This window comes from Shewanella chilikensis (assembly GCF_037953065.1).
In the GTDB taxonomy this organism is placed as follows: domain Bacteria; phylum Pseudomonadota; class Gammaproteobacteria; order Enterobacterales; family Shewanellaceae; genus Shewanella; species Shewanella chilikensis.
On the sequence record NZ_CP149966.1, the window covers coordinates 284,215 to 341,019 of the forward strand.

The following is a 56,805-nucleotide window of genomic DNA, read 5'->3' on the forward strand; positions in this document are numbered from 1 at the left end:
CGCTTCTCGTTTGAAGGCTTTTTGCCGGCCAAAGACAAAGGGCGCCAGGATAAACTGCTGGCGCTTAGGGAAGACCCGCGCACCCTGATTTTCTATGAGTCACCGCACAGAATTCTGCCCAGCCTCAAGTCGCTGGTGGCGGTCCTGGGGCCGGATAGGCAGATGGTGATGGCGCGGGAACTGACCAAGACCTTTGAAACCTTCCTCTGCGGCACCACGGCCGAAGTGCTGGCGCAGGTAGAAGCCGATGCCAACCAGCAGCGCGGTGAAATCGTGCTTATGCTGCACGGTTTTGTCAGTGAAGAAGCCGACGAAACGCCCGCCGCGGCGCTGGATACCCTCAAACTACTCTGTGATGAATTACCGCTGAAGAAGGCGGCCGCCATTGCGGCACAGATCCATGGGTTGAAGAAAAACGCTCTCTATAAAAAAGGGCTGGAGCTGGGCTGGTAAGGAAATGCCTTGGTGTGAGGCTCGCTATGGGCTATAATCCGCGCCGAGTTGGCCGGGCAGTCGCTGCGTTCGCAAGAACGGGGAGGAAAGTCCGGGCTCCATAGAGCAGGGTGCCAGATAACGTCTGGGCGGCGTGAGCCGACGACCAGTGCAACAGAGAGTAGACCGCCTGCCTTCGGGCCGGTAAGGGTGAAAGGGTGCGGTAAGAGCGCACCGCGCGGCTGGTAACAGTTCGCGGCACGGTAAACTCCACCCGGAGCAAGATCAAATAGGGTTCCACTATTCTTCGGAATTAATGCGTGGCTCGCGTTGGAACCGGGTAGATTGCTTGAGCCTGTGAGCGATTGCAGGCCTAGAGGAATGACTGCCGCTCCTTCGGGAGAACAGGACCCGGCTTATAGGCCAACTCACCAAATAAAACGAGGCCGCCCGTGTTATCACGGGCGGCCTTTTGCTTTTCTACTCGAGTGGAGTGTTCATGGCTTGGGCTTGCTCAGGTTGCCATTGGGCCACAGCTTGAGTTGGCAGCCTTCCTCCCAGCGCTGGCAGGCCAGGCGAGTCATCTCTACCATGACGCCCTTGAGCTCTCCTTCTTCCTGAAAGCTGTATGGCGCAAAATCAAAAAAGGCGATTTTCAACGTGCTTGCCTGTGCCGATATCAGGCACGACAGGCCGAGCAGCACAGAGGAAAGGAGTTTTTTCATGTCAGCTCCAGGTTGCTGTGACCCTCCAAGTTTAGTGCAGAGTTTGCCGCTGGGGTGGCAAAGTCAGCCTAGAAACTCTGCTTCACTTGAAAGCGCCATTCCCAGCCGTCCACTTCATCGCCCCGGGTAAAGGGCACGCTGAAATCTATGTGGGCGACATGACCATAACTGGAGCGGGAAGAGTAGATTCTGGCACCTATACCGACAGAGCCTATGGGGCCTGAGACTTCGTTGTCATTGGCCATGGCACCACCAAAGGCCTGACCGACATCGATAAAGGCGGCCCAGCCCAACTCTGCCAGTTGGTAGAGGTTGATATTGGGGTAATAGCGGATTTCGCCGGTCAGCAGCCATTGATTGTCACCGTGCTGGTAGTCGTTGGGATAACCGCGAATGCCGGTTTCATCCCCCAGGGCAAAGGGACGGTCGATATAGTTGTTGTTGGAGTTGGACAGCCGCGCCTTGGAATAGGCGGTCCACTTGGGGGTGAACTTATAGAAATACTCGGCGGCAACATTCACTTGATAAAAGTCCCGTTGCCGGGTGGCCAGGGTGGCTTCACCGCCAAATGCCAGCAACAGCAGCTCCTTACCCTCAAAATAGCCGCGACTGCTGCGCCAGTTGAGGTGATAACCCAGGCTATCACTGTCTTTGGTTTCCAGCCCCAATTTAACTCTGTGATGCCAGCCGAGGTTGAAGTCTTCGTTATAGTTGACCAGGTGAATATTGGTCAGTACCCGAAAGTCATCCTGCAAGTACTCCCATTCTACCCAGGGGTAGAGAAAGTCTCTGTCCTGAGGCAAGGGCTGCTGCGGGTATTGAGGCAGGGCGTAAAAGCTGTGCTTATCCTGGGTAACTCCAAGGCGTAATCTTTGCCGGCTCTGGTTTTCTTTGGCGAACATAAAGCCCCAGTAGAGGTTACGATAGCGGAGCTCTTCATTGAATTCGTTGATGTCGAGGCCGTTTTGGCGAATGGTGTCGATTCTGTCTTCATCCAGATACTCGGCGCCGTAGGCTCGGGTGTCGTCCAGGGTATAGAAAGGCTTGTCGAAATACAGCTGTTTGGCCTGACCATCGCTGTTGTCATAGAAGTTGGCTGCTACAGTGGCGTTTTTGATTATGTTCAGCGGCATTTCGAATGCCACCTTGTAGCCGGTTCTGTCCTCGTCGGATTGGTACTTCAAACGGGTGCGGATCCCCAGACCCAGAATATTGTCGTCTTTCAGCCCTACGGAGAAGCTGTTGTTGCCGCCGCTGCGTCCCAGGCTGATGGTGGGCAGCAGCGACCATTGATCCCAGGTTTCTACCAGCAGGGTTTCGCCATCAGGCTGTTGATCGGCGCTGGGGTCGGCCTTGACCACAGAGACCTTGGCGTCTCTGAGATAGGGCTCACGCCTGAGAATTCGCTGCGCTTCTTCCAACTGCCTTGGGGTCACTTCCTGCCCTTCCTGAATACTGAGGCGATTGAGGATCACCGACTCCCGGGTATTGATATGCAAGGTGTTGGCCCAATTGTGCAGGAAGATGGCATTCTTGGCTGACTCGTCGAAAATCGGGTTGCTGACCACCACAATTTTGCCAACCCTGAACCGCTCAGGGAGTGGATTTTGGCCTTGGGAAGACGAGGTGGTGCCATCGCCTGCGGTGCCGGTTTCGGCCAAAACGGAGAGGCTGGCAAACAGGGTTGCCAGAAGCAAGACACTGTGGCTTGTTGCCATAGACTGCCTCCTCTCGGTAGTGAATATCGGGCTGATATTCACACTTCAATAACACAACCGAATAGGCGGTTAGTCAAGAAGGCTGTCGAAATAAAGTAATGATTTAGCTTGTAATAAACTATCTTTCCCCGGCGCGAATGCCCACGGCAGCAGCGTTTAGAGGGTGTTTCTCGGCGGCACCACCACGTTGGAGAAGATAAGCCCGGCGATCAGTGACATGAATATCAGAAAGATCTGCGACCCCAGATGCGACTGGTTCAACATGGTTTCACCCGAGATCAGCACATTGAGACCGATATAGGTCTTGGAGCCAGGCACCAGGATGACTATCCCCTGCAGCAGGGCAATGGAGGCCGGTGCCTTCATCCAGCGGGCAAACAGGTTGGCGTAAATACCCACGGCCAGGGCGCCGAAGAAGATCCCCAGAGAATCCCCCAGATAGAGGCCGCCGAACATGGCGGAGAAGAAGGCCACAATACCCGCCAGTACGCCCCAGGGGGCATCTTTGAGCCTGGCCTTGAAGATAAATACCAGCGCCATGGAGAGGATGGGCACCGCCGACCAGATGGCCCAGCGAGGCAGTGGCATGGGTTCGATATAGAGGGATTCTCCGAACAGGGCATTGCCTATTGCCACGCCGAGTACGGCACCGAAGTAGAGCTTGAACAGCAGCATTACCGCATCCATGATCCTCATGGTGCCTGACATAAGATCCCTTGCCGCCAGTTCGGCTAGGCCCAGGGTCAGTGCCAGGCCGGGAATAAAGACGATGATCCCCGACAGCACCACCACAGGGATATTCAGCCCGGCATCCAGTTGCGCCAGGCCACAGGCGGCGAAACCGGCCAGCATGGCGGCTAAAGGCTCCAGCAGTTCGGCCATTCGCCGCGAGCGTTCGGCGCTGAATACCAAACCATAGACCAGCATGCCTATCAAGGCCGACCAGAATACATCATTCCAGCTGCTGCCCATCAGCATGGCAAAGGCGGCGGCCGAGGTGCCAAAGGCACCCAGGGTTAACACAGGGCCATAGGGATTGGGCTTGTTGGCTATCTCATCCAGCCGTTCCAGCGCTTCACTCAGGCTGCGTTGCCCCAGGCTCAGCTCCTGCACTAAAGCGTCGGTGCGGGCCAGCGACCCCAGATCCAGCTCGCCGGGTTTGACCCTGGCAACATGGTTGTATTCCTGATCTGTGTCGTGTTGCAGCACAAAGGTCATCGAAGTGGGGGAGATCAGAAAATAGCCTTCGATGCCGAGCGTCTTGGCCACTGTCTGCAAGTGGGTTTCGAGCCGATAAGCCGGAGTGCCGAACTTATGCAGAGCCTTACCCAACTTGATGATAAAACGGCGCTTTTCAATGAATTCTTGATTATCCACTCGGTTTCCCACTGTGCCCTTGGTTGGACGGACGGTTTTTTGCCCGCGCGGATTCTACAGCAAGGGGGCTGAATCCGGTTAATGACATTTTAAAAATTATTTCCTTTATGTGAGCCTAAGTGCAAGCTTGTTGCGTTAAGGTTGATGCGCACACCTGGATTTTATGGGGCCAATAGGGGCTGAATAGAGAAGGTTAAAAAGGAGAGTTTGAAATTATGTCATTGTTTATATCGGGTTTTTATGCCGCGCTGACGGGACTTTTGGTCTTGGTTTTGGCTTACCGGGTGGTAGGGCTGCGCCGTGCTTACAAGATAGGCCTGGGTGATGGCGGCAACGATGCACTGTATCTGGCCAACCGGGTACACGGTAACCTGCTGGAAAATGCCCCGATAGCCTTGCTGCTTTTGGTGTTGGCCGAAGCCAACGGCATGGCCGGCGTTTGGTTACATCTACTGGGGACGATTTGGCTGGTGGCCAGATTGCTGCATGCCATAGGTCTGACCCAAGGTAAGGGCGGTTACCACCCGGGCCGATTCCTCGGCACCTTGTTCACCTGGATAAGCATACTCGTGCTGGCGCTGTTTAACCTCTGGCAGTATGTGGGGCGCTTGCTGCTCTGAACCCGAGAGAAGCCACAATCCAAGTAGGGCCTTGGCTTGCAGGCACAAGCAAGGGGGATAAATAGTCGGCAGTTGGTGAAAAATCAGTCACACTTAACCCGGTTAGCCTGTTATACTCCGCGGCCCTGAGGCAGCGTGGCTGCCGTGTGTCGAATCCTCTGATGGTCAGTCTCAAATGCAAGTCGAATCCAGCTTATTTCAGTATCCCAAGTATTGGGCCGAGTGTTACGGCACGGCTCCCTTTTTGCCCATGTCCCGCAAGGAGATGGAACAACTGGGATGGGACAGCTGTGATGTGATCCTGGTGACAGGTGATGCCTATGTGGATCACCCCAGTTTTGGCATGGCGGTGATAGGCCGTTTGCTGGAAGCGCAGGGATTCAGAGTGGGGATCATCTCGCAGCCGGATTGGTCCAGCAAAGAGGCTTTTATGAGCCTGGGTAAGCCGAATCTGTTTTTCGGGGTAACTGCAGGCAATATGGATTCGATGATCAACCGTTATACTGCCGATCGTAAACTGCGCCACGACGATGCCTATACCGCAGGCAATGAAGGCGGCAAGCGCCCGGATCGCGCCGTGACTGTTTATACCCAGCGCTGTAAGGAAGCCTTTAAAGAGGTGCCCGTGGTCATAGGCGGTATTGAGGCCAGCCTACGGCGGATTGCTCACTATGACTATTGGTCCGACAAAGTGCGCCGCAGTGTTATTTTTGATGCCAAGGCTGACATCCTGATCTACGGCAATGCCGAGCGGCCGCTGGTGGAAGTGGCGCACCGTCTCGCCAAGGGTGAAACCATGGCGCAGATGCAGAATATCCGCGGCACAGCGGTTATCCGTAAAGAGCCTCTGCCAGAATGGCGCGGCATGGACTCGCGCAAGATAGATCAGTTGCATAAAATTGACCCTATCCCCAATCCCTATGGCGCCGATGATGTCGGCTGCCAGAATTTGTCCGGGCCATCCGACAAGAAGATCTTCGACAACGACGCTCCCAAGCCCATCAGCGTGCAGCCACCCAAGCCAAGGCCCTGGGAGCAGACCTATGTGTTGCTGCCGGCCTTCGAGCGGGTGAGTGAAGACAGATACCTGTACGCCCATGCATCGAGGATTTTGCATCAGGAGCAAAACCCAGGTTGTGCCAGAGCCCTGTTCCAGCCCCACGGCGACCGTGGTGTTTGGGTCAACCCACCGGCTTGGCCGCTCAACACAGATGAGATGGATGCGGTATTCGACTTGCCTTACGCCAGGGTGCCACACCCGGTTTACGGCAAGGCCAAGATCCCGGCCTACGACATGATCAAGACCTCAATCAATATCATGCGAGGCTGTTTCGGTGGCTGCTCATTTTGTTCGATAACCGAGCATGAAGGGCGAATTATCCAGAGCCGCTCGAAAGAATCCATTATCAAAGAAATTAAAGATATACAGCAGAAAGTGCCTGGCTTTACCGGGGTAATTTCCGATCTCGGCGGCCCAACGGCCAACATGTATCGTCTCGGCTGCAAGAGCGAAAAGGCCGAAAAGACCTGTCGGCGCTTATCCTGTGTCTTTCCCAGTATTTGCGGCCATTTGGACACAGATCATCAGCACACCATAGATCTTTACCGTGCCGCCCGGGATGTTCCCGGGATCAAGAAGGTACTGATTGCCTCCGGCGTGCGGTATGACCTGGCGATTGAAGATCCTCGTTACGTTAAAGAGCTGGCCAAGCACCATGTGGGTGGCTATCTCAAAATAGCACCGGAACATACCGAAGAGGGGCCTTTGTCCAAGATGATGAAGCCAGGTATGGGCACCTACGACAAGTTCAAGGAGCTGTTCGACCAATACTCGGCCGAAGCGGGTAAGCAGCAGTATCTGATCCCCTATTTCATTTCGGCTCACCCGGGCACCACGGACGAGGACATGCTCAACCTGGCGCTGTGGCTCAAAGAGCGTAAGTTTAAGCTGGATCAGGTGCAGAACTTCTACCCATCGCCTATGGCCAATGCCACGACCATCTACCACACAGAGCTGAACTCGTTGAAAAACGTCAAACACAGCAGCGAACAAGTGCCGGTGGCCAAGAAAGGGCGCCAGCGGCGACTGCACAAGGCCTTGCTGCGTTACCACGACAGCGCCGGTTGGCCGCTGATCCGCGAGGCGCTTATCGCCATGGGGAAACAGTATCTTATCGGCACCGGGCCACAGCATCTGGTGCCCCCGGAAGGCCGCGCCGAAGCCTGGGCCGGTAAGCATAACCGCAAGGGGGCCGACAAGGGCCGCCAGGGACTCACCCGTTTCAGCGACAATCAGTTTGCAGAGCGCAGCGGCAAAGCCGCCAAGGGTAAGCCAACCGAAGGGGCCAAAGGCGGTAGCAAGGCTGGAAAAGGCAAGGGCGGCGACCAAACAACAACAGGCAAACCGGCAGCAGCTAAAGGCTCCAAGCCCGGCAGTGGCAAAGCCAGACCCGGTGCCAGGCCTGTCTTTGGCCATACCCAGAGCCACAGTCAGGGTAAAAGCCAGGGCCAGAGTAAGAAATCAAAGTAAAAATCCAAGACGATAGAGGGCGCTAGCAAGCCTTTGTTCTAAACAAGGGCTGCGTAGGCTAACAGCCCAGCAGACGCCGGAATTCCAGTGACAGATCTTCGCCGAGTTGTTGCGCCGTCGCTTGGCGGTCCGTGATGCCGTTATGCATGGCGTTGTCTACCGCGCCATGCATGCCGTGATAGAGGATGATGGCGCTCAGCTCTGGCCTTTCCAACTGCCAGGCGCCATGGCGCTTGCCGCTTAGCAAAAGCTCAATAATCTGCGCCAACACCCGATCCCGCTCGCTGTTGCCGTGACCGTGGTAATAGTTGTCATGGAAGAGCAGGTCGTGCAGCTCTATACCGGCCAGATAGGCGTTGACACTGGCCCGACACCAAACATCCAGTCGTGTCGGCCAGTCATCGCTATCGCAGGCATCCATTGCCAGTTGCACCTGCTCGACAAAATGCCGGCTAAAGCGTTGCCGCAGAGCCGAGAGTATCTCCGGCTTGGCATTGAAGTAGTGGTAAAAAGTCCCCTTGGCGACCTTGGCCTCGCGCACTATGTCGTTGACTGTAGTGGCTTCAAACCCCTTCTCAATAAATAACTTCTGTGCCGCATCCATGAGTTCATCGAGACGAACCTCTGCCGGTTTAGTGCGTGGAGCCCCCGGGGTGCTGTTATTTGTCATTAGCCATACCACTCAATATAAGAAGTTTGATCTGCCAGGAAACTGCGTCGGCCAGGATAATGTTTTTCTTGGCCGATTGGCCGCCAAATTCTTTCATACTCGCCGAGTGAATCAAGCCCCTGTGCATAAGGAAGGTGCGAATAAGTCCTCGTGGCCTTCTCTTTTGTAGAGAGCCGGTTGCTGTGAAAGCCCCGAAGGGCGTGGCTTACAGGCCTGCCTGCGGTGTTGTGCTTCTTGCAGAGGACTAGGGCCATTTGCTGCGAACCACGCCTTGCATCCAAGCCAGTAAGCCGACGCAGAGCACACATGGGATTTGTTCGCACCTTCCTCAGGTCAGAATCGGCACTCATCCTACCTAAAGTGCTGAACCAAGGCCAGATGCCGGCTATCCAGTGATTGTAAATGTAATTGACCGACGGTCGGTCGAAATCTATATTGAGAATTATTCTCAATAATAACTGAGCTTCAAGGAGGAACAGCATGTCTTCTCTGCGTCAGGTCGCTCTGCTTGCGGCCATCTGTCTGGGCACTTTTATGGCGACTCTGGATATCAGCATAGTCAATGTCGCCTTGCCGACAATGAAACAGGAGTTGGCAATCAGCATGGCGGATTCCCAATGGGTGGTGAACGCCTATGCCCTGTGTTTATCGGCTTTAATTCTTTCTTCCGGGCCGCTGGGGGACCGTTTTGGCCGCAAGTTGTTGTGGCTCTGCGGGGTCGTGCTGTTCACTCTGGGTTCAATCGCCTGCGCCATGGCAGACTCTCTGTGGCTGTTACTTCTGGGAAGGGTGATTCAAGGGATTGCCGGTGCCGCCGTTATCCCGGGAGCCCTGTCCCTGTTGACCCACGCCTTTTCTGACGTTGGCGCCCGCACCCGCGCGATAGGCATCTGGTCATCGGTCAGTGCCCTGTCACTGATACTGGGGCCGATAGTCGGCGGTTTGCTGGTGCAGCATGTGGGTTGGCAGAGCATTTTCTGGATCAATGTCCCCATAGGCATAATCGCATTACTGCTGGGGGCTTGGGGGCTGGACGAGTGTGCCGACCCGGAACAGGCGGCACTGGATTTTGCCGGGCAGTTGCTCAGCATACTTTTCCTTGGGGGACTGACCTATGGCCTTATCGGCTTGGGTGAGCATGATTGGTTGAGTTATCACACCTTGGTGCCGCTGCTGTTGGCCGCCATTTTGTTTGCGGTCTTTATCCGGGTTGAACTTAAGGCGCCGCAGCCACTGCTGCCGCTGAAGTTGTTTCGGCAGCGGGACTTTGGTTGCTATAACTCGGCTTCCTTTGTGTTGGGCTTTTCTGCCTACAGCAGCGTGTTTTTTATGTCGCTGTTTTTTCAGGAAGCGCAGCGTTGGGATGCCGCCGAGGCCGGTTGGCGGATGGCGCCCGAGTTTATCGCCATGGCTGTGGCGGCCATGGGGTTTGGCCGCCTGGCGGCGAACTTTGGAGTCAGGCGACTGATGAGTCTGGGGTATGGATTGATGGCTTTGGCGCTCATGTTGCTGTCAAACCTGCAAGCGGAAACGGCTTATTTTCTGACGGCGGGCTATCTTGCCCTGCTTGGTTTGGGAATGGGGCTGGCGGTACCGGCAACCAGTGAGCTGGTGATGGCCAGTGTCGGGGCTCAGCGCTCGGGCATGGCTTCGGCCACCATGAATGCCGTGAGGCAGACGGGTATGACCTTGGGGATCGCCCTCTTGGGCACTCTGATGAGCCGGGCCATCTACACGGCCAAAGAGACTGAAAGTGGGGGACAGTTTGATTCGAGTGGGATAGCAGCGATAAATCATCAGGCGGTTGCCGCCGGCTTTGGGGTCGCTATGTTTTGGGCCGGCGTGCTTTGTTTGGGGATGACCTTATGGTTACTGCTGCTGCGTCATCCCCGTTTGGGTTCGCTTGCGGCCGCCAAAACCGCTTCTGATGATTGTTAACTCTGGGGTTCCCGAGTCAGCTTACTGCGAATGCGCTCGATACAGGCACTGGGATTCTTCAACCAGAGTCCATAGCTGATGGGCAACGTGGGCACCTTGGCCCGCTGCAGTATCTTGTATGTGTCCAGTTCAAAAAAGTCCATCCAGGGGCCGGGAAAGCCGATGAGATCCAGCGCCAGATACTCGCCCTGCCAGCGGCAGAGGATATCCACCTCTGTGCCGGCTAGCTCATAGCCCGGCCAGGTTTCGATATTGTGTCCGGCCAAGGCGTCACAGAGCTGGCGCTGAAACTTATCAAGGTGATCATTTTGCCTGTGCCGAGCATTGAATTGACGGCTGGATTCCAGATAGCGGCGCAGCAGGGAATGACTCGGCAGCTCTTGGGCCGCTACTGAAACAAACAGGTGTTGTTGCTCTCTGGCGCGGGTAATAGCCACATTGAACACATCTTCGCGGTTGAGATATACCGCGGCTCTCTTGCTCTGTGGGTCAACGGCAAATGAGAGATACATAATGTCGCGCTCCTCCCCCTGAAAACCAAAGGGGGTGTCGGCCCGCAGGCGATACTTTTTCAGTTCGGTGGCGGAAAACTGTTTGAACAAAGTATCGGCCAGCGCATCGGCCTGAGCCCTAAAAGGCGATAACACTCCCAGCGACTTGGTCATGCCCGCTTGTTCGCAGCTGTCTATCTGCTGCCTTATCAGGTTGCACAGTGCACTGATTTCAGCCTGGTTGACTCCCTGTTCATTGCGCTCGCCCATCACTGAGTGCAGATGCAGATGGCCGCTGCTGGTACAGGGTCTGTGCTGCATTATCCGCAGTCGCTGCTGATAAAACTGCGAGTTGCTGAAATTGATAAGCTCGGGAGCGCTGCGAAAGTGCTCATCGAGAAAGGCAACCTGCTGCTGGGAGGCTATCTGCTCGGCCACCAGATCCAAAATCGATTTATCGCGATAGCTGCAGATGCCGGGTTGCGCTGTGGAAACGCCATGCAGTTGTTGTAACGCCTGCTCTTTGCTGCGGGACAGGAAGGAGATATGCCTGAGCTGCTTGCCATCGCCGACGACCAGGGCCCGTTTGGCCCGAAACAGTGCCGGTAAGGCGCTGGTGATATTGCTCTGGCTGGCTTCATCGAAGATAACCAGATCGAATAGTTCCCGCTGCAGCGGCAATACCTTATGCAGGGTGTTGAGGCTCACCAGCCAGATGGGAAACGCTTGCTGCAACACCTGGTAATCCAAGGTATCGAACAGGGCAAACTGCCGTTGTGAGGTGCGGGAACGAATCGCTTGATTGAAAGTTTGCAGCTGTTGCCTGTGGTTGTTCAGCAAGTCGGCAACCCGGCTGGTTTTGACATTTTGCAGCAACTTGGCGGCCAGCGCCTCCTTGGTTGTCAGACTATTGTTCAACTCATCCAGGGTGTCCCAATGTTGGCTCAGGTTTTCCATGCTGTGGCCAAACAGAGCAAGATAGAGCTGCAATAACCAGCGCCGCTGTGAGCGTTCCAGTTTGTGCAGCCTTTGACCGCGGCGAATGGCGCGGCGCAAAAACTGCAGCAGCCGGCGTTCTGAGTTGTCCAGTTGCCGGTTCAATAAATTGAGCTGGCTTTCCAACTGCTGCGGTGGTGTGTGCTCAAGTGAATGATAGCCGTTCAGCAGATTGCTGAGATAATCCTTGAGCTGTTTCAGGAAGGCCTTTTGTCCCGCCCGCAGGCTGATGTCCTTGAGCCCGAACTGACTCTCAAGCTTGTCGTTAATGACATCGAGCGCATGTTCGTTGTTGGCAACGATCAGCACAGACTCGCCCCGGGCCATATGTTCGGTCGCGACGGCGGCTATGGTATAACTCTTGCCGGTTCCCGGCGGCCCGACAACGCAGCCAAGACTGTGGCCGGCGCCAATCTCCAGCACTTGCTGCTGTGCCCGGGACAAGAGGCAGGGCAGGTACTGGCTTTTGAGGCGGCGCTTGGCTTCGGCCTTGGGTGGCAGTTGTGTTCCCATCAGATTCTGCAGCGGCGCCGAGAGTTCGGCCGCATTCATCATGGCAGAGATCTCATGCAGAATGCCGCGACTGGCGCTGGGGCGTTTCAGAAACACCAGTGCCGATGCCGGCACCAGAGTTAACTTACGCTTGCGGGTCAGGCGGGCGAGGCTGTCATAGCCTGTCAGTTTGGGGAATCCCAGCAGCCCCAGGGTATCTATGTTCTGGTGGCTCTGGCTCAACAGCGAGGTCCAGCTGTCGGGGCGCTCGGGAGCTAAGATGGCGTCAAAGCCGGCTTCCATACTGTCTTCCGGCAGCAACAGCCGCAGCAAGGGTTCGTTAATCTGCAGCGCCCCCTCTTTGAGGGAAACATAGAAGCTGCCGTCATCTTCTTCCAACAGGGCTTCTTTAAAAACCAGAGGGCTGAGTACAGTGCGGGTCTGCCCCTCTTCCTTTAGCTGGCCGACCACGAAATGGGAAACGTAAAGCAGTTGGCGCTCGCGCTGGTACATGGCGATTCTGGGCAGGAGCTGCGCCCCGGCTTCATGGGCGATTGGCTGTCTTGGCAGGAAGCCTGAAAGCAGCGAATCCTCGCCCTCAATAAACAGCCTGTCTTCCTGGTTTAGTTTGCCAAGGTGCCACAGATTAAGGTCGACACAATCTTCCTTATAGCAATCCTGGTAGTAAGCGAGTAATGGTTTGGCGGGCATGACCTTGACTACTTTTTTGCGTTGGCGCGGCTGCGTCCACTGAAGCCGCGGGATGGCAAGTATCCTAACGGTTTAGGCGTAAGCTTTCCAGAAATGCGCCTTGATGCCGGTCGTTTTGAGTGGAGCCTGGGGGGCATATCTCCCGCCAAACTTTTCGGTTTCAAGTAAAAAAAGACCACCCTGGAAGGAAGTGGACAGGGTGGCCGAGCGTGCCTGGCAAAAGGAGGTTGCCAGCAATGGAGCGGGAGTGTGCCGCTATAGAAGTTCAGTTAAAAGAAGTAGTTGATCCCCACTGCGAAGTTATTGTCCTGGGCGGCATCTTCGGCCGGGTCATCCATGTCGCTGAAGTCCAGTTTGGCCTCAAAGAACATCACAGTGTCTTTGCTATATCTGTAGTGCAGACCCAGCATGGCAAATTGGCGACGCCAGTTCCCTTGAATGGCACTGTGCTGATCTGTATCCAGATCCAGGTAGCTCAGCATGGCAATGGGCACAAAGCCGTTGTCGTATTGGTAGGCTAGCATCAGCTCGGCGCCGGTGGCGTCGTACAGTTCACCGCCAACCAGTTCGTTGTTGTCACTCTTGTGGGCGTTGAAACCCACATACAAACCACTGGCTTCACGGTTGGGCGCATAGTGATAATAGTCACCATACATGGCACCTATGCCTATTATCTGGTTGGTCACCTTGAGTTCAGTGCCTTCCAGGTGGCCGTCGATATCACCACGGTTGAAGCCGGCCAGCAGCTTGAACTTGTCGGTGACGCTGTAGGTCAGGCTGGCACCGTAGCTGGAATCAAAGTCCAGTTCAGAGTTGGCCAGTGGTTCGCCGTTGCTGTCCTGTACCGAGACCTCACCATCTTGCTTGGCGGCGTATTGCAGTGCCAGATGCAGCGGGCCAAAGTCATTGCGGTATTGGAATGCGGCATCGGCGCGTCCGGTTCCCGTCAGGCCACCATCACCGAAGGTGTAAGCGCCGACGGCATAACCGGCCACGACATTGGGTAAGTCTGTAGTACCGGCCACATCATAATAGGCGCCCCACTGCTTCCCGAAGGTCAGGCTACCCCAGGTATCGTGGGACAGACCGACATAACCCAGGCGGTTGTTAAGGAAATCATCGGTTTTCTCTGCGGCGAGTCTGCCGCCCTGTAGCACCAGATTGTCATCACTGGTGACCATATTGATGCCCCATTCGGTGACGGCATAGGCGGTCCAGCCGTTGCGCTCTTTACGCTCGAAGCTCAAACGTATTCTTGACGTGTCGTCAATTACCGAGGTCTCGTGGCCATCATTGTAGGCGGCGAAACCCAGCCAGCCGCTGATGCCAAAGCTATTGCTGTCATCCTTGTACAGCTCGATTGCCTGGGCTGAGCCGCAGAGCAGCAGCGCAGGGATTGCCAGCGCCAGTATTGTCTTGTTCATAGTCCACCTCATCCAATATTGTTATTGATTTAACTTTTGGGTGGCGCGCACGCCGGGGTGTGCACGCCCGTACGCCTTAAGCGTGTTTTAATTGCTGTTTGGCATTTTTGTTGGAGATGACGCCGAACAGGGTCCAACCGAAGAAGGTGGCGATAGACCCCAGCATCACGGCGGTTTCCCCTGAGCTATAGAGAGCATAGAAGCTGTACAGGGCACCAATTACGGCCATAAAGTTGGCAATTCGGGCTTGTTTTACAGGGATATTCAATTGCTTTTGCATCACACCCAGAGCCGCCATGGAAAGGATGTAAGGGATGATGTTGGTGACCACGGCCAGGTTAACCAGCGCCTCAAACTGTTTGCTCAGCGATGGGCTGATGGTCATCAGTGACAGTACGGTTTGTACCGAAACGATGATCAGCATGCCGACAACCGGGGCGTCTTTCTTGGTCACCTTGGAGAAGGCTTTAGGGAAGAAACCTTCATCGGCAGATGACTTGAACACCTGGGCGATGGTGAACTGCCAACCCAGCAGGGAACCGGTACAAGAGATGATGGCGCAGGCCATGACGATGGAACCGATAGTAGGGTTGAACATTTGCGCAAAGGCCAGCCCGAAAGGTGCGTTGGACAGCGCCAGCTCACCGTTGGGCACAATACCGGCGATCACGTTGGTAGAGATGATGTAGATAACCGCTGCACCTATGGTGCCGCCCATTACCGCGATAGGCACGTTTTTCTCTGGGTTCTCTACTGCTTCAGAGTTGGCACAGGCAGATTCCAATCCCAGGAAGGCCCACAGTGTCATGGCGATTGAGCCACCCAGAGCCTTGAAGAATGGCATGTCGTGGGGGTTCCATGCTGCCTTGTACAGGTCTAAGTCGAACCAGTACCAACCTATGATGGATACCCCGATAACCGGAATGATGATCCCCCACACTGTGATACTGGATACCTGACCTGTGATGCGGGCACCACCGAAGTTGGCCACAGTGGCCAACCAGAGCACGCCTATGGTGGACAGACAGATGGCTATGGGGCTGAGTTCGACACCGAACAGCACGGCACCATAACCCACGGCGGAAATCGCGATGGCCACGTTGGCGATCAACAGAGATACCGCGTAGGTATAGTTGGCCATAAAGTTGCCACTGCGACCGAAGGCGTACTCGGCATAACCGCCCATACCACCGGATTTTTTGCTGAACATACCGCACTTGGCGAAGGCGTAGGCCAATGCCGTTGAACCTGCTGCTGTCACCAACCAGGACAGAATTGAAATCGTTCCCACCTGAGCCAGCTGGGTTGGCAGCATAATGATACCTGAGCCCATCATGTTCACTATGGTGAGTATGGTTAACTGAACCACGCCAATTTTATTATTTGCTTTGCTCATAATTATTTACCTAAGTCATGTTGCCAGGTGGCGGGGCGCCATGCCCCGCCGCTTATGGTTAAGCTTTCAGGACATAGCCCATGGCCTGTTGCCGGCCTTCAGGGGTTTGTTCCAGATACACACCCTGCAGTTCAGGTGAGAAACCCGGCAGCAGATTGATCCCTTCTTCCAGGGCGAGGAAGTAACGTTGAACCGCGCCGCCCCAGATCTCGCCGGGAACCACACAGAGCACTCCCGGTGGGTAAGGCAGGGCGCCTTCGGCCGCGATGCGACCTTCCACCTGTGACAGGGGCACCAGCTCCACATTGCCGCGGATAAACTCTATGTTGGCTTCCTGTGGGTTCATCACGGCTTTGGGGAAGTGGGCCTGACGGAACATCTCTTTTTGCAGCTGTTTCACATCATGACTGACATAGAGGTCATGCATCTCCTGACACAGCTGACGTATGGTGTAACCCTGATAGCGTTCCTTGTTGGCGTTGTAGACATTGGGCAGCACTTCAGACAGCGGCGCATCTTCATCGACCAGCTTCTCGAAGCGGGCAATCTGAGATACCAGATGCTGCATCTTGGCCATGTTTTCGGCCGGGGTGATCAGGAACAGAATCGAGTTGAGGTCACACTTCTCCGGAATGATGTTATTTTCACGCAGGAAGTTGGCCAGAATCGTCGCCGGAATACCGAAGTTGGTGTATTTGCCGGTTTCGGCATCGATACCCGGAGTCGTCAGCAGGAACTTACAAGGGTCGACGAAGTATTGGCCTTTCTCGTATCCCTCGAAGGCATGCCATTTCTGACCGGGTTCGAATTCGAAGAAGCGCAGGTCATCGGCCATCTGTTCGGTCTCATGATCCTGCCATGGGGTGCCTTCTATCATTGGTGGAATGAAGGGCTTGATATATTTGCATTTTTTCAGCAGCAGTTTACGGGCTTCGATACCGGCTTTCACCGCTTCACGCCACAGGAAGCGGCCGCTGGCGCCTTCGTGCATCTTGGCGTTGACATCCAGGGCGGCAAACAGCGGATAGAAGGGGCTGGTGGAGGCGTGCAACATAAAGGCGTTGTTGAAACGTTTATGGTTGCAGTATCTGTCCTGGCCCTTGATATGGCTGTCTTTCTTGTGGATTTGCGAGGTTTGTGAGAAACCGGCCTGCTGTTTGTGCACCGACTGGGTCACCAGGATCCCCGGATCTTCTTCAGTCAGCTCCAGCAACAGCGGTGAGCAGTCGTTCATCATGGGGATAAACTGCTCATAGCCCACCCAGGCGGAGTCAAACAGTATGTAGTCACACAGGTGGCCTATCTTGTCCACGACCTGACGGGCGTTATATATGGTGCCGTCGTAGGTACCCAGCTGGATCACCGCCAGACGGAAGGGGCGCTTGGCATCGGCGCGGCTGGGGTCAACTTTGCGCACTTCTTCGCGCAGATAGTTTTCGCTGAAACAATGGGCATCGATACCGCCGATAAAGCCGAAGGGGTTACGGGCAGTTTCCAGATAAACCGGGGTAGCACCGGCCTGGATCAGCGCGCCGTGGTGGTTTGACTTATGGTTATTGCGGTCAAACAGTACCAGATCGCCTTTGGTCAGCAGCGCATTACACACAACCTTGTTGGAGGCTGAAGTACCGTTGAGGACAAAGTAAGTCTTGTCGGCATTGAATACCTTGGCGGCATGCTTCTGGGCATCACAGGGGGCGCCTTCGTGGATCAGCAGGTCGCCCAGTCTGACGTCGGCGTTACACATGTCGGCGCGGAATACTGTTTCACCAAAGAAATCAAAAAACTGGCGACCAACCGGGTGCTTGCGGAAGAACTGGCCGCCTTGGTGTCCTGGGCAGGCAAAGGTGGAGTTACCCATGTCGACATACTTTTTCAGCGTGCCGAAGAAAGGAGGCAGCAGCGCTTGCTCATATTTATTGAGTGCAGTTTCTACCTGTTTTCCGTAAAACGCGGTACTGCTGCTGGCGCAAAGCTCGAATACGCCGGTAATGGCAGAGCAGATATCATCCGGGAAGGTTTCTTCACAACATACGGCGACGAAAATGGGTAGCTTCAGGCCTGTATTATTGATTTTGTCGACTATGCCGTTATTAACGTCAGTGACTGAAACAACCACGGCACCAATATCGCAAAAATCGGTAGTTAATACGTTGACAACTTCTCTTTCAGTATCAAAACAAGAACGAACAGATAAACTTGCTGCAATTTTTAATGATTTCATAAAATAACCTTATTTAAAAAAGTCAGCAGGGCTCGTATCGGAAAATAAATTCCAATATTAAAATTTAGATAAAGTCAGCCCTGGGCTGGTATATTCAAGCAGCGATATTTATGTAAGGCGTAGAGATACCATGACGAATGCTTCGCCAGAGAAAAGGTATAAGAAAGCCTTACCGTTACGCGTGCAGGATATTACCGGCCGAGTAAAAGCAACTAATTGTATGTATTGGGGATACTAAGGAGATGGATGCGCGGAGCAGCCTATCTCCATTAGTTGGAGAGGGCTATTGCAGGGAAAAAGAAAGAGTGGTCAAAATAATCACGATGGGTCGGCATCATGATATGTCGGGTGCGCCTTATATGCGCCATGATTTTAGACTTTCTCTTCATATACAACTCCGTTACGTCTAGAGAAAAGCACTGGTGATAACTTAATGGCGAGTTTATATCTAGCCAAAAAATAAAAATATGAGCCAAGTCATACTTCTAATTAGTTGTTAAAAAGTGTATCTGAGTGATTTAAAAAATTATTGTTTTTAATAGCTTGTATTAAAAATTTACACTTTATAGTTATATTTGGTGTAGATAATTAATGGGATGGTAATTATCTGGATTAAATATTTATGTTGCACGATCTATTAATCATGGCTTTTTATCTAATTTCACCGAATTAATATTCGGCCAGCCAAGGTTGTTGCACAAAGGTAAATAAGTGGGTTGATTATTCCAATAATGACTCTTTTGAGTGATGCTTGACGTTAGCCAGGTCAGGGTTGAATACTGTCCTTTTTATTGGTTGTGGAGAGTGAGATGGAACAAGAGCAGTACAGTGACAGTGGTTTTTGGGCCAAGCTCAAGGATTACGCCAAGCAGGCAGGTCGGGAAGTCGTCCAGAAGGCGCTTTGGTTATACTATGCAGCCCAAAGGCCAGATACCCCAAAATGGGCCAAAGCCGCGATATTTGGTGCCTTGGCCTATTTTATTACTCCTTTGGATGCCATTCCGGATCTGACCCCGTTAGTGGGTTTCAGTGATGATCTCGGTGCTTTGGCGGCGGCACTTGCCATGGTGAGTCTTTATGTGAACGCCGAGGTGAAACAGGAAGCCGATCAGACGCTGAAGCGTTGGTTTGACTAAGCGAGTACTCTTAAGCCGGTTTTATACTAAACCTTGTTTAAGGGTTTGTCTCAGTTGCCGTTGGGAAAGGGGGCTTCGGGTGTAAGCCCCCGTGATCTACTGGTTTAACTGAGTTTAAATTGCCCCACAATCTGTTCCAGCTGTTGGTTGGCGGTGGCCAGATTGACGGTTTCGTTACGGCTGGCTTCACCGCTGCGAGCCAGCTCGTTGGCCATTTCGCAGATAGCGCTCATGTTACGGGTAATCTCCGCTGAGACCGAGCTTTGCTCTTCGGCGGCGGTGGCTATCTGGGTATTGAGGTCGTTAATCTGATTGACCGACCCGCCTATGGTATCGAGATCTGTGGCGACTCTCTCTGTGGTTTTGGCCGTTTCCAGGCAGGTCTGTTTGGTTTTCTCCATCGAGTGGATCGCACTATTGGATGCCTCTCTGAGATTGTTCAGCGTCACCTCAATTTCTGCGGTGCTGTCCTGGGTGCGCGCCGCCAGAGCTCTGACTTCATCGGCCACCACGGCGAATCCTCGTCCCTGCTCACCGGCTCGCGCCGCCTCAATGGCTGCGTTGAGCGCCAGTAGGTTGGTCTGATCCGCGATATCACCGATGACCTTCAACACTTGAGTGATATTGGTAGTATCCCGGTCGATTTGACCTATCTGCTCTGCAGTATCCTCGACTTCCCTGACCAGGCGATTGACAGTTTCGGTCGCCTCGGCAACCACTTGTTTGGATGCCAGAGCCTGTTTGTTGGTCAACTGAGTAAAGGAAGCGGTTGTGCTGCCATTTTGGGCGACATCGTTGGCCGTGGCGCTCATCTCTTCCACCGCCGCGACAATCTGTTCCGTTTCTTTGGTGTGCGCCGACAATATCTGGCGATTGGTCTCGGTTTCTGTGTTGAGCCGTTCAACACCGCCTGAGATGTGTGTCGAGGCCTGCATGACTTCCTGCATCATGGCTTGCAGGTTAGCGATAAACTGATTGATCCCCTGGGAAATTTGCCCCAGATCATCTTGGCTCTGTATCTCGAGCCGTTTGGTGAGATCGCCATTGCCTTTCGACAACTCGGTGACCATCTCCTTGAGAGACAAGATAGGGCGATAAAGCAGAGAAAGTACCCCGAGCAAGATGGTGATGGCACATAGCAACATGATGGCAGAAGAGATGAAAGCGTTTCTCAGCGCCTGATCCACAACAGCATAGGCGCTCGACTTATCCACGCTGATGAACAGATACCACTGTTTGCCGTTGACCAAAGGAATTGCTTTCGAGAAGGCGAGCTTATCAATGCCATCGATATTATATTCTTGCATCATCTCATCATTGCCAAGCAGCTTCTGCTCCACCTGGGGGAGGCCAAAATCGGTAAAGTGGCTGCCGGTAACCAATTTGGGAGACTCCGAAGCCAGCACTTTACCTGTCTGATCCGTGATCAGGGCCACCGCGCCCGGATAATCTATCGCGCTAACCACCTTATGAAGATAGGTGAGTTCTATGTCGCCCAGAACCACGCCATTGCCCAAGTTTTTCAAGATGGAGATCACCTTGTTGCCGGTGCCATCATCGGTATAGATATCGGTGACATCGAGCTGGTTGGTGGCCTTCCCTTGTTGATACCAGGGGCGTGTTCTGGGGTCGTATTTCCCCGGAATCGCTTTGCCGTTAAACCACTTATCGCTGGTTTCTGTGGAATAGGCGCTGCCGTCATCGAAGCCGAAGTAGATGCGGGCAACCCCGGTGAGATCTGTGGTGAGGCGCGCCGTGCTGGCGTAGCTGTCCCGATAGCTCCCTTGGTGGTAGTGCCGGGCCAGTTGCTCCATTGCCTGGGCTTTGGCGCCAAACCAGGTGGCGACTTTGGCGGACTCATTGCGGGTAACGCTTGTGAGTTTGTCGTTGACCCCGGCGATGGTGGCCTCTTTGATTTGGATATAGGAGAGCCAGTTTGAGATCAACAGGCTAAGGACGACTAAAGTGACCATAGAGGCCACGAGTGATTTCTTAAATCCCATTTGTTGCTAACTCCATGATATGCGCTGAATAGAAGAGGCCGGAGTCGGCCTCTTCTGGAGGGCGTCTGGTTAGGGTTAGCCTTTCCAATTCAGATCGAAGTCGTAGCGAATGCCGAAGGCAATGCTCTTGTCGGTGGCGCGTTGTTCGTTGTCTTGCTGCAGATATTCAAGGTGCAAGCGCACATTGCTGGCAGGATTCCATTCCAGGGTGGTGTTGAAACCCTGATAATCCAGGCTGATATCGGACTCCAGTCCATCATCGAAACGGAAGTAGCCCAGCTTGAGTTTGTAGTCCTGCGACAGGGGAATCGCCAGTGCGGCGTCCAGGGTGCTGCCGTCCCTGTCTTCGCTGCCTGTCAATTGATAGTCCTTGTACTGGTAGGCGAGCGCCAGATAGATGCCGTTGTCGAAGCTGTAGGCCACAGCGGCGGCGCTGGTCTTATCTTTGCCGGTTTTCAGCTCACCTTCGAAATTGTCCTGTTCCAGATAGCTGACCCCCAAATGCAAGCCCTGCCAGTCAAATCCCAGACCGGCGTTGATTGCATCGGCGCCGCTGTTATCGCCCTCACCATCGAAGCGTGCCGAGGCCATCAGGGTAAAGTGCTGCAGTTTGAACTGATACAGCGCCAGATTGTCGGCGAAGAAGGGGCTTTCCTGGTTGTAGGCAAACGGGCTGTTGGCGTTGTTGAATATGTCTGTATATTCGGCAACCAGGGTGTATTGCACCGGCCGTTGGCGGCCGAAGCTGAGCTGACCATAGGGGGAATCCACCCCGGCAAATGCCAGCCGGGCATCGCCGAAGCTGCCATCACCATTGAGATTGATTTTCCATTCACCTTGAGCCAGCAATGCCCAACCAGGGGCAAATTCGGTGCGACCCTTGACGCCGATACGGGACAGGGCATCACCCACATCCCATTCATCTGTGATGTCACTGTCGCTGTAAACCAGGGTAGGGCGCAGTGAACCATAGAGGCTGAAGCTGGTGTTTTGGGCACTGGAGCTGACTTGTTGCTGTTCCAGACGCTTTAGACGCTGATCGAGCTCTTGCCAATCGTTGTTGCTGCCATTGTCTGCTGCCATTGCTGTCAGCGGCAGGGTACAACCGAGTAAACACAGGGTAGATGTTCTCATCTGTTTGTCCCTCATTTGGGTATAAGGATCCCCGACCCGTCAGGGCCGCGGCTATCATAGATTTGGGATGCCCTCCCCCGGGAGCTGGAGGAGGGCGTGGGAGTTATTTACCTTTTGAGAGGCTTTTGTACCAGAGGTTGTGGTGTTGCTTCGCCCAGTTTTCGTCGCACTTGCCGCTGAGCATACATTCCATACCGCCTTCAGAGATCACTGTGGCCATATAGATATGTACTACGGTAAAGGCGCCGAGCACGAAGGCGCTGACAAGGTGGAGGATCAATGCCAGATTGGCACCGTCTTTGGTGGCCACTAGGCTTGGGAACATGAGCACCAGACCCGAGCCGACCATCAGGGCACCGAACAAGGCGAAACACCAGAACCAGAGTTTTTCACCTGCGTTGGCAAAACCGGCATCAGGATGCTTGCCCTTGAAGGAGCCGAAGTTCAGGTAACCGCCAACCACTTTGAGCCAGCCGATATCACAGGCTTCCGGCAGTTGCTTACCAGCCCATTTGACCACCATGACCGCCCATCCCAAGATGAAGGGGAAGGCCATTAGGTCGTGCAGGGCGACCGAAGTGCCGATAAAGCCGGTCCAGTGGGAGGCGCCCATGTTGGGCTCCAGCCAGAAGCGGCCGGCAACCATGACAAGGCCTGTGATGATCAGCAGTAGACAGGCGATAGCGCCGACCCAGTGCACCAGCACATCCATGCCACTCCAGCGGTCGATTTTTTTGCCGGAAAAGCCCTGACTCAGCTTGGCTTTGCCATTAATGGCCACGAATAGTGCCAGCAGCACTATCATGCCAAAGAAGCTGTAGCTCAGGAGGTCGGCCCACCAGGAGGCCGGCGCCAGAGTATCAAGATACCCTTGATTGACTGGCGGCAGTGCATCCGGGAACTGGGCATGTTCTGGCATGCCTCTGAGTTCGGGGATATCGCCCTGAATGGCCACTTCCTGTATCGGTTGCCATTGTTGTGGCTCGGGTGTCAGAGTGTCCGCGGCCAGCAGCGGTAAGCTGAATACTAAGGCCACAGCACCTGAGATAAAGGCATTCAAACTTTTCATGTCAAATCCTTAAACATCTTAATGATGCTTTGCAGTCGGAGTCTCGACCCCGGAATTCTTCAGTCTGGAAGTGAGGAAGTCTTCCAGCACCTGGGCATAGCAACGCCAGAAATCCAGCCGTGCATGTTGGCAGATCCCTTCAGTAAACGTCTGATACCAAGTGCCAATATGTTGCTCGAGGAAGACTTGCGCCAACTGTTCCAGCTCTTCGGCCGCGGCCGGATCTTCGCTTTGTTGCTGATGGCGCAGGGCCTCAGCACAAAACAGAAATTCCAGCTCATTGCCTATGTAGTCTGCCGGTTCGTTGAAGCTGGTATCTATCACCAGTCCCAGTTGTTGATAGAAGTCAGCGACTTTCATGGTACGGTCCGTATTCAGCTGTCGACCGACATCGCGGTAGACAGATTCATAGGGTGGCACCAGCAATTTGGTGGGGCCGATACACATACGGTTGAAATCACACTCAAGTTCCAGTGGCTCTGATTGCCATTGTTTGGCTTCCTGAAGCAGCTCTGGATAACGCTGCTCCAGCTCCAGCCAGTCGATAAGTCGCTTGAGCGACTCAGGGCTCGAAGGGGTAAACAGCATCCCCTTCAAGGCCTGATAGCCGTTGGCGACCGGACCGAGGTCGAGGTGTGTCATGGTCGCTCCTTGATGATGACCATATTGGGCTTGGTGATGCAGTCGCCGTAACCTACGCCTTGCTTGCTGGCAGAAGGTTTCTGGGCCAATACCTGCTGTATTCTGTCGGTATCCAGACACTTGACCGGACAACCGTCGACACAGGCGGGCTTGAGTCCCTGATCGATAAGCTCAATACACATGTTGCACTTGGCAGCCTTACCATCGGTTTTCAGCATGACTACCGCATCATAAGGACAGGCGCTGACACACAGGCCGCAACCGGTACACTTCTCGCGATCCAGTACCACCAGGCCATCGTCACGCACTGTATAGGCTTGAGACGGACACACCATGAGACAAGCCGGGTTACCGCAATGCATGCAGGAGTGACTGAGCCACACGTCTACCATGCCGTCGTTACGTTTGACTTCGTAACGGTCTACCTTGCGAAAGCGCACGTCTTCCGGCAGTTCGTTGTGGATCTGGCAGGCTATGGTGCAGGCCTGGCAGCCGACACAGTTTTCCTGTCTGAAGACGAATCCGAGTTGATGTTTATTTTCCATGAGGATCTCCTTCAGGCTTTGGCCAGTGCCACGCGGGTTGAGTGGTAGGCCGAGCAACCGCCCATATCGGTCAATTTATCTGTGGTCAACGAGTTGGTGCAGCCATCAGTGCCGTTGGGGTTGAGTCTGAGCCAGTTACACTTAGGGGTCATCAGTGAGCCCTCTGGCACACCTGTGGTGACCATGGCAACAAATTTAGCTTCGCCTCTGTGGTTGCTGAGTTTGACTGTGTCGTTGTTGACAATGCCGTATTGCTGGGCATCTTTGGGGTTGATTTTGACGTAGTAGGCTGGGATGGCGCGGATATATTTCACGTTGTAGAAGGAGCTGTTAACCCGCTGTGGTACCCCGGAAGATAGCAAGCGGAATGGCAACTCGCGCTCTTTGGGCTCCATCTCATCCTCTGGCAGGCCCCAATCCAGTACTGGGTGGAAACCGGCATCGGCCATCAATTGTGAACTGAACTCAATCTTGCCGCTTGGGGTTTCATATTTACCGTCGGCTAATACAGGTTGAGGAATGTCCAGCTTGATATACTTCTCTTTCATCAAGCGGTCATAAGTCACCCCTTTATAGTAAGGTGAATCTGTATCCAGCAGCTCGTGAATGATGTCATCGTTGCTGGCCTGGAAGGCAGGATCTTCAAAGCCCATAGCCTGACCCAATTCGCGGAAGAAGGTCCAGTTACACTTACATTCACCCAGAGGTTCAATCACCTTCTGGCATACCTGTACATAGTAGCCATGGTAGTCACCGACAATATCATCGGTTTCAAACTGGCTGGCGGCCGGGACTATGATGTCGCAATACTGCAGTGAGTCAGTCATCACCATGTCGTGACCGACAACAAACAGATCTTCGCGCTTCATTCCCTCGATGACCGCATTGGTATCTGGCGCGACAACCACAGGGTTACCGTTATAGATGATCATCCCGTGGATAGGCTTACTGGGCTTATCGTGGCTGGTGGGATTAGTTGGGTGCAACGCCTTGGCCAGCTCAGTCATATTGATCCGCTGGGCATCCGGATTCGGACGCATATATTTGCCGCTGGCTTGATATTGGTTCAAACCACCGCCCGCATGAACGTTGTCATAGATAAGGCCGTTACCGCGTTTACCGAAGTTGCCAGTGACCGCGAGCAGCATGGCAACCGCGCGGGCCATACGGCCACCGTTGAAGTTACGTTGGAAACCGTAACCCATACGCAGCATGGTCTTTTCGTTTTCACCCAGCACCTGGGCGAACTCGAACATCTTGGCTCTGGGCACTCCGGTAATCGCTTCGACTTCATCGTAGCTGATTTCATCGAGGCGCTTGAGCAACTCGTCGTAGCCTATGGTCTGCTCGGCAATAAATTTATGATTAACGAGATCTTTTTCTACCAGATACTTCATGATACCGGCACACAGTTGTACGTCTGTGCTGGGGCGAGGCTGCAGGTAGATATCGGCCTGGGAACATAGCGGTGTGCGCTGTGGGTTAACCGCCAGTATTTTGGTACCGCGATCCCTGGCTTCGTTGATAAGTTTAATAGCTATGGTGTTGGAGACCACTTCATCGTGTCCCCAGTTCAAATAGACGTCACTGAGTACTACATCTTCAGGATCCGGGCCAAGGAAAGTGCCGTAGAGCGACTTGAGACCATCATAGGCGGCGTAGGTACATACTTTACGTTCCAAAATGGAGGAGCCGATACGGTTCCAGAAACGTTCGCCGGAGGCCGACATGCCGATGGCACCATAGTTGCCTGAGTAGCTGTAGGGCAGAATTGCTTCAGAACCATGTTCATCGATGATCTGCTTAAAGCGGCTGGCAATCTTGCTGTAGGCTTCGTCCCAGGTGATCCGGCGCCATTTGCCTTCACCCTTCTTGCCGACCCGCTCCATGGGGTGCAGGATACGGTCGGGGGCATAGGTGTATTGCACGTAGCTTTGCCCCTTAAGGCAGGGGGCCTTGCCGGTCTTGGCCTGTTCCTCGGCGCCGGTGACGTAAGTCATTCGGCCATCCTGAACTCGGAACTTGAGCAGACAGCGGGCAGCACAGTTACGCAGACAGCTATGGTACACGACTTTACCATTGCGCTTGGCTAATAATCCTGAATTGGCTCCCGCCTCTTTGGCGTTGGCTACGCCGGGAGTCAACCCTGACAGGGACGAAAGCACGGCTGTGGCTCCGGCTCCCTGTAGAAATGTGCGTCTATTGATTTTCATAGTCATCACTCACCATAATTTGGACCTTGAGTCCGTTATGATTGTTGGCCCAAGGGCCTTTATTGTGCCGGTTTCCCGGCGTTACCCCGGGGGAAAACTCCCCCGGAGCTAAGGTGCGTTACATTACAAAGGTTTGCAGTTGGTTACGGCCGTTGATTTGGCTAACAGTCAGCAGTTGACCGTCGCGAACCAGTAAGCCTTGTGGGTTGTCAGTACCAGGCAGTTTCACGCCTGAGTAGACTTCGCCTGTGAGCAGGTTAAGTTGCAGCACTTCACTGGCATCAGTGTTGAGCAGCCAGGCTTGCTCATCATCGACGCTGATACCTGTCAGTTGTGGCAGAGCCTTGCCTTCCAGTCCTTTGAAATTGGCTTCGGCAGACAGTGTCATGTCACCTTTGTCGAAACGGGATACCACCAGGTTTTCATTCAGTTCATCGCGGGTAGTGACAGTCACATATTGATCCAGCGCCTTGCTGTAACCCAGCGCCAGGCTATAGCTGGTCTTGGCTCTGATAGTGCTGAACTGACCACGGGCAGTTTCACCAATGCCGTCGCTGCTCTGGTTGAAGCGGCGATAGTTCATTTCCCAGTTTTGTGCAGGATCCAGAACCAGTTCGGCCCAGGCCTTGTTGAAACCCATTACCAGCAGGCTGTTGGCTGAGGTAAAGCTAACGCCGCTTAAGGTTTCAATGTGCAGCATATACATGCCGTCGATTTGTGCCTGAGTGAGCAGTTTGAATTGGTTATCCAGGATGTAGACCCAGTTGTCTGAAGTGGTCAGCGCATAGATCTGGCTCTCAGGCTGATAGTCGATGGCGGTTACCCGGCCGGAAATCGCTTCAGGCAGTGCTGTCTGGCTCAGTAATCTGGCTTCAGGAGCCGAGGCAAACAATGCTGGCGTCTTGTTCCAGGTATCCATGTCCGGGTTGCTGATGGCGTAAGCACCACGGGCATTGGGAGCATAGGTAGGCCAGTGATCCAGTTCCCAGCTCATGAACTTGGGATTGAAGGACACGCGGCCTGGGCTATCCTGACCGACGAAGGGGAGTGGGCCGGTTTGGGTAAAGGCTTGCACTATGTTGCCGGCAATAACCACCATGAAGATACCGCATGCCAGTTTGGGTAGTGAATTCAGCGGCTTGTTACCATAAGCATTACTGGGGAATTTATTGCCCAGGGTCAGCATCAGCAAAGCAACAACTACAAGGACCACAATAAAGACCAGCAGTGCCCATGTGTAAGTGTGGGCGCCCATGATCTTCAGCGAGAAGCCTTGGCCGATATCGCTGGCCAGGTTGAAGGAGGTATGCACTGATGCCATAAAGGCGCCATAGATACCCAGCCAGACCAGTGCAGCAATATATTTGGGCTTGAGGCCAAAACGCACAATATAAAGAGCGGTCAGCGCCACCAAGATCATTGCTGTACGTTCTTGCCAGCAAAATGCACAAGGGTTATCCAGTAGGATAAATCCGAAAAAGAAACAGGCAATACCCACAGGTAAGGCCATGATGACAATAGCAGCTAAGGATGCCAACTTGTTGAATATATGCTCTTTCATAACGACTCTTTAGTAGTTGCCGACAGGAAGTAAAACGCCCCAGGACATCATGATCCAAATAAAGAAACTCATTCCGATACAACCGAAAAGAAGTTTGTCTGCCAGTTTTTCTTTTTCTGGTTTCTTATAAACCAGATAAGCGGCATAGGCCGTAATACAAAATAATGTGAACTCCATTGGATACCTCTTGTTTCACTTGTGATTTATCTCTTATGTGGCCGCAGCCAAACGCCATTCTCGTTCCAATCCATAAACGAGTTTTGATTTCACCCAGTTGAAAGCCGGGGAATTATTAATGTTTCCATAAAGGATGTAATTGCCTACCGTGCGATGTTCGCTACGAATTTCTTTTATATTTTCAATCATGTTGTCAGATAATCTTCGATAACTGACTGCAGGTAACATATCGACAAATTTGCGGGTAAATTGGTTGCAACTGAGAGTGATATAGTCTGACTCGGCAAGGATTTGCATCGCGGTGGCGACACTGTCTGTGTAACCGGCAACATCCATTTGTAGGCCGTTATCCCGGCATAGATTTACTAATAATGGACAAGTCAGATCGTTGTAGTTGTCGATTTCCAGTAGTGGATAGTGGGACAACTGCTCCAATGACATGGATTCAGCCAGCACAGGGTGGTCTTTTCTGGCCAAGATGTAGATGTCACCTGTTTCAGAGAAGATTTCATAGTTGAGTCTGGTGTCATCGAAGCCTTCGTAAACCACCACGAAATCGACGCCGCCACCAATGAGCTCATTGCTGCAGTCATGGCTGAGTGTACGAATATCGAACCGTAAGTTGGGTGCTTCTGGAAGAATATAATTATTTATGACTTTATGAACAGCATAGACAAACTCATCATAGGCCCTGATAACAAAATGACCGCCGGATTGACTGGGAGAAAATACAGAGTGTTGTCTTTCAAGCAGCTGATATTGCTCTACTAATAATTTGGCATGTGGGATTAACTCTTCGGTCTTTTGTGTAGGAATTAATCCGTTTGATTTACGGACAAATAAAGAGTCCATAAATACATCACGTAGTGCATTTAGTGTACGAGTGACGGCACAACTGGATATGCCCAATTCAGCCGCTGCCAAGCTTCCTTGACCATGTTTATATACAGCTAGTAAAACTTTTAACTGGTTGTAATTAAGGCTGTCAATTTTCATTCAACTGTCCCCGCTCTGCAGAGACATTACTATGAATTCATTGTTAGGCTATTGCCAAGATTAAGATCACATTGAGAAATAGTTAATTATTTGAAACATGAATTGCTTCCTAAATTTAGTCAGGCGAAAAAACCTTATTTCCGCAGGTGAAATTAACGATAGCCTGTTTTTATTCTCAGGGTGTGAATTTACTCAAGTAAAATAGTGAAAGATATTCGGAATTGATTCGTTGTGACTTGGTGACTTGCTTACTATGGTGATTTGTTGTAGGGATTCAGTTTGGTTTCAAATTGCGTCGTTATAGTTGTTCATTTAGTCAAGAAGGAACAAGAATAATGAAACGATTGGGAATGATGGCAGCTTTGTTGTTGACAACGTCGGTACAGGGGCAGGAATTGACCGCTGCCGAGCAGTTTTTTGACCATTTATCTGGTTTGTGCGGCAAGGCCTATAGTGGTGAGTTGATTAAGGGGGGCAGTGCCGGTGATGGTTTCACTGGCAAGCCGCTGGTGATGCATGTTCGTCAATGCTCAGAAACTGAGATCCATATTCCGCTGCATGTGGGTGAGGACAGATCCCGTACTTGGGTGATCAGTAAAACGGCCGATGGCCTCCGGCTCAAGCATGATCATCGTCATCAGGATGGTAGCGAAGATGCTGTGACTCAATATGGTGGTGACAGTCGCAGTCCGGGAACCGAGTTCTGGCAGTCTTTTCCGGTCGATGAATTTTCCATTGCCAACTTTAAACAGCATGGTTTGGCCCAGTCGGTCACCAATGTTTGGCACTTGGGGTTGGATCAGCAAAACTTCAGCTATCGCCTGACCCGGGAAAATCGAGACTTTCTGTTGCAATTCAATTTGAGTAATGAAGTGACGCCGCCACCGGCACCATGGGGACATTAATAAAACGGGCTAATGGACGAGGCGGCCCGGGGACGCCTCGTCCATGGACTTATTGTGCTTCGAAGGTAAATGACTGCCCGGCCAGCGCGGCTTCTACCATGAGGCCACCTTTGGCTGCGGTAAATACCGCCATGCCGTTGATATAGGCAGCCTTGGCAGCCTGACTGCCGCCAGCCTGACCGGCACCGGCCGAGTTACCTGTGGTACCGGCCTGAGCATTGGCACCGGCATTGATGGCCACGGCGGAAGCCTGGGCGCCGAACTCAAAGCTGCCACTGGTAAAGTCACGGTAGGCCTGTGCATCCTTGAAGAAAATAATCTCACTGTAGGCTTGACCGCCGATTTGGAAGCCAATGGAAACCTGAGTCATGCTCGAGTCACCTGTATAGGCACCACCGCGATAGACGCGCCCCTTACCATAGGCAGCTCCTATACCAAGTCCCCCTTTCCCTATGGTAGGGAAAATTGCATAACCATAGGCTGAATCGAAGAATTTATGGGTTTCGCTGGCTTGTTTGAAGGTGGCTATGGCGCTGCTGTAGCTGTCATTGGCGCTGGCTGTCGGGGCCAGTAGCAGGCTGCCTACCAGAGCAACGAGGGTAAATAGGGTATTTGAAATAGTTTTCATAATGAACCTCCAAATTGAGAGTCTTGGGCTCCCGGTCAATGGGGACTGGATACCTTTGGCTACTCTTGAGCTTACTTGTCCGACAGCAAAAATACAGAGGGGTAGACTAAAAAAGCGCCGGCAATGGCGCTTTTTGGAGTGAATGTCAGCCAAAGTTCAGTTAACTAGAGTTCAGCTAACCAGAGTTCAGTTAACCCGGCTCCGTTCAAGTACTAAGATAAGGGTTTGCCGAGAACATAATGTTCAAACCAGGCCTGATCCCAGTCCATCTTGGCTTGCCTGTGCTTATAGTGGCTCAAACCATGGCCTTCTCCCGGGTAGGTTATTAGCTCCACCGGCACATTCAGGTAATGTTTGAGGGCGCGGTACAACCCTTGGGCATGGCCCAAAGGCACCCTGGCGTCTTTCTCTCCAATATGGATAAGTGTCGGGGTCTTTATCTTGTCTGCCTGTGTCAACGAAGATCCATGGGTATAGGCCTCGGGTTTTTCCCATGGTAAGCCTTGCATAAAGTTGACCACATGTCCGGGCGTATCCTCCAGCATCCATTGCAGACGTTGATCGAATACTCCGGCCCCAGAACTGGCGGCCTTGAATCTGTCGCTGCTGGCGATAAGTGCATTGGTCAGATAGCCGCCGTTGCTCCAGCCCATGACAGCTAACTTGTCGGCATCGACCAGGCCTTCGGCAATGAGTTTGTCCACGCCGGCCATGATGTCGTTTACCTCAATCGCGTGTTCATGGCCCACCAGGTCAGTGAGGAACTTGTCGCCATAGCCGGTAGAGCCGCGGTAGTTGGGCGACAACAAGGCCCAGCCGTTGGCGGCAAAAGTGGCACGGCCATAGGAGCTGTGTTGCAGTGCAAATGGGGTGGCGGCAGTGGGGCCGCCGTGAATTTGCACGACAAGCGGCAGCGGGCCATCGGCTTTGCGATAGCCGGGTGGTAATTCCAGTATGCCTTCAACTTGTGTGCCATCGGCGGCTTGCCACTTGACTATGCTCAGCTGTGGCAGCAGCCAGGAATCGGTTTGCGGATTGATGTGGGTCAGGCGTTTGGCCGGTGCTTTGCGCTTCTCGGCGTTGGCGATAAACAGATCGTAGAAGTGATCCAGGCCGTTATGGCTGAACGCCAGTTGCTTGCCGTTGTGACTGAAACTGTAGCTGCCGATGACGGTATCATTCTGTAGCAGGGTTCGGGTGTTGCCTTGTTTCAGATCATTGATTTCGGTGCAGTAGAGGCGCACCAGTGCGTGATCGGCACCGCGATAGCAGATATCTTCGCTACCCGGACGCCATTGGATGTCGCCGCCACTGAGTGTCATAGCGCCCTGGCGTTTAACACTCAAAGGTGCCTGTTCGGGTTTACTGGTATCACTGATAAACAGATTGCCGGGATGGCCGTCGAAGTCGATTCTGAAGGCGAGGCGGAGGTTGTCCTCTGCCCAGCTCAGCCCCAGCAACCAGCCGTAGGGAGAGGGTGCCTGTTCACGCCAACGCTGGTCGGCCAGAATCTGATTGGTGGCGTTTTTGATATCGAAGACTTCTACCTGGGACCCACCTTCCAGATTGACCAACTCATTGTCTTCTGTGGTGATCCGTGCCAGTTTATTGCCATCTTGGCTGACGCTGAATTCCCAAACCACCTTGTCATCATCCAGCAGCAACTGTTTGCGAAAATGCTGCAGATCCAGGCGGTAAAGGGGGTTGGTATCGCGGCTGCCATGAGCATACTCAGGGCCTTGGTGAGTGGCGCGCATATCGGCCCAGGGATCTTTATCTGTCAGGGTTTTATGGGTCAGGAAATAGAGCTGACTGCCATCGTCACTCAGTTGGTAACTCTTGACGCCACCGGCCTCCTGGGTAACGGGAACGGCTTCGCCGCCCTGAATCGCAAGGCGATAAATCTGTGGCTTGGCGTTGAATGGGGCCGGCTGCTTGGCATCGCCGCGACTGCTGAGGAAGTAGATATATTGGCCATCGGGACTCCAACTGATAGCGCTTTCACTCTCGTTGCTGAAGGTCAGGCGTTTGCTTTGGCGGCTCTTGCTGTCGACCAGCCAGATGTCTTTCTGAGCCTTATCCAGATTTTTGTCCCAGCGTGACTCCAACCAGGCAGCCATTTTGGCGTCCGGGCTGAGAGCGACCTGGCCCATGTTGGCTATCTCGAAAAAGTCCTGGTTGGTTATTTTATGTTGCCGCTCTGCGGCCAAGGCCTGGGTTCCCATACCGATAAAGCATAGGGCCAGCAGGCTGTAGCTGTTAGGCAATCCCATCTCTGTTCCTTTGTTTTTGTTATTAAAAGCCGCATTAGATTAACGTAAAGGCCACAACCTGGGCGATGTTACTTATCTTTTTTTTCGCGCAGTATCTCATTGAGAAAATCCAGCTCCTCTTTATCGAGCGGCTGTTTGGGTACAGAGGTGCCCTGGGGACGGGATTCGCGTCCACGCAGATAGGCGGCACGGGTGAGCTGATTGAGGCCGTAGATGGCCAGCAGATAGAGGGTCAGCAGCAGCGCCAGCCTCGGGATTGCCTGCGCCACAACCGAAAATTGATCGCCGAGAAACAGAGTCAAGAGTACGGCAATATTACGAACCAGCCAGTTCAGAATCAGCGCCAGAGTCAGCACCAGCAGCCCGTTGTTGCGTAGTTGTCGCAGCCGATTTTCCTGTTGATCCAGCGTATGGTAGTAGTGCTGCATCAACTGTAACACCAATACCAGATACAGGGTGGTTTGCAGTAACAGCAACAGCGGTAATAGCAATGAACCCCAACTCAGGCTGGGGTGGTACCCCAGTAAGGCCACACCTGTGACCAGGCTGGGATTGAATAGCCACAACAACATTACCAGACACATGGCAAGTATGGATGGCAACAGATGCTTGAGCGGCAACTTTGCATCTATAGTCGGCCTGAGTTGCTGCTTCAGGTATTGGTACAGAGCCGGCATTAACAGGAAGTACAACGGCAGCAATAACAGAAACAGTAGATGGATAGGCGCCGGAGTATTATCGTGGTTGAACAGGCCGGTAAAGAAATAGAGCGCCATCAAGGCAAAGATACCGGCGAGTAGCAGACGTTGGTTATGGCTGTCCTGATAGACAAAACGTGCGTAGATGGATAACACCAGGCAATGCAGGCCTCCAAGTAGCGATAGCCACCAGTAAGCTTGGGTAAAAATGTCGCTGAATGCAGTCATCTGACCCCCTTAACGACATTCTTATCTCAGCCACTTGAGGGGCGCAACAAAAAAATAGTTAGTTTCTGCTGTTCTGCATGCGTTTATGGCGGTTTGAGGCGTCTTTCGGTGGCTTGCCCGGCGCGGCTTTGCGTTCGCACCAGAGGTGGCGCAGAGCCAGTATGGGATGGCTCAACAGCATTCTTGGGCCGGCATAACGCATTACCTGACGCATCTGCTCTTTGGGTTCAGGTTTGTAGCAGTGTACCGGACATTTATTGCAGGTGGGCTTGCTTTCACCGTAGGGGCAGCGGTCGAGACGGGTATGGGCATATTCCATCAAGGCCTGACAGTCGGGACAGAGGCTGCCATCGTCGCTTCTGGGATGATGGTCACGGCAGTAGATCCACACCATGGCAGAAACAGTGCGGAATTCGGTCAGTAGTTTTCCTTGCAGCAGTTCCATAGCCTTACCTTAGTAAATGACTCAACTATGGTTATCTTAGTCCTGAGAAGGGGGCTGGTTCAAAGTCAGTGGCAGGAATTATGAAGGTGCGCACAAAATGAAGCTTTATGCGCACTCAAGGTTAAAGTGCAGGTTTACTCTAGATGTGGATAACTTTATCGGCTTCCAGGGTCCAGCGGCTCAAATCGCCGAGCGTGCCAATGGCAGCGCCATCCAGCAACATGTCGGCCACTACGCCGCGGGCCTCAACACAGGTCTTGCACAGCAGTAGAGGGACGCCTTGGGCGGTAAGAATTTCGAACATCTGCTGCAGGTTGTAGCTGAGATCCGGCGTATTCTGGCCTTTTACTGCTCCAAAGACAGCGTCTGACATCAGGAATAACTTGAGTTCCACTTCGGTTTGCTCCTGGTCTTTCAACGCCAGGGCAATACGCAAAGTGTTGAATAACTTTTCTGTGCCATAAGGGCTGGCATGCGCCACTATCAGTAACTTTTGCATCTGAATCCTTGTTTGCCATTCTTGGGATCAAAACTCATAGAGTGTATCAGTTTTGGCGTTGTTAATGGCAGATTGAGCTTCACAGACCGAGTTTCACTCGCAAAATGCGTCTCAAACCGGGAAGAAAAAGCATAAATACTTGATTTATACTAAGACGATACTCTATTAATATCGGTTAAACTCTGTGCAGAGAAGGGTGGCTTTGGCAGATTGCCATTACCACAAAACAGGGCTGTCAGTCGGCCCGGCACTCAAAAAATGGTGGACGAAGATGTTTAAAATCCTGGTCATAGTCTTGTTGGTCGCAGCGGGTATTTTCCTCTACAACAGAGCGCAGCGTCTGGCAAAAGAGGAGCGTGATGAGGCGCTCAAGCTCAAAGATAGGGCTTCAGCCATGCCTCAGGCGCCACAGGCCGAGACAGCAAGCGAGACTCAGGAGGGGCACCAGAGTGTCGATTTGGATTTTGCCGAAACGAAAGAGCAAGCTGAATCTCAGCCGTCGGCTGAGCAAGTGGTTACCGAGTCGCCTGAGCTTGATTCTCAAACCGAAAACAGTGCGTCAGAGGTGGAAGTCGGCCGCGCCGAGGTCGAGACTGTCCTGCCAGAGCCAGAGCCAGAGCCAGAGCCAGAGCCAGAGCCAGAGCCAGAGCCAGAGCCAGAGCCAGAGCCAGAGCCAGAGCCAGAGCCAGAGCCAGAGCCAGAGCCAGAGCCAGTCAAGGCGGCTGCACCGGATATCAGTTGGGGCAATATCACCCTCAAGCGGGCGATGGAGCAATATCAGGCTGCTGAAGGTGCCATCGAAGCGCATGATGCTTTACTGGCCGTGATAGGTGAATGCTACAAACAGCGGAAAAACAGCAAGTATCTGCAGTTGGGGCAAGAGTACGATACCGCATACAGTGCATTGTTTGCCGCCAGTCGGGAGAAAGTGATCAGCAAATCACCCAAGGCTGAGTTCAAGGGCACAGGATTTATGCAGCTCTCCACCCTGTGCAACGATGCCGGCCGTTTCGATGCCGCCATAGCCCTGTGCAACAAGGCGATTGAATATGGGCTACAAGATGGCACAGTCACAGGTTTTGAAGGTCGTATTAAGCGTATCGAAAAGGCCAGAGATAAAGCCTTGGCTTGAGTACAAAAGTCGATTCAATGTGTAGAATCAAGCAAGGAGGGCCGGGCTAACTGCCGTGTCACTCCTTCCCAAGCTAAGCGAGCCTGCGGGTTCGCTTTTTTTATTGATGGAGAGCCGCAATGAAACCAGCGACTTTATGGGTTGCACTTACTTCGCTGTTGCTGCTGGCAGCTTGCAGCAAACAACCGCAATGGACTCTGTTTTACTATCCGGATATACAGCAGCTGGATATAGACAAGCCGGATACCCAGCCGCAAGCGGCCGAGAAAATGGACCGTTATCATGCTATTGCCGGTTACTATCAAACCCTGCAGCAGTGTCAGGACAAGGGCAGAGGTATGCAACACCTCAATGAAGGCAAGGGCAGCTTCGAGTGTGGTCACAACTGCCGTCTCGACGACAGGGATATGGTAATCTGTGACCAATGGCACAATAACGGCCCCTAAGGGACATGAAATTTAAACAGGATTACTTCACCCGCCTGGCGGGATTTTACCAGCAGGTACTGCCCGCCGGGTTACCTTCGCCCCATTGGTTGGCCTGGAGCGATGATGCGGCGGCGCTTTTGGGCCTGAATGGCCCCAGTGAAACCCTGCTGCAGCAACTCGCCGGCAACCAAAGAATGCCGGGCGCCGAATATTACGCCCAGGTCTATAGCGGGCATCAGTTTGGCGGCTACAGCCCCAGGTTGGGTGATGGCCGTTCGATCATTCTCGGTGAGGCACTGGGGCCAGAAGGTGCCTGGGATCTGGCCTTGAAGGGGGCGGGACCCACGCCATACTCACGTCACGGTGATGGCCGTGCTGTGATGCGTTCGGCGGTGCGCGAGTTTCTGGTGTCCGAGGCGCTGTATCATTTGGGCGTACCCACCACCAGGGCGCTGGCGGTGATCGGCTCTGAGTTGCCGGTGTGGCGTGAGTCGCTGGAAAAAGGCGCCATTACCGTGCGCTTGGCCCGCAGTCATATACGTTTTGGTCACTTCGAGTATTTCTGTTACAGCGAGAAGGGTCAGGCCGACAAGCTCAAGCAGCTGCTCGATTTCACCCTGAGCCAACATTATCCCCAGCTCAGCCTGGACTATGAGGGCTACAAGGCCTGGTTTGCGCTGGTGGTGCGTGATACCGCGCGCATGATAGCCCACTGGCAAGCGGTGGGTTTTGCCCACGGGGTGATGAATACCGACAATATGTCGATTCTCGGCGACAGTTTTGACTTTGGCCCCTTCGCCTTCCTCGATACCTTTAAGGAAGACTTTATCTGTAACCATTCAGATCCCGAGGGGCGTTACGCCTTCGGTCAGCAACCCGGCATCGGTTTGTGGAACTTGCAACGTTTGGCGCAGGCGTTGACGCCCGTGCTGGCTTCCGATGACTTGATAGCCGCGCTCAATACCTATCAGCACGAATTGGTGCAGCAATATCTTGGCTTGATGCGCGCCAAGTTGGGGCTGGCGCCCTTGGCCGAAGGTTTAAGCCTTAATGACCGGCTGGAGCAGGACAACAAGGACCTGGCACTTATCGGCGCTTTTACCGGCTTGCTGGAACAAAACGCCTTGGACTACACCCAGAGCCTGCGCCGCTTCGGCGAGCTGGACCCCAAGGCAGAAAACAGCAGTCTGAGGGATGATTTTATCAATCGTCAGGGCTGGGATGATTGGCTGCCCGAGTACCGGCGCCGTATCGATATCCGCCAGGGGCTTGAACAGTGGCAGGCCGAGCGCCGGGCCCATAACCCCAAATATATCTTGCGCAACTATCTGGCTCAGGAAGCGATCATTGCCATCGAAGAGGAGGGCAATACCCAGCCGCTTGAGCAGTTGTACCAGCTCCTCAGGCGTCCGTTCGATGAGCAGCCTGAGATGCAGGAGTTTGCCAAGCGACCACCGGATTGGGGGCAGGGGTTGATCATGTCCTGCAGCAGTTAAGAAATAGGATTAAAAGATGCAGTATCAAAATCTTAGCTTGGATCCCGAGCATAAAACCTTGTCGATGACGGCCGGGGTCGAGTTTGAAGCCTTCGACAGCTTTGCCGAGCACCTGTGCCGGGCGCTCGATGCCAAGGTGCTGGAGCGGCAATGGGGGGCAGATCGTCACCAATGGTTGCTGGATTTTGAAGGCAGTCTCTTGTGGCTCAACTATGAGTTCTACGGTGATGTGTGCTGGTTAAGCTGCCAGAGTGAACAAGACTGGGAAGTATTGGTATATCTGAAACATTTACTGGAGTCACAGGCATGACAGAAAAGCAGGCCACGGCGGAGTTTCATTATCGGGATCTTTCCCCTGAACTGATTTTGGATGCCATCGAAAGTCTGGCGATTTACCCGGAGACGGGACTGACGCCACTCAACAGCTATGAAAACCGGGTCTATCAGTTTCGTTGCGATCGTGGCCAGAGGTACGTGGTTAAGTTCTATCGCCCCGAACGTTGGACCTATGCCCAGATTTTGGAAGAACATGAATTTACGTTCGAGCTGGCCGAAGCCGAGATCCCCATTGCCGCCCCTGTGGTGCTCGACGGCCGCAGTCTGCATCACTTCAAAGAGTGGCGTTTCGCGCTGTTTCCTTCCATAGGAGGTCGCAGCTTTGAGGTGGACAACCTGGATCAGATAGAGGGCGCCGGCCAGTTTATCGGCCGTTTACACCAGTATTCCCGTGGCAGCCTGTTCAAACAGCGCTTGAACCTGACGCCGACAACCCTGGGGACTCCGGCGCTGGAACAACTGCAGCACACAGAACTGATCCCGAACGCTTTGCGGGAACATCTGCTCGAGGCGGCATCCAGCCTCTTTTCTGAGCTGCAGTTGCGCTGGCAAGGTATCGAATACCAGAGTATGCGCCTGCATGGAGATCTGCATCCCGGCAATATTCTCTGGACCCCCAATGGCCCTGGGTTTGTCGATCTCGACGATGCCTGCAACGGCCCTGCGGTGCAGGATCTGTGGATGATGCTATCCGGTGACAGGCAACAACAGACGCTGCAACTGGAAGTCTTGCTGGAAGCCTACGAGGCTTTCTCCAACTTCGATACCAAGGAGCTGCAGTTGATAGAGCCACTCAGGGCTCTGCGAATGTTGCATTACAACGCCTGGTTGGCCAAGCGTTGGGACGATCCCGCGTTTCCGCGCCATTTTCCCTGGTTTGCGACCGAAGAATACTGGCGACAGCAGTTGCAGGCCTTTAAAGAACAACGGCAGCGTCTGGACGAAGCGCCACTGAGCCTTATTCCCTATTGAGTGGTACTGAGACCCAAAGGCGATACCTGAAGGGGCTTGGATTTAACAAAAAGGGAACTCAGGGCTTGAGTTCGACTCAAAAAGAAGATTATGTTATTCAGCAATTCCAGCAGTGTTGGCTGAAATTTTAATAAACAAGGAACTCCAATGAAGAAAATCCTGATGTTGGCAGCAGCATTTTTGCTGCTTCCCCTGGCGGCCACAGCGGCCCAGTACAAAGAAGGCGTGCATTATACTGTGGTCAGTGAAGGCCCTGCGTCCGCTAAGCCTGAAATCACAGAGTTTTTCTCTTTCTACTGTCCCCATTGCTATAACTTCGAAAAGAACGTGATCCCCAAGCTGAAGGCGCGTTTGCCCGAAGGAGTCGCTTTTGAGCAAAACCATGTCGACTTTATCGGTCGCGAGATGGGGGTGGAGATGTCCCGTGCTTTCGCCACTGCCGAAGTGCTGAAGGTGTCTGACAAGGTCAATCATGCCATGTTCAGTGCGATTCAGGACAAGAAGCAACACTTCACCAATCGTGATGACATCAAGGCGCTCTTTGTGGCCAATGGCGTAGATCCCAAGCAGTTTGATTCTGCGGCCAACTCTTTTATGGTCAACAGCATGATGGCCAACATGAAGCGCAACACAGAAAACGCCAAGATCTCAGGTGTGCCAGCGCTGGTAGTGAATGGTAAGTATCGAGTTGAAACTGGTGCCATCAAGTCTTATGACGAGATGCTGGATATTGCTATCTACCTGACTCAGTTGAAGTAATTCGGTATATAGATACCAAAAGGGCCGACATGGCCCTTTTTTGTTACCCGGAAATACTGGTAGAAACCCCAAAAAAAACCGTACTCCTTGGTCGCAAGAAGTACGGATTAGAGCCATAAGGCTCAGTTTTTACCCTGAGTAACGCGATCACTCTAACAGTGCGTCAAAAAATTGGCAAGTGATGTGTTTTTGACTTTGCTTGTCAGGTATGGATGTATAACAGGAATATTTTTACAACAAAGACTTCTACTTACGATTTTTGGCTCATTTTACTGAATTGAGATGAAACCTTCTGCCGGGTTAGGAGGTCAAAACTTCGGGATCGGAAATCAACTAAAGGAGGTTTCTCGTGCGTGTATTTCCTGTCTATGCTCCCAAGCTGATTGTCAAACACGTAAGGATATTTTTGACCGGCGCCGTCTGGGTGAAAGATCTGGGAAGATTAGAGTTTGATAAGGGGCGCTTTTTGCTGCCGAGAAAAAGCCTGCCAAAGGTAAAGCAGGCTATCATGGAATTGAACGAACTCATTGAAACTCAGAATAGTCAAGCTAAAACCGTTTAGATTCAGTTGACTTCGTCGTTGAGCAGACCAACAAGGCCGGTAACTTTCTCGTTCCACGAGTTGAGATCTTGCTGAAGTTGTTGGTTTTGCTCTATCAGATGAGCATTTTTCTGCTTTTCTTCTTCCAGCTCCATTTTCAGAAGCTCAATATTTTCGAGCGCAGCCTGGATTTTGGTCTCCAGTTTGGACAGTAATTCTAGGCTCATACAGGAGTCCTTAAATAGTTGGGCGAATGAGATATTGATTCTATCAGTGCCACTGGCTTAAGGAATAGCTCTTATCTCCAAGTGTCCAAAAAATATGCGATAAAATTGGTTGTTTGATAGTTTTTTTCACTTATCTGAATCCCGGCTGTCCCAAGTGAGCTTTTGCCGGATAAAATAATAATTTTCGCCCCGGAACCCAGCCGATGACAATTCAACGTATCGATACCAATCCACGCATGAGCAGCATAGTGATCCACAACAACACGGTTTATCTTTGTGGTCAGGTTGCCAAGGATAAGTTCGCCGATATTCAGCAGCAAACCCGAACCATGCTCGAAGAAGTGGATGAGCTGCTCAAGCGGGCTGGCAGCAGTCGTGAACGGATCCTCTCAGCGACTATCTACCTGAAACAGATGAGTGATTATGATGCCATGAATGCCATCTGGGATGCCTGGTTACCGGCAGGGCATGCACCGGCTAGAGCCTGTGTGGAGGCCGCGATTGCCGAGCCCGAGTATCTGGTGGAAATTTCAGTTATCGCGGCGATTTAAATCTCACTGCCGGCCGAGGCAATCAGCACCCGGCCAAATTCAGCGCCTTCCTGCTCAGGAGTGATTGCCAGCAGCTGATCCATACGAATGGCGCGGTTGCTGGTGGTCGTTTGCACCAACAGCCACTCGCTCTTGTCGGGACGGGTCTCGGTGATCAGCGCCTTGCCATGAAGTATCTCTCCTTGCAACAGCTCTATTTTCAGCGGATAACCGCGAATACAGGCCAACTCGAGGTAATCATAGCGGCCGCAATCTATCGCTTGGTAAGGTTTCATATTTTAGTCTTTTAGTTTGAAGTTAAATAATAATCTTCCTGATAGAAGCTGGCACTAATCGGAATTAAGTCAATATCTAAGCAGAATGGTATAAAAGTAGCCTGATTTTTCACTTATACCAAAATAAGTTGCAGCAAATTGTGAGGTCAGGAATGAAACCGAATGGCAGCTTGGAGGGACTAGCGGGGCGGGACAAGCACAGAGACTGTGCTCAATGCTGATGGTTCTTGGTTTGAGAGTGGGGCTACCACACCCGCCTCAGCCGCAATCAATTTGGAGAACTACAGGGCTCTGATAAAAAGAATAAACGCTGGGCGAAAAGGATGAAGAAAAAGGTCCCCAAAGTTGGTCAAGCATCCAACCGTAAGGGCGGTCCCTATGAGCAAAAAGAGCTAGCGCTGTGGCAGAGCATCCTTGACAAGAATGGTGAGAAGAATCACCTGGCGATATTCACCAACACTGAAAGCGGTCAGGTGCGTTATTTTTGGCAAGACGATAAAGGTAACCTGCTGCCACCTAAAGACGGGACGAAGCAAGAGTTCATCATCCCTGAGTTTGAGACAGTCAAGCGCACCTTTGCCGATGGATTAAAAGCATTGAAAGGAAACAAATAACCATGACCAAAAAAATCCCCCAACTCTCTGCTGAGCAGCTTGCCAGTGAACTAGAAATCGATTTGGAAACCATTGCTCGGGCCAAGGCATTGGATGAAGCTGGCTTTTATCAAGATTCTAAGAAAGAAGGCTATTACTGGGGCCGTGGTTTTGACTATGCCAGTCTGGCAATGTCCTACGCATTGAACCAAAAATTTGATGAGGCCAAGGCCGATTTTAAAAAAGCGGCCGAGTATCAGTTACGGCCACTGAAAATGGCTTTTGACCCTACTGACCCGGAGTTTATCGGCGAAAAGGTATCTCGAGGAAATCAAGCTATCAATGTTGTCAGTTGTTTCAATTGTGCCATGGCCGCCGGTGAGCTGGCTATCGCCAAAGAAGCCTGCTTGCTGTACCCGGAAGGGCACTTCCCCGGCAATCCAAAACCCAATACCACCGATGATTTTGTGCATGCGCTGAAAGCCTGGTTTAACGGCGACCATGATAAAGCCAGTGCCCATTGCCAGAAACGTCTGGACGAATACACCGCCAAGCCCAGCAAAAAAATCAGCGGACGTAGCAATTACTTTACCTTGCACTTGGCACTGTGGGGGATCATTCACAAAGATGCGTTGAGCTTTGAAGATGGTATTAAACGCAACTTAGCTATTTGGCACCATGATGCCCGTTACGGCGAAGAAAGCGGCACGGCTCGCGGCCACTATGCCGAGTTTGCTGTGGCGCTGACAAACTTGGGGATCCATGCTGGAATGGAGCAGCCGGTCATTGACCCATTCATCCCCCAAGGACTGGTGTGGAGCAAGTCGGTTCGGGACTGAGTAGTACAGTTAATATCAATGTTAAATTCAGATTGATGTTAACTACCCGCTTTTGTTGTTGGTATATCGTTTTTCATGTAGAGGTCTCCATTGCCCCCAGTGTATTTGAAATCTCGTCAATGTCATGGTCTTAAATTCGGTGAAAGGTCAGACAAAATCATCGAGCACATGGAAGAATTTTTGGAAAACAGGTAACAGAAATGAGATATACGGACAGGCCAGAATACAAACTATATAAAGCACTAAGAAAAGGACAATTAGATATTGCCCAGTCCTTTATCCAGCAAGGATGTAATATTCACAGGGTAACTGAAAATGACAAATGGACGTATTCCCGAATTCAGATAATAAGTGCACCACTCATGGTTAAACGGTGAGGAGAGATCAACTGCCTGTTGGTGATACTCTGTAGTCGCCAAACAAACATGAGTAGTTACCATGAATTACAAGCAGTTGATCGAGGGACAACGATACCAGATTGAGGCCTATTTACGCGAGGGTTTCAGTTATCGGGAGATAGGAAAACGTCTGAAAGTCAGCCACAGCACAATCAGCCGGGAAGTAAATCGCAATCGAATTCGGGATAACCATTACTTGCCGGAAGTCGCTCAGGCGAAGGCACTAAAACGCCGTTGTCAGTCCGCGAAGTCTAGAATATCTGGACTGACCATCACCTTTGTTGAGTTCGGTCTCAATGAGAAATGGAGTCCGGAACAAATAGCCGGTGTCGGTAAAATCATCGGATATAACGTCAGTCACGAGTGGATTTATGGCTATGTCCAGCGTGATAAATTATGCGGCGGCAAGTTGTACAAACAGCTCCGCCAGAGTCACCGAAGATACCGTAAAGGTAACCGTGCGAAGCGTGTGATTATCCCGAATCGCGTAGGCATAGAGCATCGTCCCGCTATCGTGAACAAGAAAAAGCGGTTCGGAGACTGGGAAGCTGACACGGTTCTGGGCAAGCAAGGTACGGGCGCGATTGTCAGCCTGGTTGAGCGAAAAAGTAAGCTGTACCTGATACGCAAAGTGCCAGCGAAAAGCGCAGCCGATGTAGCCCGGGCCATGGTTGGTATGCTGTGGAAATATCGAGGTTATGTTCGAACTATCACTGCGGACAACGGCAGCGAGTTCTGTGACCACGAACAGGTCGCAGAAAAGCTTAAAACGGATGTCTACTTCGCTAACCCTTATTCGTCCTGGGAACGCGGACTGAATGAAAACTTCAACGGTTTGCTGCGGCAATACATACGGAAAGGCACCGATTTGCGGACGGTAACAGATAAGCAAATTAGTGAGATTGAACGGGCATTAAATGCCAGACCGAGAAAGTGCCTCGGCTTCAGGCAACCTGTTGCGGTATTCAATGAATTACGCAAGGCAGCCTAATTTAGCGAGTGGTGCACTTCGGAGTTGAATTCGCGTTTACATCAGTTATCGGATGGGGATACTCCGCCAGAATCTATCCAATTTCTCATCGAACAGAGGCTCGATGTGAACGCCGTTGACAGCTATGGCTATACCCCGCTGATTTATGCGGTCAGGCAAAAGAACCTTCCGGCCATCAAATTACTGTTGGAAAATGGCGCCGAAAAACTTATCAATCACCGGCCCGAGGATGGCGCTACGCCTTTGAAAATGGTGTTTGACAGCAAGCCTTATTCGTCAGAAATCGTTGCAGTGTTACTCGAAGCAGGTGCTGACCCAGATGCAAAAATTGAAAGTGGCAGCTCTTTCAGAAATTCAGTTGCGGTACTTGCTGATATGCCACCGGAAATCCCAGAGCTTTTAAGAAGCTATCCAGAGAAGTTCTGATACTTTGTTTGACCTTACCGGAGAGTAGCCCTCTCGATCTTTCCTCGATAGAGATTAACAATCTCGAGGAAAGTTCTTTCACGCCCAATTCCCTCTGGCGGTTTGCTGTATTCACTTCCAATCCTGCGTACTTGCTGAGCCAGTTATGGGGCGCTGAAAAAATCGTCAATGCCATAGTCTTAAATATGGAAAGGTGGTCGCTGTGAAGATGAAAATGAATGTACAGGAAAAATTTGAACTACCGGGAGGAGTTACAATCTTGGCTTGCGCCGGTTATGAGAAGGATTTTGATGTTATTGGCAAGAAACTCAACCTGATTTGTGATGGTGAGGTTAGACAAACCCTAACTATATCCGGCGAAAAGAAAATGATTAATCAGAAGGCCAATTTTGAGCAAAAGGCATTCGAAACCCATGATAAGGTTTTGTTGTCACAGGAAGAAGCCCAGAGTGGCAAATGGCAGCTAGTCGGTGATTGACTCATAGGCTGATGAGCGCTCAAGGGCAAGCAGAGCTTTGATGGGACTACTGGGTGCATATAGGGGTACATGAAAAGCAAAAAAGCCCTTCTTATTAAAGAAAGGCCTTTTTATTTCAATACATTATGAATTTATATCAGTTCATGCCGTATTTTTTCAGCTTCTTGCGCAGTGTGCCGCGGTTGATGCCCAGCATGTTGGCGGCGCGGGTCTGGTTGCCACGAGTGTGCTGCATAATGATATCAAGCAGAGGTGCTTCAACTTCGCATAGCACCATTTCATAAACTTCCTGGGCTTCTTGACCGTCCAACTGAGCGAAGAAGTTGCTGACAGCGCGCTTTACGGCGTCGCGCAGTAACTGGGGCTTGATGGTGCCGTTAGCGGTTTCGATTTTGCCTACGGTAAGCTGATGAGCTTCTGTGTGAGTTGTCTGATCAAACATTCGTATTCTGCTCTTTATTTATCTAGTACACATTCATCAAAAAAACGTTCCACCATGGAACATTGTTCTGCAGCGGTTTCCAGCCGGTTAAAGTCGGCACGGAACTGGCGCTGTTCTTCCTGGTCCAGGTACCATCCCATATGTTTTCTGGCGAAGCGGACGCCCTTTACTTCCCCATATAAATCATACAGTTTGGTTAGGTGTTCCAGCATCACTTGACGCTGCTCTGCCATCCCAATGGGCGCTAGCTTGCTACCTGTGTCCAGGTAATGCTGGATCTCTCTGAAAATCCAAGGCCTTCCCTGGGCACCCCGTCCTATCATCAGGGCATCGACACCTGTGTAATCCAGCACGAAACGCGCCTTCTCCGGACTATCGATGTCCCCGTTGGCGACAACAGGAATCGAGACATTCTGTTTGATCGCCTTGATGGTGTCGTACTCGGCATGACCCTTGTACATGCATTGGCGGGTGCGGCCATGAACCGCGAGCGCCGTAATGCCACTCTCTTCGGCAATCCGGGCGATTTGAACACCATTTCTGTGTTCTGGGGCCCAGCCCGTGCGAATCTTCAGCGTTACTGGCACATCCACTGCGGCAACCACGGCATCCAGTATTTTCTTTACCAGTTCCGGCGATTGCAGCAGGGCAGAACCCGCGAGCTTTTTATTCACTTTTTTTGCCGGACAACCCATGTTGATATCTATGATTTGGGCGCCTTGCTCCACATTGTAGCGGGCGGCCCAAGCCATATTATCGGGGTCAGCCCCGGCGATTTGTACTGAGCGTATGCCTTCTTCACCCGAGTGCGTCATTCTCTGGCGGCTCTTGTCCGTGTCCCAAAGGTCGGGATTGGACGAAAGCATCTCTGACACTGCCATGGCAGCACCATAACGGATACAGAGATTACGGAAGGCCTGATCGGTGACACCTGCCATTGGTGCCACGATCAGCTGATTCTTCAGTTGATAGGGTCCAATCTGCATTTTGCTGTTTCACCTTGCTCTTCAAAGGGGCGCTATAGTACGCCTTTTTGACAGCGGTGAAAAGGTCAATAAATGACCTGAGCAAAACTTTTTTACTTGACTTTTGATTGGTGGGAAGTCAGCGCCAGTGCGCTCTGGCGCCGCCTTTACCGCTATTTGCGTACTCCTGTCAAGCGGCTCCAATCTTCTTTGTGAACGGCTTCGTCCATCTCGAACCATTGAGCGTAAAATTCGCGGATCTCTTCGGCTTGTTCCTGCAGTAAACCGGACAGCGCCAGTTTGCCACCCGGGCGCACCAACTCGGCGATCAGGGGGGCCAGTTCCCGCAGCGGTCCGGCCAAAATGTTGGCAACCAACACATCGGCCTGAATACCTTTGGGTTGATCTTCAGGCAGATAGAGGCTGAGTCTGTCATCCACGCCGTTGCGTTTGGCATTGTCGCGGGAGGCGTCTATCGCCTGGTAGTCTATGTCTATGCCTATGGCGTTGGTTGCGCCCAGCTTGAGACCGGCGACCGCCAGAATGCCGGAACCACAGCCGAAGTCGACCAGCTGTTTACCTTGCAGATCCAGGCCATCGAGCCACTCCAGGCACAGGGCCGTTGTGGGATGAGTGCCTGTGCCAAAGGCCAGGCCGGGATCCAGGATCACGTTGACGGCTTCAGGCTCCGGGATTTCACGCCAGCTGGGACAGATCCACAGGCGCTTGCCGAACTGAATGGGGTGGAAGCTGTCCATCCATTCGCGTACCCAGTCTTTATCTTCTATCTGCTCAATCTTGTAGTTCAGCTTGCCTTCGAGGAAGGGCAGTTGCTTGAGCATCTCGACTGTGGGAGTCAGATCTGTGCCGGCATCGAACAGAGCGACCACCACAGTGTCGGCCCAAAGTGGGGTTTCTCCCAGTTTGGGCTCAAAAATCGGCGTATCTTTACCATCTTCAAAGGTGATGGACACGCTGCCTTCCTCCAGCAACAGGTCGCTGAGTGTCTCGGCGTGCTCGCTGCTGCTGTGGATACGTAACTGGATCCAGGGCATGGAATCTTCTCTCGTGGGGGACTATAAAGCGCTATTGTAAGCCATAGGTCACAGGCCTTGCCAGCACGCCGGGGTAAAGAGGGTGGAGTGAAACCCGGTTTCAGCTTTGGCCCGTTAATGGCGGAATTTACGGTAACTTACTGTCTTTTCTGTTTCAAAGTTTCAAATAAACGTTTGATTTATATTGGTTAATTGGTATTACCTCTGTTTTGCTGAAAGTGGTTTATTTGTGAGCATGATCAGATAATCCCCCACTTTCGATTGAGGCAGGTCACATTCAGACTCCTTGGCCATTGGCGCAGTTTGGCTGTGAGTTATGTTGTAGATCCCAAGGATCTGTACCCAAAAAACATGCTGACAAAATATCACATCCCTGAGCGCTGGCTCGGTCATGCCAACAGCCATTACTGGTCGGCCAGAGCCGATCGCCTGCAGAGTGCCACCGGCATTTTGCTGGGCATGTTTCTGTTGGCGCATCTTCACTTCGAATCCAGCATCATGCTGGGCAAAGAGGCTTTCTATAAGGTAGTGCAGGTGCTGGAAGGCGGTTGGTTCAGTGCCACTGGCCACGGTTATCCACTGCTGACGCAACTCTTCTCTGTGTTCATTCTGCTGGTGGTGATACTGCATGCCGCCATGGCGCTCAGGCGTTTTCCGGCGCAGCTCGGCCAATGGCGGGCGCTGCGCAGCCACCTGCATTTGATTAAACACCGCGACAGCCACGCCTGGTTCTGGCAGTTGGCCACCGGCTTTATCCTGTTCTTCCTGGTGCCCATGCACCTGGTCACCATGATAGCCAATCCGGAAATCGGCCCCAATATGTCGGCCTACCGGGTCTGGCATGACAACACCTGGCTGCTGTATATCTTGCTGCTGCCTGCAGTGGTGATCCACGCCATGATAGGCCTGTATCGGGTGGCGGTGAAATGGGGCCTCAGCTTTAACCGCACTGGCCTGAGAAAAATAGCCAAGCTATTGATTGTCTATCTTATCGTGCTTGGATTAGGCAGTTTGGTGACCTATATGCTGCTAGGCAATGAGCTGAGCCTGCCGTTGCAGCCGTTCGTTCCCGGTTAACTCAATATCAGTTAAAGGTAAATTAACCGGCAGAAGTTTGATCTGCCTCAGGGTTCGTTTGCCCTTTGTGATCCACATTGGTTTGACTATCTTTAAGCGGTTAAGCCATTGGATGACAGGGAGAATACGAATGATACGACTGAGTGAGCGCTGGGGCGGCTGGTTGGATCTGGGGCAGAGTGCTTCAGGCGTGTTGTTGGCGCTGTTTTTGTGGACTCACCTGTTGCTGGTGTCTTCAATATTGCTGGGGGCGCCGGCAATGGAATGGGTGGCCCGCAATATGGAGCTGAGTTTTCTCAGTGATGGTGGCCACGGCTATCCCTGGGTGGTGAGCCTGATAGCCATAGCCGTTGCCGGGTTGGCGTTGTTGCACGTGCTGGTGGCCTTGCACAAATTGCCTTTGTCGCTCAAGCAGCAAAAGGCTCTGAAACAGCAACTAGTGCAAATTGATCATGGCGATACCCGCTTGTGGGTGTGGCAGGCTGCTACCGGAGTGGTGATTTTGCTGTTGCTTCCTGTGCATCTTTGGTTGGTGGGTTCGGCCCCGGAAACCATAGGGCCACAGGGATCGGCCGACAGGATTTGGAACCAGTATGCCTGGGCCTTGTACCTGCCACTGCTGCTGACCGTGGAGTTACATGCCGCCATAGGACTGTACCGGGTGGCATTGAAATGGGGCGCGGCGCGGGATCTCAACAGCCGGGCGCGCCTTAGAAAAATTAAAACCATACTCAGTGTGGCGTTTGTCGCCGTAGGTCTGGCGTCCTTGCTGGCTTTTTGGCCCCACGCGAGCTGAGTATTGATAACCCAAACAGATAGCTTTCGGGTAAACGGCATTGGGCCGTCCCATAAGGAGTGTGTGTGAAACTCATCTATACGGATTCGTTGGTTGTCGGCGCCGGATTGGCGGGTCTGCGGGTAGCCATCGCTTCCAAAGAGCGTGGCCTGGATACCCTGGTACTGTCGCTGATCCCTGCCAAGCGTTCCCATTCGGCCGCGGCCCAGGGCGGTATGCAGGCCAGTCTCGGCAATACCGTCAAGGGCATGGGCGACAGCGAAGATGTGCATTTTCAGGACACGGTCAAAGGCTCAGACTGGGGCTGCGATCAGCAGGTGGCGCGAATGTTCGCCCACTGTGCTCCCAAGGCGGTACGTGAGCTGGCCAACTGGGGCGTACCCTGGACCAGGGTGACTGCCGGGCCGCGTCAAGTGGTGGTCAATGCCGAAAAGGTGACTCTGGAAGAAGCCGCCGAGGCTCACGGGCTGATCAATGCCCGCGACTTTGGCGGTACCAAGAAATGGCGCACCTGTTACACCGCCGATGGTACCGGCCATTCGCTGCTGTATGCGGTGGACAATAAGGCGATCTCCATGGATATCCCGGTGCATGAACGGGTCGAGGCGCTGAAACTCATCCACGATGGCAACCGCTGCCATGGGGTTATTGCACGCTGTTTGATCACCGGTGAACTCAGGGCCTATATCGCCCGGGCCACCACCATAGCCACAGGCGGCTATGGCCGTATCTATGAAGTGTCCACCAATGCAGTGATCTGTGAGGGTATAGGCCAGGCGCTGGCGCTGGAAACCGGGGTCGCGACCCTTGGTAATATGGAAGCCGTACAGTTCCACCCCACGGCCATAGTGCCCGTGGGAATTCTGACCACTGAGGGCTGCCGCGGTGACGGTGGCTTGCTGCGGGATAAAGACGGCTACCGCTTTATGCCTGACTATGAGCCGGAAAAGAAAGAGCTGGCCTCCCGTGACGTGGTATCACGGCGGATGACAGAACATATGCGTAAGGGCAAGGGAGTCGACAGCCCCTATGGCCCGCACCTGTGGTTGGATATCACCCTGCTGGGGCGCAAGCATGTGGAAACCAACCTGCGGGAAGTCAAAGAGATCTGTGAGAACTTCCTCGGCATAGATCCGGCTGAAGAGTGGATCCCGGTGCGGCCGACCCAGCACTATTCCATGGGCGGTATTCGCACCAATCATACAGGAGAGAGCCCGCAGCTCAAGGGGCTGTTCAGTGTCGGCGAGGCGGCCTGTTGGGACATGCATGGCTTTAACCGTCTGGGCGGTAATTCGCTGGCGGAAACCGTGGTCGGCGGCATGATCATAGGCAAATATGTGGCCGACTTCTGCGAGCAGGAGGAGCTGGTGCTGGATACGGCGTTGGTGCAGCGTTTCCGTGATGAGCTCAACCAGGAGATAGACGAGCTGCTGGCTCGGGAGCAGGGCGAGAGCCCGTTTGAGCTCAAGCGCCTGATGCAAAGAGTGATGATGGACTATGTCGGCATCTTTCGTAACGGCCCTGAGCTGGAAAAGGCGGTGGCCGAACTCAAGGATTTGCTGGCTCGCTCGCGCAATATTGTCGTCACCTGCAAGAAGCGCCACGCCAACCCCGAGTTGGTTGAGGCCCTACGGGTCAGGCGTATGCTTAAGGTGGCGCTGACTGTGGCCTGCGGCGCCCTGGCGCGCACCGAGAGTCGTGGTGCCCATGCCCGCGAGGATTACCCGCAGCGTAACGACAAAGACTGGCTCAGCCGTACCCTGGCCAGCTGGCCGGACGCCGATGCGCTGGAGCCTGTGCTCAGCTACGAGGCGCTGGATGTGATGCAGATGGAACTGCCGCCCGGTTATCGCGGCTATGGTGCCGACAATGCCATTGCCCATCCGGATACCGCCAAACGCGAGCAGGAGATTGCTGCCATTCTCGCGACTTTGGGGCCGGATGCCGGCGCTGAAGACAAGCAGCGGGCGCTGATGCCGTTCGAACTGCCGGAAAGCCTGCGCCCCGGCAACGAGCGCCTGAGCGACCGCCTGGCTTACCCACAAACTTCAACCCCTTCTCAGCCTAACCCTGCCGGAGATGACAACGCATGAGTGGCCGCACTTTAACCTTCAGGATCTTCCGTTACGACCCACAGCAAGCGGGAGACAAGCCACAAATGGTGGACTATCAACTGCAAGAAACCCCGGGGATGACGGTATTTATCGCCCTCAATCGCCTCAGGGAGGAGCAGGACCCATCGTTGCAGTTCGACTTTGTCTGTCGCGCCGGGATTTGCGGCAGCTGCGCCATGGTGATCAACGGCTTTCCTACCTTGGCTTGCCGTACCTTGACCGCCAAATATCCAGATGGACTGATCACTTTGATGCCGCTGCCAGGCTTTGAGCTGATAGGGGATCTGTCGGTCAACACTGGCAAGTTTATGCGTGAGCTGGCTGAAAGGCTCAAGCTGTGGCTGCACCCCAAGCCGGATCAGCAGGATATCCACCATCTGGAAGCCCCGATGGACCCGGAGGAAGCCGCCAGACTCTATGAACTGGAGCGCTGTGTGGAGTGCGGTGTCTGTGTCTCGGCCTGCGCCACCAAGCAGATGCGCGACACCTTTGTCGGCGCCGTCGGCATGATGAAAATCGCTCGTTTCGAGCTGGATAGCCGCGATGCCCGCAGCGCCGAGGACTTCTATCATGTGATAGGCAATCAGGATGGGGTGTTCGGTTGTATGACCCTGCTGGGATGTCAGGATAACTGTCCTAAAGACTTGCCCCATATGCAGCAGATAGCCTACCTGCGCCGCAAGATGGCCAGTACCTTGCTTTAAACTATGCCTTCAGAGAACTAAGCCCTTAAAGAGCTAAGCTGAGGTTCAAACAGAAAAGCCCGGAAAATTCCGGGCTTGTTTGTTGACTGTTGAGTCTGGCTAACAGAGTGAAAGCCGTTATGCCTGCTCGCGGGCGATGGCGCGATAGCCTATGTCGGTTCTGAAATAGACATCGTCCCAATGGACTTCATCCACCAGGGCATAAGCGGCCTGTTGGGCCTCGGTCACTGTGTTGCCCAACGCGGTGGCGCACAATACCCGGCCGCCATTGGTGACTACATGGCCATCGACCATCTTGGTACCGGCGTGGAACACCTTGGCTTCATTATTGCCGAGCGACAGCCCTTCGATAACATCACCCTTGCGGTAATCATCAGGATAGCCCCCGGCGGCCATGACCACACCGACGGCGGCGCGCTGATCATATTCGGCGCTGACCTTGTCCAGCTCACCACGGCAGGCGGCCAGGCAGAGATCCACCAGATCCGACTTGAGGCGCATCATGATAGGTTGAGTCTCGGGGTCGCCAAAGCGGCAGTTGTATTCCAGCACCTTGGCGCTGCCATCGGCGGCAACCATCAAGCCGGCATAGAGGAAGCCGGTGTAGACATTGCCTTCGGCGGCCATGCCGTCAACCGTTGGCCGGATAACATTGGCCATGACCCAATCATGCACTGTTTGGGTGACGACCGGCGCCGGGGAGTAAGCACCCATGCCGCCTGTGTTGGGGCCGTTGTCGGCGTTGTCACGGGCCTTGTGATCCTGGCTGGTGGCCATAGGCAGAATATTGTTGCCGTCGACCATCACGATAAAGCTGGCTTCTTCGCCGCGCAGAAACTCCTCAACGACCACTCTGGAGCCGGCTTCGCCGAACTTGTTGCCTGCCAGCATATCGTCGATGGCGGCATCGGCCTCGGTTTGATCCTGGGCGATGATTACCCCTTTACCTGCGGCCAGACCATCGGCCTTGATCACCACAGGGAAACCAGTGCGACCGGCAAGCTCGGTAACATAGGCCTTGGCCGGGGCAATTTCAGTGAAGTTCTGGTAGTCGGCGGTTGGGATCCGGTGGCGGGCAAGAAAGTCTTTGGTAAAGGCCTTGGAGCCTTCCAGTTGCGCCGCCGCTTCGGTGGGGCCAAAGATATTCAGGCCTTCGGCGCGGAAGGCATCGACTACACCCAGTACCAGAGGGGCCTCTGGGCCGACTATGGTGAGGGCTATCTGTTGTTGCTTGGCAAAGGCCAGCAGCGCCGGGATATCTGTGGCTTCTATCGCCAGGTTTTCCAGCTTGGGCTCCAGCGCCGTGCCGGCATTCCCCGGAGCAACAAATACGGTTTCCACGGCGGCAGATTGCGCTGCCTTCCAGGCCAGGGCATGTTCACGACCACCACCACCAATCACGAGTACTTGCATCTTCTTATCCTTTTTCGCTTAACGCCTTGCGGGCAGGTTCAGGCCGGGCAGGGCTTTGTTACGGCGAATCGCCGGAGGTTATTCCGGCGATAAGTTCATTGCATCAGTGCAGGCCGGTTTGGGCCTGCTGACTATCAGTGACGGAAGTGGCGCATATTGGTAAATACCATGGCCATTCCATGCTCGTCTGCAGCGGCAATCACCTCTTCATCGCGGATTGAGCCACCGGGTTGAATGATGCAGCTGATACCGGCAGCAGCAGCGGCATCGATACCGTCACGGAAGGGGAAGAAGGCATCGGATGCCATCACTGAACCTTCCACGACCAAGCCTTCATCGGCGGCCTTGATACCGGCGATTTTGGCGCTGTAGACCCGGCTCATTTGACCTGCGCCCACCCCTATGGTCATGCCGTCTTTGGCATAAACAATGGCGTTGGACTTAACGAACTTGGCGACCTTCCAGCAGAACAGCAGATCTTTGATTTCTTCGGCAGTAGGTTGACGCTTGCTGACCACCTTGAGGTCGGCCTCGGTCACCATGCCTTGATCTCTGTCCTGGATCAGCAGACCACCGTTGACCCGCTTGTAATCCAGGCCCTTGGTGCGGCCTTGCCACTGACCGCATTCAAGCAGACGGACATTGGCTTTCTTGGCAACCAGCTCGCGGGCTTGCTCGCTGACCTTAGGAGCGATGATCACTTCAACAAACTGACGCTCGACAATGGCCGCCGCGGTAGCGCCGTCCAGCTCACGGTTGAAGGCGATGATGCCGCCGAAGGCTGAGGTAGGGTCTGTCTTGAAGGCGCGGTTGTAAGCGTCTAGTAGATCGCTGCCCAGGGCGACACCACAGGGGTTGGCATGCTTGACGATAACGCAGGCGGGTTGCTCAAATTCCTTGACGCATTCCAGCGCGGCGTCGGTGTCGGCGATATTGTTGTAAGACAGCGCCTTACCTTGCAGCTGCACGGCAGTGGCGACCGAGGCTTCGTCTGTGTTGAGGTCAACATAGAAGGCGGCGCTCTGGTGGCTGTTCTCGCCGTAGCGCAGATCTTGCTTCTTCAGCAACTGAGTGTTGAAGGTGCGCGGGAACTTGGAATCCTGGTGACACTCGTCCTTGCTGTGGGCCGGAACCTGAGTACCGAAGTAGTTGGCTATCATGCCATCATAGGCGGCCGTATGTTCAAAGGCGGCAATGGCCAGATCGAAACGGGTCGCCAGAGTAGTTGAGCCCTGGTGGGCCGCCATTTCTGCCAGTACGCGTTGATAGTCAGAGGCGTTGACCACTATGGTGACATCTTTATGGTTCTTGGCCGCGGCGCGCACCATGGTCGGGCCGCCGATATCGATATTCTCTATGGCGTCTTCCAGGGTACAACCCGGTTTGGCAACGGTTTCGGCGAAGGGGTAGAGGTTAACGGCCACCAGGTCAATCGGGCCTATGCCGTTGGCTTCCATGACGGCTTCGTCCTGGCCACGACGGGCGAGAATACCGCCATGCACTTTGGGATGCAGTGTCTTGACCCGGCCATCCATGATCTCTGGGTGACCTGTGTAGTCTGAAACTTCAATGACAGGTATAGCGTTATCCGCCAGCAAGCGGGCGGTGCCTCCGGTGGACAGCAGTTCAACGCCCTGGGCATGCAGCGCCTTGGCGAACTCCAGGATTCCGGTCTTATCAGATACGCTCAAGAGCGCGCGACGTATGGGTCTGGCATTATTCATTTGGGTACAGTATTCCACTTTTTTATATTCAAGGATCTTTCGGAAAACCAGGCAGTGCTGATTTGCATTGTTTTCCAAAAGTCCCTCGAATGGTCCGGGAACCCTCAAGGCGCGCTGTATTTTAACGTAAAACAATTTGTGGCGGTGTTTTTTCTACGCGTTTCACAATATTGCTCTGCGAACAAGCCAAAACCCCGAAGCGGGATAAAAAACACTTGACCTTGGATTAAGCTCTAAGCTTTATACTTGAATAGGAATTATTAGCAGGAACTGCATATGTACAGGATAGGTGAACTGGCCAAGCGCTTTGATATCAAGGCCGACACCCTGAGGTTTTACGAGAAACACGGCCTGCTGGCACCCTCTATGCGCACCGACTCTGGTTACCGGGTCTATAGCGACAGGGATGCCGAGCGGCTGAAGTTTATTCTCAGGGCCAAGGCGGTGGGTTTTACCCTGGGGGAGATAGCCGAGCTTTTGTCCATTGAACTGGATAAGTCCAACCGTGCCTGCAGCGATGTCAAAGGCATGGTGGACGACAAGTTGGATAAGGTGCAACAGAAAATTGCCGAGCTTAACCAGTTCCGCCAGTCTTTGCAGTTACTGTCAGACACTTGCTGTGGCGGCCCGGAAAGTGCCGAGCATTGTTCGATTTTGGAGGCGTTGGAGTCCTGTGACGACGAGCTGTCCCCCAGAGTCGAAACCGGCAAGGGTCACAATCACAGTCATGCCAATAGCCGTGCAAGTAGGGGCGCAAAATCATGTTGATGGATAATTTTATTGAGCTGTTTCTCGAGTCAGCCCCCTGGCTGCTATTGGGGCTGGTGCTGGCGGGGCTGCTGAAGGTTTTTGTTCCCATGAGCTGGATGCAAAAGCAATTGGGGGGCCATGGCCTCAAGACCACGGTCAAGGCGGCCCTGCTGGGCGCGCCTTTGCCGCTGTGTTCCTGCGGCGTTATCCCGGCCGCTGTTGGCCTGAGACGCAGCGGCGCCTCCAAGGCGGCTACCACCTCTTTTCTGGTATCGACCCCTGAAACCGGCGTCGATTCGGTCACTGTCTCCTATGTTCTGCTCGGCCCCTTTATGGCGATTGTCAGGCCCATTGCCGCGGTGTGCAGTGCCATAGTGGCAGGTTTGCTGGTTGGTCGCGATGATGAGCCGGCTTTGCCCTCTGAGGC

At 53.2% G+C, this 56,805-nt stretch carries 55 protein-coding genes and 1 other RNA gene (2 of these 56 cut by a window edge); 26 read left to right on the top strand and 30 right to left on the bottom strand.

Annotated elements, in window-relative coordinates; translation table 11 throughout:
* Window positions 1-453 carry the 3' portion of a 16S rRNA (cytidine(1402)-2'-O)-methyltransferase gene (gene rsmI, locus WKR14_RS01400; RefSeq protein WP_101095886.1) on the top strand. It extends 390 nt beyond the left edge of the window, so 453 of the gene's 843 nt are visible here — the last part of the coding sequence; its start codon lies off the left edge, out of view; its stop codon occupies window positions 451-453.
* A gap of 44 nt (window positions 454-497) precedes the next feature.
* Window positions 498-867: RNase P RNA component class A (gene rnpB / locus WKR14_RS01405), an RNA gene on the top strand.
* A 62-nt stretch (window positions 868-929) separates the two neighbouring features.
* Here rnpB and WKR14_RS01410 read toward each other — a convergent pair.
* The 3 genes from WKR14_RS01410 to WKR14_RS01420 form a co-directional block, all read right to left on the bottom strand.
* Window positions 930-1,157: a hypothetical protein gene (locus tag WKR14_RS01410; RefSeq protein WP_339087240.1), complete on the bottom strand. Its 228-nt coding sequence runs from the start codon at window positions 1,155-1,157 to the stop codon at window positions 930-932.
* Window positions 1,158-1,225: 68 nt separating this feature from the next.
* The gene (locus WKR14_RS01415) at window positions 1,226-2,875 is read right to left on the bottom strand and encodes a ShlB/FhaC/HecB family hemolysin secretion/activation protein (protein WP_339087241.1); all 1,650 of its coding nucleotides are present in this window, start codon (window positions 2,873-2,875) and stop codon (window positions 1,226-1,228) included.
* Window positions 2,876-3,031: 156 nt separating this feature from the next.
* Complete coding sequence (locus tag WKR14_RS01420) at window positions 3,032-4,252, bottom strand: threonine/serine ThrE exporter family protein (protein ID WP_071237684.1); 1,221 nt, start codon at window positions 4,250-4,252, stop codon at window positions 3,032-3,034.
* Between the two features lie 215 nt (window positions 4,253-4,467).
* On the opposite strand from WKR14_RS01420, the gene WKR14_RS01425 reads away from it, so the two are divergent.
* Window positions 4,468-4,872 (top strand): MAPEG family protein, encoded by a 405-nt coding sequence (locus WKR14_RS01425; RefSeq protein ID WP_039035849.1) that lies wholly within the window; start codon window positions 4,468-4,470, stop codon window positions 4,870-4,872.
* Between the two features lie 175 nt (window positions 4,873-5,047).
* Window positions 5,048-7,402 (top strand): YgiQ family radical SAM protein, encoded by a 2,355-nt coding sequence (locus tag WKR14_RS01430; RefSeq protein ID WP_339087242.1) that lies wholly within the window; start codon window positions 5,048-5,050, stop codon window positions 7,400-7,402.
* Window positions 7,403-7,460: 58 nt separating this feature from the next.
* On the opposite strand, the gene WKR14_RS01435 is transcribed toward WKR14_RS01430, so the two are convergent.
* Window positions 7,461-8,072 carry a TetR/AcrR family transcriptional regulator gene (locus tag WKR14_RS01435; protein ID WP_339087244.1) on the bottom strand — a complete coding sequence of 204 codons (612 nt, stop codon included), beginning with the start codon at window positions 8,070-8,072 and terminating at the stop codon, window positions 7,461-7,463.
* A 480-nt stretch (window positions 8,073-8,552) separates the two neighbouring features.
* Here WKR14_RS01435 and WKR14_RS01440 point away from each other — a divergent pair, with 480 nt between their 5' ends.
* On the top strand, window positions 8,553-10,010 hold the full coding sequence (locus tag WKR14_RS01440; protein ID WP_339087245.1) for an MFS transporter: 1,458 nt from the start codon (window positions 8,553-8,555) through the stop codon (window positions 10,008-10,010).
* Here WKR14_RS01440 and WKR14_RS01445 read toward each other — a convergent pair.
* The 5 genes from WKR14_RS01445 to speFL all read right to left on the bottom strand — a co-directional run bounded on the left by WKR14_RS01445 (window position 10,007) and on the right by speFL (window position 18,133).
* A complete protein-coding gene (locus tag WKR14_RS01445) occupies window positions 10,007-12,700 on the bottom strand; it encodes a DEAD/DEAH box helicase (RefSeq protein ID WP_339087246.1) in 2,694 nt (897 codons plus the stop codon). The two genes, WKR14_RS01440 and WKR14_RS01445, sit on opposite strands and share 4 nt — an antisense overlap.
* A gap of 269 nt (window positions 12,701-12,969) precedes the next feature.
* A complete protein-coding gene (locus WKR14_RS01450; protein WP_234555950.1) occupies window positions 12,970-14,124 on the bottom strand; it encodes a porin in 1,155 nt (384 codons plus the stop codon).
* A gap of 76 nt (window positions 14,125-14,200) precedes the next feature.
* Window positions 14,201-15,520, bottom strand: a complete 1,320-nt coding sequence (potE, locus tag WKR14_RS01455) for a putrescine-ornithine antiporter (RefSeq protein WP_101056793.1) — start codon at window positions 15,518-15,520, stop codon at window positions 14,201-14,203.
* A 58-nt stretch (window positions 15,521-15,578) separates the two neighbouring features.
* The gene (gene speF / locus WKR14_RS01460) at window positions 15,579-17,744 is read right to left on the bottom strand and encodes an ornithine decarboxylase SpeF (RefSeq protein WP_101056792.1); all 2,166 of its coding nucleotides are present in this window, start codon (window positions 17,742-17,744) and stop codon (window positions 15,579-15,581) included.
* A 269-nt stretch (window positions 17,745-18,013) separates the two neighbouring features.
* Window positions 18,014-18,133 carry a leader peptide SpeFL gene (gene speFL, locus WKR14_RS21325; protein WP_165564311.1) on the bottom strand — a complete coding sequence of 40 codons (120 nt, stop codon included), beginning with the start codon at window positions 18,131-18,133 and terminating at the stop codon, window positions 18,014-18,016.
* Window positions 18,134-18,553: 420 nt separating this feature from the next.
* Between speFL and WKR14_RS01465 the strand changes: the two genes are divergently transcribed.
* Entirely contained in the window at window positions 18,554-18,880 is a 327-nt protein-coding gene (locus WKR14_RS01465; protein WP_039035843.1) for a YkvA family protein, read from the top strand.
* A 104-nt stretch (window positions 18,881-18,984) separates the two neighbouring features.
* Here WKR14_RS01465 and WKR14_RS01470 read toward each other — a convergent pair whose 3' ends face one another.
* The 9 genes from WKR14_RS01470 to WKR14_RS01510 form a co-directional block, all read right to left on the bottom strand.
* Complete coding sequence (locus WKR14_RS01470) at window positions 18,985-20,883, bottom strand: methyl-accepting chemotaxis protein (RefSeq protein WP_339087248.1); 1,899 nt, start codon at window positions 20,881-20,883, stop codon at window positions 18,985-18,987.
* Window positions 20,884-20,958: 75 nt separating this feature from the next.
* Window positions 20,959-22,017, bottom strand: a complete 1,059-nt coding sequence (locus WKR14_RS01475; protein ID WP_101056790.1) for a porin — start codon at window positions 22,015-22,017, stop codon at window positions 20,959-20,961.
* Window positions 22,018-22,120: 103 nt separating this feature from the next.
* The gene (locus WKR14_RS01480) at window positions 22,121-23,086 is read right to left on the bottom strand and encodes a formate dehydrogenase subunit gamma (protein WP_339087249.1); all 966 of its coding nucleotides are present in this window, start codon (window positions 23,084-23,086) and stop codon (window positions 22,121-22,123) included.
* Window positions 23,087-23,104: 18 nt separating this feature from the next.
* On the bottom strand, window positions 23,105-23,728 hold the full coding sequence (locus WKR14_RS01485) for a TorD/DmsD family molecular chaperone (protein WP_101056788.1): 624 nt from the start codon (window positions 23,726-23,728) through the stop codon (window positions 23,105-23,107).
* The gene (locus WKR14_RS01490; RefSeq protein WP_039035838.1) at window positions 23,725-24,273 is read right to left on the bottom strand and encodes a 4Fe-4S dicluster domain-containing protein; all 549 of its coding nucleotides are present in this window, start codon (window positions 24,271-24,273) and stop codon (window positions 23,725-23,727) included. The genes WKR14_RS01485 and WKR14_RS01490 overlap by 4 nt, the downstream gene beginning before the upstream one ends.
* 11 nt (window positions 24,274-24,284) lie before the next feature.
* Window positions 24,285-26,486, bottom strand: coding sequence for a molybdopterin-dependent oxidoreductase (locus WKR14_RS01495; protein WP_101056787.1), 2,202 nt, complete (start codon window positions 26,484-26,486; stop codon window positions 24,285-24,287).
* A 118-nt stretch (window positions 26,487-26,604) separates the two neighbouring features.
* On the bottom strand, window positions 26,605-28,047 hold the full coding sequence (locus WKR14_RS01500) for a disulfide bond formation protein B (RefSeq protein WP_101056786.1): 1,443 nt from the start codon (window positions 28,045-28,047) through the stop codon (window positions 26,605-26,607).
* Between the two features lie 9 nt (window positions 28,048-28,056).
* Entirely contained in the window at window positions 28,057-28,224 is a 168-nt protein-coding gene (locus tag WKR14_RS01505) for a hypothetical protein (protein ID WP_162835837.1), read from the bottom strand.
* A 33-nt stretch (window positions 28,225-28,257) separates the two neighbouring features.
* Window positions 28,258-29,220: a LysR family transcriptional regulator gene (locus tag WKR14_RS01510; RefSeq protein WP_101056785.1), complete on the bottom strand. Its 963-nt coding sequence runs from the start codon at window positions 29,218-29,220 to the stop codon at window positions 28,258-28,260.
* Window positions 29,221-29,555: 335 nt separating this feature from the next.
* Here WKR14_RS01510 and WKR14_RS01515 point away from each other — a divergent pair, with 335 nt between their 5' ends.
* Window positions 29,556-30,125 carry a hypothetical protein gene (locus WKR14_RS01515; protein ID WP_224867648.1) on the top strand — a complete coding sequence of 190 codons (570 nt, stop codon included), beginning with the start codon at window positions 29,556-29,558 and terminating at the stop codon, window positions 30,123-30,125.
* A 49-nt stretch (window positions 30,126-30,174) separates the two neighbouring features.
* Here WKR14_RS01515 and WKR14_RS01520 read toward each other — a convergent pair whose 3' ends face one another.
* From WKR14_RS01520 to WKR14_RS01540, 5 genes are all read right to left on the bottom strand, one after another.
* Window positions 30,175-30,753 carry a YSC84-related protein gene (locus WKR14_RS01520; RefSeq protein WP_101056784.1) on the bottom strand — a complete coding sequence of 193 codons (579 nt, stop codon included), beginning with the start codon at window positions 30,751-30,753 and terminating at the stop codon, window positions 30,175-30,177.
* 212 nt (window positions 30,754-30,965) lie between these two features.
* The gene (locus WKR14_RS01525) at window positions 30,966-33,026 is read right to left on the bottom strand and encodes a S9 family peptidase (RefSeq protein ID WP_339087251.1); all 2,061 of its coding nucleotides are present in this window, start codon (window positions 33,024-33,026) and stop codon (window positions 30,966-30,968) included.
* A gap of 68 nt (window positions 33,027-33,094) precedes the next feature.
* On the bottom strand, window positions 33,095-33,952 hold the full coding sequence (locus WKR14_RS01530) for a hypothetical protein (RefSeq protein ID WP_101056782.1): 858 nt from the start codon (window positions 33,950-33,952) through the stop codon (window positions 33,095-33,097).
* A 58-nt stretch (window positions 33,953-34,010) separates the two neighbouring features.
* Complete coding sequence (locus WKR14_RS01535; protein ID WP_101056781.1) at window positions 34,011-34,397, bottom strand: nitrous oxide-stimulated promoter family protein; 387 nt, start codon at window positions 34,395-34,397, stop codon at window positions 34,011-34,013.
* A 139-nt stretch (window positions 34,398-34,536) separates the two neighbouring features.
* Window positions 34,537-34,896, bottom strand: coding sequence for a DsrE/DsrF/TusD sulfur relay family protein (locus tag WKR14_RS01540; RefSeq protein WP_025011924.1), 360 nt, complete (start codon window positions 34,894-34,896; stop codon window positions 34,537-34,539).
* 271 nt (window positions 34,897-35,167) lie between these two features.
* Here WKR14_RS01540 and WKR14_RS01545 point away from each other — a divergent pair, with 271 nt between their 5' ends.
* The 7 genes from WKR14_RS01545 to WKR14_RS01575 all read left to right on the top strand — a co-directional run bounded on the left by WKR14_RS01545 (window position 35,168) and on the right by WKR14_RS01575 (window position 40,581).
* On the top strand, window positions 35,168-36,028 hold the full coding sequence (locus tag WKR14_RS01545; RefSeq protein ID WP_339087252.1) for a hypothetical protein: 861 nt from the start codon (window positions 35,168-35,170) through the stop codon (window positions 36,026-36,028).
* A gap of 119 nt (window positions 36,029-36,147) precedes the next feature.
* Entirely contained in the window at window positions 36,148-36,474 is a 327-nt protein-coding gene (locus tag WKR14_RS01550) for a hypothetical protein (protein ID WP_101057675.1), read from the top strand.
* Window positions 36,475-36,479: 5 nt separating this feature from the next.
* Complete coding sequence (locus WKR14_RS01555; protein WP_219013308.1) at window positions 36,480-37,952, top strand: protein adenylyltransferase SelO; 1,473 nt, start codon at window positions 36,480-36,482, stop codon at window positions 37,950-37,952.
* Window positions 37,953-37,968: 16 nt separating this feature from the next.
* A complete protein-coding gene (locus WKR14_RS01560) occupies window positions 37,969-38,262 on the top strand; it encodes a DUF3630 family protein (RefSeq protein WP_144168329.1) in 294 nt (97 codons plus the stop codon).
* A complete protein-coding gene (locus WKR14_RS01565; RefSeq protein ID WP_144168330.1) occupies window positions 38,259-39,260 on the top strand; it encodes a serine/threonine protein kinase in 1,002 nt (333 codons plus the stop codon). Before WKR14_RS01560 ends, WKR14_RS01565 begins: the two co-directional genes overlap by 4 nt.
* Before the next feature lie 147 nt (window positions 39,261-39,407).
* A complete protein-coding gene (locus tag WKR14_RS01570; protein ID WP_101057667.1) occupies window positions 39,408-40,019 on the top strand; it encodes a thiol:disulfide interchange protein DsbA/DsbL in 612 nt (203 codons plus the stop codon).
* A 349-nt stretch (window positions 40,020-40,368) separates the two neighbouring features.
* Window positions 40,369-40,581, top strand: a complete 213-nt coding sequence (locus tag WKR14_RS01575; protein ID WP_025010850.1) for a DUF1107 domain-containing protein — start codon at window positions 40,369-40,371, stop codon at window positions 40,579-40,581.
* A gap of 2 nt (window positions 40,582-40,583) precedes the next feature.
* On the opposite strand, the gene zapB is transcribed toward WKR14_RS01575, so the two are convergent.
* Window positions 40,584-40,787, bottom strand: a complete 204-nt coding sequence (gene zapB, locus WKR14_RS01580; RefSeq protein ID WP_025010851.1) for a cell division protein ZapB — start codon at window positions 40,785-40,787, stop codon at window positions 40,584-40,586.
* 203 nt (window positions 40,788-40,990) lie between these two features.
* On the opposite strand from zapB, the gene WKR14_RS01585 reads away from it, so the two are divergent.
* A complete protein-coding gene (locus tag WKR14_RS01585) occupies window positions 40,991-41,338 on the top strand; it encodes a RidA family protein (RefSeq protein ID WP_101057665.1) in 348 nt (115 codons plus the stop codon).
* Here the strand turns inward: WKR14_RS01585 and WKR14_RS01590 are convergent.
* Window positions 41,335-41,613 (bottom strand): Rho-binding antiterminator, encoded by a 279-nt coding sequence (locus WKR14_RS01590; protein ID WP_101057664.1) that lies wholly within the window; start codon window positions 41,611-41,613, stop codon window positions 41,335-41,337. The two genes, WKR14_RS01585 and WKR14_RS01590, sit on opposite strands and share 4 nt — an antisense overlap.
* Before the next feature lie 323 nt (window positions 41,614-41,936).
* On the opposite strand from WKR14_RS01590, the gene WKR14_RS01595 reads away from it, so the two are divergent.
* From WKR14_RS01595 to WKR14_RS01615, 5 genes are all read left to right on the top strand, one after another.
* Complete coding sequence (locus WKR14_RS01595) at window positions 41,937-42,227, top strand: hypothetical protein (protein WP_234555955.1); 291 nt, start codon at window positions 41,937-41,939, stop codon at window positions 42,225-42,227.
* A gap of 2 nt (window positions 42,228-42,229) precedes the next feature.
* Entirely contained in the window at window positions 42,230-43,045 is an 816-nt protein-coding gene (locus tag WKR14_RS01600; RefSeq protein WP_339087253.1) for a hypothetical protein, read from the top strand.
* 438 nt (window positions 43,046-43,483) lie between these two features.
* A complete protein-coding gene (locus WKR14_RS01605; RefSeq protein WP_001107060.1) occupies window positions 43,484-44,434 on the top strand; it encodes an IS30 family transposase in 951 nt (316 codons plus the stop codon).
* Window positions 44,435-44,458: 24 nt separating this feature from the next.
* A complete protein-coding gene (locus WKR14_RS01610; RefSeq protein WP_339087254.1) occupies window positions 44,459-44,860 on the top strand; it encodes an ankyrin repeat domain-containing protein in 402 nt (133 codons plus the stop codon).
* A 202-nt stretch (window positions 44,861-45,062) separates the two neighbouring features.
* Window positions 45,063-45,338, top strand: coding sequence for a hypothetical protein (locus WKR14_RS01615; protein ID WP_181316330.1), 276 nt, complete (start codon window positions 45,063-45,065; stop codon window positions 45,336-45,338).
* A 136-nt stretch (window positions 45,339-45,474) separates the two neighbouring features.
* On the opposite strand, the gene fis is transcribed toward WKR14_RS01615, so the two are convergent.
* The 3 genes from fis to prmA form a co-directional block, all read right to left on the bottom strand.
* Window positions 45,475-45,780, bottom strand: a complete 306-nt coding sequence (gene fis / locus WKR14_RS01620; RefSeq protein WP_025011339.1) for a DNA-binding transcriptional regulator Fis — start codon at window positions 45,778-45,780, stop codon at window positions 45,475-45,477.
* 14 nt (window positions 45,781-45,794) lie between these two features.
* Window positions 45,795-46,766, bottom strand: coding sequence for a tRNA dihydrouridine synthase DusB (dusB, locus tag WKR14_RS01625; protein ID WP_025011338.1), 972 nt, complete (start codon window positions 46,764-46,766; stop codon window positions 45,795-45,797).
* Window positions 46,767-46,918: 152 nt separating this feature from the next.
* A complete protein-coding gene (gene prmA, locus WKR14_RS01630; RefSeq protein WP_025011337.1) occupies window positions 46,919-47,800 on the bottom strand; it encodes a 50S ribosomal protein L11 methyltransferase in 882 nt (293 codons plus the stop codon).
* A gap of 351 nt (window positions 47,801-48,151) precedes the next feature.
* On the opposite strand from prmA, the gene WKR14_RS01635 reads away from it, so the two are divergent.
* From WKR14_RS01635 to WKR14_RS01650, 4 genes are all read left to right on the top strand, one after another.
* Entirely contained in the window at window positions 48,152-48,877 is a 726-nt protein-coding gene (locus WKR14_RS01635) for a fumarate reductase cytochrome b subunit (protein WP_101057624.1), read from the top strand.
* Window positions 48,878-49,007: 130 nt separating this feature from the next.
* The gene (locus WKR14_RS01640; RefSeq protein ID WP_165564321.1) at window positions 49,008-49,673 is read left to right on the top strand and encodes a fumarate reductase cytochrome b subunit; all 666 of its coding nucleotides are present in this window, start codon (window positions 49,008-49,010) and stop codon (window positions 49,671-49,673) included.
* Between the two features lie 65 nt (window positions 49,674-49,738).
* Window positions 49,739-51,766: a fumarate reductase flavoprotein subunit gene (locus tag WKR14_RS01645; protein ID WP_101057627.1), complete on the top strand. Its 2,028-nt coding sequence runs from the start codon at window positions 49,739-49,741 to the stop codon at window positions 51,764-51,766.
* On the top strand, window positions 51,763-52,491 hold the full coding sequence (locus WKR14_RS01650; protein ID WP_028781383.1) for a fumarate reductase iron-sulfur subunit: 729 nt from the start codon (window positions 51,763-51,765) through the stop codon (window positions 52,489-52,491). The genes WKR14_RS01645 and WKR14_RS01650 overlap by 4 nt, the downstream gene beginning before the upstream one ends.
* A 117-nt stretch (window positions 52,492-52,608) precedes the next feature.
* Here WKR14_RS01650 and purD read toward each other — a convergent pair whose 3' ends face one another.
* Both purD and purH read right to left on the bottom strand, forming a co-directional pair.
* Window positions 52,609-53,904, bottom strand: a complete 1,296-nt coding sequence (purD, locus tag WKR14_RS01655; RefSeq protein ID WP_109247137.1) for a phosphoribosylamine--glycine ligase — start codon at window positions 53,902-53,904, stop codon at window positions 52,609-52,611.
* A 134-nt stretch (window positions 53,905-54,038) separates the two neighbouring features.
* The gene (purH, locus tag WKR14_RS01660) at window positions 54,039-55,628 is read right to left on the bottom strand and encodes a bifunctional phosphoribosylaminoimidazolecarboxamide formyltransferase/IMP cyclohydrolase (RefSeq protein WP_039035254.1); all 1,590 of its coding nucleotides are present in this window, start codon (window positions 55,626-55,628) and stop codon (window positions 54,039-54,041) included.
* Window positions 55,629-55,904: 276 nt separating this feature from the next.
* On the opposite strand from purH, the gene zntR reads away from it, so the two are divergent.
* Both zntR and WKR14_RS01670 read left to right on the top strand, forming a co-directional pair.
* Window positions 55,905-56,396 (top strand): Zn(2+)-responsive transcriptional regulator, encoded by a 492-nt coding sequence (zntR, locus tag WKR14_RS01665; protein ID WP_039035242.1) that lies wholly within the window; start codon window positions 55,905-55,907, stop codon window positions 56,394-56,396.
* Window positions 56,390-56,805, top strand: the beginning of a protein-coding gene (locus WKR14_RS01670; protein ID WP_335923320.1) for an SO_0444 family Cu/Zn efflux transporter. 919 nt of this gene lie beyond the right edge of the window; only the first 416 of its 1,335 coding nucleotides appear in the window; it begins with the start codon at window positions 56,390-56,392; its stop codon lies off the right edge, out of view. The genes zntR and WKR14_RS01670 overlap by 7 nt, the downstream gene beginning before the upstream one ends.

Bases quoted from the DNA above. Each gene is read 5' to 3' on its own strand.
- WKR14_RS01410 (WP_339087240.1), bottom strand. From the start codon at position 1,157: ATGAAAAAACTCCTTTCCTCTGTGCTGCTCGGCCTGTCGTGCCTGATA.
- WKR14_RS01415 (WP_339087241.1), bottom strand. From the start codon at position 2,875: ATGGCAACAAGCCACAGTGTCTTGCTTCTGGCAACCCTGTTTGCCAGC.
- WKR14_RS01425 (WP_039035849.1), top strand. From the start codon at position 4,468: ATGTCATTGTTTATATCGGGTTTTTATGCCGCGCTGACGGGACTTTTG.
- WKR14_RS01430 (WP_339087242.1), top strand. From the start codon at position 5,048: ATGCAAGTCGAATCCAGCTTATTTCAGTATCCCAAGTATTGGGCCGAG.
- WKR14_RS01435 (WP_339087244.1), bottom strand. From the start codon at position 8,072: ATGACAAATAACAGCACCCCGGGGGCTCCACGCACTAAACCGGCAGAG.
- WKR14_RS01440 (WP_339087245.1), top strand. From the start codon at position 8,553: ATGTCTTCTCTGCGTCAGGTCGCTCTGCTTGCGGCCATCTGTCTGGGC.
- WKR14_RS01445 (WP_339087246.1), bottom strand. From the start codon at position 12,700: ATGCCCGCCAAACCATTACTCGCTTACTACCAGGATTGCTATAAGGAA.
- WKR14_RS01450 (WP_234555950.1), bottom strand. From the start codon at position 14,124: ATGAACAAGACAATACTGGCGCTGGCAATCCCTGCGCTGCTGCTCTGC.
- potE (WP_101056793.1), bottom strand. From the start codon at position 15,520: ATGAGCAAAGCAAATAATAAAATTGGCGTGGTTCAGTTAACCATACTC.
- speF (WP_101056792.1), bottom strand. From the start codon at position 17,744: ATGAAATCATTAAAAATTGCAGCAAGTTTATCTGTTCGTTCTTGTTTT.
- speFL (WP_165564311.1), bottom strand. From the start codon at position 18,133: ATGAAGAGAAAGTCTAAAATCATGGCGCATATAAGGCGCACCCGACAT.
- WKR14_RS01465 (WP_039035843.1), top strand. From the start codon at position 18,554: ATGGAACAAGAGCAGTACAGTGACAGTGGTTTTTGGGCCAAGCTCAAG.
- WKR14_RS01470 (WP_339087248.1), bottom strand. From the start codon at position 20,883: ATGGGATTTAAGAAATCACTCGTGGCCTCTATGGTCACTTTAGTCGTC.
- WKR14_RS01475 (WP_101056790.1), bottom strand. From the start codon at position 22,017: ATGAGAACATCTACCCTGTGTTTACTCGGTTGTACCCTGCCGCTGACA.
- WKR14_RS01480 (WP_339087249.1), bottom strand. From the start codon at position 23,086: ATGAAAAGTTTGAATGCCTTTATCTCAGGTGCTGTGGCCTTAGTATTC.
- WKR14_RS01485 (WP_101056788.1), bottom strand. From the start codon at position 23,728: ATGACACACCTCGACCTCGGTCCGGTCGCCAACGGCTATCAGGCCTTG.
- WKR14_RS01490 (WP_039035838.1), bottom strand. From the start codon at position 24,273: ATGGAAAATAAACATCAACTCGGATTCGTCTTCAGACAGGAAAACTGT.
- WKR14_RS01495 (WP_101056787.1), bottom strand. From the start codon at position 26,486: ATGAAAATCAATAGACGCACATTTCTACAGGGAGCCGGAGCCACAGCC.
- WKR14_RS01500 (WP_101056786.1), bottom strand. From the start codon at position 28,047: ATGAAAGAGCATATATTCAACAAGTTGGCATCCTTAGCTGCTATTGTC.
- WKR14_RS01505 (WP_162835837.1), bottom strand. From the start codon at position 28,224: ATGGAGTTCACATTATTTTGTATTACGGCCTATGCCGCTTATCTGGTT.
- WKR14_RS01510 (WP_101056785.1), bottom strand. From the start codon at position 29,220: ATGAAAATTGACAGCCTTAATTACAACCAGTTAAAAGTTTTACTAGCT.
- WKR14_RS01515 (WP_224867648.1), top strand. From the start codon at position 29,556: ATGAAACGATTGGGAATGATGGCAGCTTTGTTGTTGACAACGTCGGTA.
- WKR14_RS01520 (WP_101056784.1), bottom strand. From the start codon at position 30,753: ATGAAAACTATTTCAAATACCCTATTTACCCTCGTTGCTCTGGTAGGC.
- WKR14_RS01525 (WP_339087251.1), bottom strand. From the start codon at position 33,026: ATGGGATTGCCTAACAGCTACAGCCTGCTGGCCCTATGCTTTATCGGT.
- WKR14_RS01530 (WP_101056782.1), bottom strand. From the start codon at position 33,952: ATGACTGCATTCAGCGACATTTTTACCCAAGCTTACTGGTGGCTATCG.
- WKR14_RS01535 (WP_101056781.1), bottom strand. From the start codon at position 34,397: ATGGAACTGCTGCAAGGAAAACTACTGACCGAATTCCGCACTGTTTCT.
- WKR14_RS01540 (WP_025011924.1), bottom strand. From the start codon at position 34,896: ATGCAAAAGTTACTGATAGTGGCGCATGCCAGCCCTTATGGCACAGAA.
- WKR14_RS01545 (WP_339087252.1), top strand. From the start codon at position 35,168: ATGTTTAAAATCCTGGTCATAGTCTTGTTGGTCGCAGCGGGTATTTTC.
- WKR14_RS01550 (WP_101057675.1), top strand. From the start codon at position 36,148: ATGAAACCAGCGACTTTATGGGTTGCACTTACTTCGCTGTTGCTGCTG.
- WKR14_RS01555 (WP_219013308.1), top strand. From the start codon at position 36,480: ATGAAATTTAAACAGGATTACTTCACCCGCCTGGCGGGATTTTACCAG.
- WKR14_RS01560 (WP_144168329.1), top strand. From the start codon at position 37,969: ATGCAGTATCAAAATCTTAGCTTGGATCCCGAGCATAAAACCTTGTCG.
- WKR14_RS01565 (WP_144168330.1), top strand. From the start codon at position 38,259: ATGACAGAAAAGCAGGCCACGGCGGAGTTTCATTATCGGGATCTTTCC.
- WKR14_RS01570 (WP_101057667.1), top strand. From the start codon at position 39,408: ATGAAGAAAATCCTGATGTTGGCAGCAGCATTTTTGCTGCTTCCCCTG.
- zapB (WP_025010851.1), bottom strand. From the start codon at position 40,787: ATGAGCCTAGAATTACTGTCCAAACTGGAGACCAAAATCCAGGCTGCG.
- WKR14_RS01585 (WP_101057665.1), top strand. From the start codon at position 40,991: ATGACAATTCAACGTATCGATACCAATCCACGCATGAGCAGCATAGTG.
- WKR14_RS01590 (WP_101057664.1), bottom strand. From the start codon at position 41,613: ATGAAACCTTACCAAGCGATAGATTGCGGCCGCTATGATTACCTCGAG.
- WKR14_RS01595 (WP_234555955.1), top strand. From the start codon at position 41,937: ATGAAGAAAAAGGTCCCCAAAGTTGGTCAAGCATCCAACCGTAAGGGC.
- WKR14_RS01600 (WP_339087253.1), top strand. From the start codon at position 42,230: ATGACCAAAAAAATCCCCCAACTCTCTGCTGAGCAGCTTGCCAGTGAA.
- WKR14_RS01605 (WP_001107060.1), top strand. From the start codon at position 43,484: ATGAATTACAAGCAGTTGATCGAGGGACAACGATACCAGATTGAGGCC.
- fis (WP_025011339.1), bottom strand. From the start codon at position 45,780: ATGTTTGATCAGACAACTCACACAGAAGCTCATCAGCTTACCGTAGGC.
- dusB (WP_025011338.1), bottom strand. From the start codon at position 46,766: ATGCAGATTGGACCCTATCAACTGAAGAATCAGCTGATCGTGGCACCA.
- prmA (WP_025011337.1), bottom strand. From the start codon at position 47,800: ATGCCCTGGATCCAGTTACGTATCCACAGCAGCAGCGAGCACGCCGAG.
- WKR14_RS01635 (WP_101057624.1), top strand. From the start codon at position 48,152: ATGCTGACAAAATATCACATCCCTGAGCGCTGGCTCGGTCATGCCAAC.
- WKR14_RS01640 (WP_165564321.1), top strand. From the start codon at position 49,008: ATGATACGACTGAGTGAGCGCTGGGGCGGCTGGTTGGATCTGGGGCAG.
- WKR14_RS01650 (WP_028781383.1), top strand. From the start codon at position 51,763: ATGAGTGGCCGCACTTTAACCTTCAGGATCTTCCGTTACGACCCACAG.
- purD (WP_109247137.1), bottom strand. From the start codon at position 53,904: ATGCAAGTACTCGTGATTGGTGGTGGTGGTCGTGAACATGCCCTGGCC.
- purH (WP_039035254.1), bottom strand. From the start codon at position 55,628: ATGAATAATGCCAGACCCATACGTCGCGCGCTCTTGAGCGTATCTGAT.
- zntR (WP_039035242.1), top strand. From the start codon at position 55,905: ATGTACAGGATAGGTGAACTGGCCAAGCGCTTTGATATCAAGGCCGAC.